This is a genomic window from Streptomyces sp. NPDC052101, from assembly GCF_040680235.1.
In the GTDB taxonomy this organism is placed as follows: domain Bacteria; phylum Actinomycetota; class Actinomycetes; order Streptomycetales; family Streptomycetaceae; genus Streptomyces.
In genome coordinates, this window is record NZ_JBFAWH010000002.1 from 1 (window position 1) to 48,081 (window position 48,081).

Annotated in this window: 43 protein-coding genes; 16 read left to right on the forward strand and 27 right to left on the reverse strand. The window is 71.2% G+C overall.

The genetic code is table 11. The features are described from left to right. Positions 1 to 886: 886 nt before the first annotated feature. The gene (trpS, locus tag AB0L75_RS03680) at positions 887 to 1,915 is read left to right on the forward strand and encodes a tryptophan--tRNA ligase (RefSeq protein ID WP_365176433.1); all 1,029 of its coding nucleotides are present in this window, start codon (positions 887 to 889) and stop codon (positions 1,913 to 1,915) included. 85 nt (positions 1,916 to 2,000) lie between these two features. Here trpS and proC read toward each other — a convergent pair whose 3' ends face one another. From proC to AB0L75_RS03710, 6 genes are all read right to left on the reverse strand, one after another. Beyond that, complete coding sequence (gene proC, locus AB0L75_RS03685) at positions 2,001 to 2,813, reverse strand: pyrroline-5-carboxylate reductase (protein WP_365174905.1); 813 nt, start codon at positions 2,811 to 2,813, stop codon at positions 2,001 to 2,003. 68 nt (positions 2,814 to 2,881) lie between these two features. Then, on the reverse strand, positions 2,882 to 3,655 hold the full coding sequence (locus AB0L75_RS03690; protein WP_365174907.1) for an ABC transporter permease: 774 nt from the start codon (positions 3,653 to 3,655) through the stop codon (positions 2,882 to 2,884). Beyond that, on the reverse strand, positions 3,652 to 4,503 hold the full coding sequence (locus AB0L75_RS03695; RefSeq protein WP_365174910.1) for an ABC transporter ATP-binding protein: 852 nt from the start codon (positions 4,501 to 4,503) through the stop codon (positions 3,652 to 3,654). The genes AB0L75_RS03690 and AB0L75_RS03695 overlap by 4 nt, the downstream gene beginning before the upstream one ends. A gap of 68 nt (positions 4,504 to 4,571) precedes the next feature. After that, positions 4,572 to 5,348 carry a class I SAM-dependent methyltransferase gene (locus tag AB0L75_RS03700; RefSeq protein WP_365174912.1) on the reverse strand — a complete coding sequence of 259 codons (777 nt, stop codon included), beginning with the start codon at positions 5,346 to 5,348 and terminating at the stop codon, positions 4,572 to 4,574. A 138-nt stretch (positions 5,349 to 5,486) separates the two neighbouring features. Continuing rightward, on the reverse strand, positions 5,487 to 6,011 hold the full coding sequence (locus AB0L75_RS03705; RefSeq protein ID WP_365174914.1) for an EamA/RhaT family transporter: 525 nt from the start codon (positions 6,009 to 6,011) through the stop codon (positions 5,487 to 5,489). Between the two features lie 102 nt (positions 6,012 to 6,113). Next, entirely contained in the window at positions 6,114 to 6,419 is a 306-nt protein-coding gene (locus AB0L75_RS03710) for an SH3 domain-containing protein (protein ID WP_365174916.1), read from the reverse strand. Between the two features lie 178 nt (positions 6,420 to 6,597). Between AB0L75_RS03710 and AB0L75_RS03715 the strand changes: the two genes are divergently transcribed. Continuing rightward, entirely contained in the window at positions 6,598 to 8,691 is a 2,094-nt protein-coding gene (locus tag AB0L75_RS03715; protein ID WP_365174919.1) for a serine/threonine-protein kinase, read from the forward strand. An 81-nt stretch (positions 8,692 to 8,772) separates the two neighbouring features. On the opposite strand, the gene ilvD is transcribed toward AB0L75_RS03715, so the two are convergent. The 4 genes from ilvD to AB0L75_RS03735 form a co-directional block, all read right to left on the reverse strand. Further along, complete coding sequence (gene ilvD, locus AB0L75_RS03720; protein WP_365174921.1) at positions 8,773 to 10,626, reverse strand: dihydroxy-acid dehydratase; 1,854 nt, start codon at positions 10,624 to 10,626, stop codon at positions 8,773 to 8,775. 118 nt (positions 10,627 to 10,744) lie between these two features. Next, complete coding sequence (locus AB0L75_RS03725; RefSeq protein WP_365174923.1) at positions 10,745 to 11,356, reverse strand: TetR family transcriptional regulator; 612 nt, start codon at positions 11,354 to 11,356, stop codon at positions 10,745 to 10,747. Further along, entirely contained in the window at positions 11,353 to 12,165 is an 813-nt protein-coding gene (locus tag AB0L75_RS03730; protein WP_365174925.1) for a sugar phosphate isomerase/epimerase, read from the reverse strand. The genes AB0L75_RS03725 and AB0L75_RS03730 overlap by 4 nt, the downstream gene beginning before the upstream one ends. A gap of 175 nt (positions 12,166 to 12,340) precedes the next feature. Next, complete coding sequence (locus AB0L75_RS03735) at positions 12,341 to 13,273, reverse strand: Ppx/GppA phosphatase family protein (RefSeq protein WP_365174927.1); 933 nt, start codon at positions 13,271 to 13,273, stop codon at positions 12,341 to 12,343. Between the two features lie 71 nt (positions 13,274 to 13,344). On the opposite strand from AB0L75_RS03735, the gene AB0L75_RS03740 reads away from it, so the two are divergent. After that, positions 13,345 to 14,205 (forward strand): hypothetical protein, encoded by an 861-nt coding sequence (locus AB0L75_RS03740; protein WP_365174929.1) that lies wholly within the window; start codon positions 13,345 to 13,347, stop codon positions 14,203 to 14,205. A 1,106-nt stretch (positions 14,206 to 15,311) separates the two neighbouring features. On the opposite strand, the gene AB0L75_RS03745 is transcribed toward AB0L75_RS03740, so the two are convergent. Continuing rightward, a complete protein-coding gene (locus AB0L75_RS03745; RefSeq protein ID WP_365174931.1) occupies positions 15,312 to 17,009 on the reverse strand; it encodes a hypothetical protein in 1,698 nt (565 codons plus the stop codon). 244 nt (positions 17,010 to 17,253) lie between these two features. On the opposite strand from AB0L75_RS03745, the gene radA reads away from it, so the two are divergent. Continuing rightward, positions 17,254 to 18,663, forward strand: coding sequence for a DNA repair protein RadA (gene radA / locus AB0L75_RS03750; protein ID WP_365174933.1), 1,410 nt, complete (start codon positions 17,254 to 17,256; stop codon positions 18,661 to 18,663). A gap of 80 nt (positions 18,664 to 18,743) precedes the next feature. Further along, the gene (disA, locus tag AB0L75_RS03755; protein ID WP_365174935.1) at positions 18,744 to 19,868 is read left to right on the forward strand and encodes a DNA integrity scanning diadenylate cyclase DisA; all 1,125 of its coding nucleotides are present in this window, start codon (positions 18,744 to 18,746) and stop codon (positions 19,866 to 19,868) included. 175 nt (positions 19,869 to 20,043) lie between these two features. Here disA and AB0L75_RS03760 read toward each other — a convergent pair whose 3' ends face one another. After that, positions 20,044 to 20,829, reverse strand: coding sequence for a hypothetical protein (locus tag AB0L75_RS03760; protein ID WP_365174937.1), 786 nt, complete (start codon positions 20,827 to 20,829; stop codon positions 20,044 to 20,046). Between the two features lie 180 nt (positions 20,830 to 21,009). Here AB0L75_RS03760 and AB0L75_RS03765 point away from each other — a divergent pair, with 180 nt between their 5' ends. The 5 genes from AB0L75_RS03765 (at position 21,010) to cseC (ending at position 25,449) form a co-directional block, all read left to right on the forward strand. Beyond that, positions 21,010 to 21,885: an A/G-specific adenine glycosylase gene (locus AB0L75_RS03765; RefSeq protein ID WP_365174939.1), complete on the forward strand. Its 876-nt coding sequence runs from the start codon at positions 21,010 to 21,012 to the stop codon at positions 21,883 to 21,885. A gap of 273 nt (positions 21,886 to 22,158) precedes the next feature. Beyond that, complete coding sequence (locus tag AB0L75_RS03770; protein WP_030751823.1) at positions 22,159 to 22,698, forward strand: SigE family RNA polymerase sigma factor; 540 nt, start codon at positions 22,159 to 22,161, stop codon at positions 22,696 to 22,698. Further along, complete coding sequence (locus AB0L75_RS03775; RefSeq protein ID WP_365174943.1) at positions 22,686 to 23,336, forward strand: hypothetical protein; 651 nt, start codon at positions 22,686 to 22,688, stop codon at positions 23,334 to 23,336. Before AB0L75_RS03770 ends, AB0L75_RS03775 begins: the two co-directional genes overlap by 13 nt. Positions 23,337 to 23,375: 39 nt before the next feature. Then, the gene (gene cseB / locus AB0L75_RS03780) at positions 23,376 to 24,080 is read left to right on the forward strand and encodes a two-component system response regulator CseB (protein ID WP_365174946.1); all 705 of its coding nucleotides are present in this window, start codon (positions 23,376 to 23,378) and stop codon (positions 24,078 to 24,080) included. Between the two features lie 13 nt (positions 24,081 to 24,093). Beyond that, positions 24,094 to 25,449, forward strand: coding sequence for a two-component system sensor histidine kinase CseC (gene cseC / locus AB0L75_RS03785; protein ID WP_365174949.1), 1,356 nt, complete (start codon positions 24,094 to 24,096; stop codon positions 25,447 to 25,449). 67 nt (positions 25,450 to 25,516) lie between these two features. Here the strand turns inward: cseC and AB0L75_RS03790 are convergent, their stop codons facing one another. The 3 genes from AB0L75_RS03790 to AB0L75_RS03800 form a co-directional block, all read right to left on the reverse strand. After that, a complete protein-coding gene (locus AB0L75_RS03790) occupies positions 25,517 to 25,963 on the reverse strand; it encodes a VOC family protein (protein WP_208899527.1) in 447 nt (148 codons plus the stop codon). Further along, positions 25,960 to 26,466, reverse strand: coding sequence for a helix-turn-helix transcriptional regulator (locus tag AB0L75_RS03795; RefSeq protein WP_365174952.1), 507 nt, complete (start codon positions 26,464 to 26,466; stop codon positions 25,960 to 25,962). Before AB0L75_RS03795 ends, AB0L75_RS03790 begins: the two co-directional genes overlap by 4 nt. 188 nt (positions 26,467 to 26,654) lie before the next feature. Continuing rightward, the gene (locus AB0L75_RS03800) at positions 26,655 to 28,229 is read right to left on the reverse strand and encodes an MDR family MFS transporter (RefSeq protein ID WP_365174954.1); all 1,575 of its coding nucleotides are present in this window, start codon (positions 28,227 to 28,229) and stop codon (positions 26,655 to 26,657) included. A 125-nt stretch (positions 28,230 to 28,354) separates the two neighbouring features. Here AB0L75_RS03800 and AB0L75_RS03805 point away from each other — a divergent pair, with 125 nt between their 5' ends. The 3 genes from AB0L75_RS03805 (at position 28,355) to AB0L75_RS03815 (ending at position 32,876) form a co-directional block, all read left to right on the forward strand. Next, positions 28,355 to 28,960, forward strand: coding sequence for a TetR/AcrR family transcriptional regulator (locus AB0L75_RS03805; protein WP_365174956.1), 606 nt, complete (start codon positions 28,355 to 28,357; stop codon positions 28,958 to 28,960). A gap of 135 nt (positions 28,961 to 29,095) precedes the next feature. After that, positions 29,096 to 29,713, forward strand: a complete 618-nt coding sequence (locus tag AB0L75_RS03810) for an HAD family acid phosphatase (RefSeq protein WP_365174959.1) — start codon at positions 29,096 to 29,098, stop codon at positions 29,711 to 29,713. Positions 29,714 to 29,783: 70 nt separating this feature from the next. Continuing rightward, positions 29,784 to 32,876 carry an NACHT domain-containing protein gene (locus AB0L75_RS03815; RefSeq protein ID WP_365174961.1) on the forward strand — a complete coding sequence of 1,031 codons (3,093 nt, stop codon included), beginning with the start codon at positions 29,784 to 29,786 and terminating at the stop codon, positions 32,874 to 32,876. A gap of 76 nt (positions 32,877 to 32,952) precedes the next feature. Here the strand turns inward: AB0L75_RS03815 and AB0L75_RS03820 are convergent, their stop codons facing one another. Beyond that, positions 32,953 to 35,478 (reverse strand): ATP-dependent Clp protease ATP-binding subunit, encoded by a 2,526-nt coding sequence (locus AB0L75_RS03820; protein WP_365174964.1) that lies wholly within the window; start codon positions 35,476 to 35,478, stop codon positions 32,953 to 32,955. A 430-nt stretch (positions 35,479 to 35,908) separates the two neighbouring features. Between AB0L75_RS03820 and AB0L75_RS03825 the strand changes: the two genes are divergently transcribed. Next, entirely contained in the window at positions 35,909 to 36,589 is a 681-nt protein-coding gene (locus AB0L75_RS03825) for an SCO3374 family protein (protein ID WP_365174966.1), read from the forward strand. Here AB0L75_RS03825 and AB0L75_RS03830 read toward each other — a convergent pair. The 10 genes from AB0L75_RS03830 to AB0L75_RS03875 form a co-directional block, all read right to left on the reverse strand. Then, the gene (locus AB0L75_RS03830) at positions 36,568 to 36,903 is read right to left on the reverse strand and encodes an Lsr2 family protein (RefSeq protein ID WP_365174969.1); all 336 of its coding nucleotides are present in this window, start codon (positions 36,901 to 36,903) and stop codon (positions 36,568 to 36,570) included. The genes AB0L75_RS03825 and AB0L75_RS03830 overlap by 22 nt on opposite strands. 204 nt (positions 36,904 to 37,107) lie before the next feature. Further along, a complete protein-coding gene (locus tag AB0L75_RS03835) occupies positions 37,108 to 37,641 on the reverse strand; it encodes an amino-acid N-acetyltransferase (protein WP_365174972.1) in 534 nt (177 codons plus the stop codon). A gap of 9 nt (positions 37,642 to 37,650) precedes the next feature. Next, positions 37,651 to 38,136, reverse strand: coding sequence for a BlaI/MecI/CopY family transcriptional regulator (locus AB0L75_RS03840; protein ID WP_365174975.1), 486 nt, complete (start codon positions 38,134 to 38,136; stop codon positions 37,651 to 37,653). Positions 38,137 to 38,297: 161 nt separating this feature from the next. Beyond that, on the reverse strand, positions 38,298 to 38,477 hold the full coding sequence (locus tag AB0L75_RS03845) for a hypothetical protein (protein WP_365174978.1): 180 nt from the start codon (positions 38,475 to 38,477) through the stop codon (positions 38,298 to 38,300). Positions 38,478 to 38,625: 148 nt separating this feature from the next. After that, positions 38,626 to 39,309 (reverse strand): hypothetical protein, encoded by a 684-nt coding sequence (locus AB0L75_RS03850; protein ID WP_365176435.1) that lies wholly within the window; start codon positions 39,307 to 39,309, stop codon positions 38,626 to 38,628. A gap of 173 nt (positions 39,310 to 39,482) precedes the next feature. After that, positions 39,483 to 40,280 (reverse strand): type III pantothenate kinase, encoded by a 798-nt coding sequence (locus AB0L75_RS03855; protein WP_053656451.1) that lies wholly within the window; start codon positions 40,278 to 40,280, stop codon positions 39,483 to 39,485. A gap of 5 nt (positions 40,281 to 40,285) precedes the next feature. Further along, complete coding sequence (gene nadC, locus AB0L75_RS03860) at positions 40,286 to 41,263, reverse strand: carboxylating nicotinate-nucleotide diphosphorylase (protein WP_365174982.1); 978 nt, start codon at positions 41,261 to 41,263, stop codon at positions 40,286 to 40,288. Positions 41,264 to 41,292: 29 nt separating this feature from the next. Beyond that, positions 41,293 to 43,014: an L-aspartate oxidase gene (locus AB0L75_RS03865; RefSeq protein WP_365174985.1), complete on the reverse strand. Its 1,722-nt coding sequence runs from the start codon at positions 43,012 to 43,014 to the stop codon at positions 41,293 to 41,295. Then, the gene (gene panC / locus AB0L75_RS03870) at positions 43,011 to 44,012 is read right to left on the reverse strand and encodes a pantoate--beta-alanine ligase (protein ID WP_365174988.1); all 1,002 of its coding nucleotides are present in this window, start codon (positions 44,010 to 44,012) and stop codon (positions 43,011 to 43,013) included. Before panC ends, AB0L75_RS03865 begins: the two co-directional genes overlap by 4 nt. Then, positions 44,009 to 44,956: a DUF2520 domain-containing protein gene (locus tag AB0L75_RS03875; RefSeq protein ID WP_365174991.1), complete on the reverse strand. Its 948-nt coding sequence runs from the start codon at positions 44,954 to 44,956 to the stop codon at positions 44,009 to 44,011. Before AB0L75_RS03875 ends, panC begins: the two co-directional genes overlap by 4 nt. A 324-nt stretch (positions 44,957 to 45,280) precedes the next feature. Between AB0L75_RS03875 and AB0L75_RS03880 the strand changes: the two genes are divergently transcribed. Then, positions 45,281 to 46,402, forward strand: a complete 1,122-nt coding sequence (locus AB0L75_RS03880; protein WP_365176437.1) for a beta-eliminating lyase-related protein — start codon at positions 45,281 to 45,283, stop codon at positions 46,400 to 46,402. Here AB0L75_RS03880 and AB0L75_RS03885 read toward each other — a convergent pair whose 3' ends face one another. After that, complete coding sequence (locus AB0L75_RS03885; protein WP_365174994.1) at positions 46,403 to 46,609, reverse strand: hypothetical protein; 207 nt, start codon at positions 46,607 to 46,609, stop codon at positions 46,403 to 46,405. A 193-nt stretch (positions 46,610 to 46,802) separates the two neighbouring features. Between AB0L75_RS03885 and AB0L75_RS03890 the strand changes: the two genes are divergently transcribed. Continuing rightward, the gene (locus AB0L75_RS03890; protein ID WP_365174997.1) at positions 46,803 to 47,945 is read left to right on the forward strand and encodes a DUF5937 family protein; all 1,143 of its coding nucleotides are present in this window, start codon (positions 46,803 to 46,805) and stop codon (positions 47,943 to 47,945) included. Positions 47,946 to 48,081 lie beyond the last annotated feature (136 nt).

Genomic DNA, 48,081 nt, shown 5'->3' on the forward strand with positions numbered 1-48,081 from the left:
TGTGTTAAGCACGCCGCCAGCGTTCGTCCTGAGCCAGGATCAAACTCTCCGTGAATGTTTTCCCGTAATCGGGATGAACACCACGAGAGCGGTGCGAGAGGAGGAATGATCCTCTCGCACACAGCGTCCTCGCTGTGTTATTTCAAAGGAACCTCGCCCCAGCAGATGCTGGAGACGGGGTATCAACATATCTGGCGTTGATTTTTGGCACGCTGTTGAGTTCTCAAGGAACGGTCGCTTCCTTTGTACTCACCCTCTCGGGCTTTCCTCCGGGCTTCCCTTCGTTCTTGCGTTTCCGACTCTATCAGATCTTTTCTCGATCCGATTTCCTCGGTGCTTTCCAGGTTCTCGCTTCGCTTTCGCTCGGCGTTTCCCTTTCCGGCGGTTCCGACTCTATCAGATCCTTTCGGCGTCTGACTCCCAGTCAGGGGGGCTTGTCTTCCCGGCCGCTGGGCCGTTCCGACGAGTGAGACTTTAGCGGATTCCGTGCTCCCGAGCTAATCGGGGGCTGCGTCCTTTCGAACGCGGATTCCTCATTTCGCAAATGCGCGCACCAAAACAGACGGCGCCGCAGCGTCGAATGCTGGTTGGTACTTGCGGAATGGCTGTCCGGGGACCGACCGAAGTCGGCGCTCACGTCGGACAACCCGGAGAACACTACGCATCGGCATGAGGCGTGTCAACTCTTGTCCGGGGAGAGCCCCCAGGGCGTACTCTGGTGGGCATGACGACGCGTACGTGTACCCAGCTTTGGTGGGCCGCCTGACGGCGGCCGTACTCACGTATGCATCCAACGGCCGCCGCTTCGGCGGCCGTTCTCGTATCTCCTCCGGACTCCGGGGGCCGGCCGCAGGAGCGGCGGTCCCGACCAGGAGGTGGAGTGGAGATGACGCGGGTCTTCAGCGGGATCCAGCCGACCGGGCATCTGACGTTGGGCAACTACCTGGGAGCCCTGCGGCGCTGGGTGGAGACGGACCAGCACCAGGCTGACGCGCTGTTCTGCGTCGTGGATCTGCATGCGCTGACCGTGGACCAGGATCCGGCGCGATTGCGCAGGCTCAGCCGGCAGACCGCGACGCTGATGCTGGCGGCCGGGCTCGATCCCGAGGTGTGCACCGTGTTCCTGCAGAGCCATGTCGGCGAGCACACGAGACTGTCGTACCTGCTGGAGTGCGTGGCGACCGACGGTGAGATGCGTCGGATGATCCAGTACAAGGAGAAGACCGCGAAGGTGCGGGAGCGCGGCGGGACCGTGCGGCTGTCGCTGCTGACGTATCCGGTGCTGATGGCGGCGGACATCCTGGCCTACGGCGCGGGCGAGGTGCCGGTCGGCGACGACCAGGTGCAGCATGTCGAGCTGGCGCGGGATCTGGCGGTGCGGTTCAACCAGCGGTACGGGCACACGTTCGTGGTGCCGAGGGCGACCCGTCCGGGGGTCGCGGCGCGGGTGATGAATCTGCAGAACCCGACGGCGAAGATGGGGAAGTCCGACGACTCGGGTCTGGGCGTCGTCTATCTGCTCGACGAGCCGGACGACATGAGGAAGAAGATCATGCGTGCCGTCACCGACAGCGGGCGGGACGTGGAGTACGACCGGGAGGCGCGGCCGGGGGTCGCGAATCTGCTGGAGATTCTCGCTGCGTGCACGGGCGGGAACCCTGAGTCACTGGCAGCCGTTTACGACTCGTACGGTGCTTTGAAGAAGGACACCGCGGAGGCCGTGGTGGAGGTTCTCAGGCCCGTGCAGGCCAGGCACAGGGAGCTGTGCGCGGATCCTGCCTTTGTGGAGGGGGTGCTGCGGGATGGTGCGGAGAAGGCGAGGGCGATGGCCCGGCCGACCGTCGATGCGGCGTACCGGGCGATCGGGCTGTTGCCGCCCGTGTTCGATACGGCGTTGAGCCCGGCCGGCCGTTAGGCGACGCAGCCTGCCCGTGGCCTCGGGCGGGCTCGGGCGGGCGGGGGCGGGCGGCTGGTGTCGGGCCGTCGCCCCCGGCGCCGGGTCAGTCCTTCTTGCCGGAGGCGAGTTCGCGGCTGCGGTCGCGGGCGGCTTCGAGGGCGGCGATGAGGGCGGCTCGGACGCCGTGGTTCTCCAGTTCGCGGATGGCGTTGATGGTCGTGCCGGCCGGGGAGGTGACGTTCTCGCGGAGTTTGACGGGGTGTTCGCCGCTGTCGCGGAGCATCACGGCGGCGCCGATGGCGGACTGGACGATGAGGTCGTGGGCCTTGTCGCGGGGCAGGCCGAGCAGGATGCCGGCGTCGGTCATGGCCTCGACCAGATAGAAGAAGTACGCGGGGCCGGATCCGGACAGGGCGGTGCAGGCGTCCTGCTGGGTCTCGGGGACGCGGAGCGTCTTGCCCACGGCACCGAAGATCTCCTCGGCGTGCGCGAGGTGCTGTTCGGTGGCGTGGCTGCCGGCGGAGATGACCGACATGGCCTCGTCGACGAGGGCCGGGGTGTTGGTCATGACGCGGACGACCGGGGTGCCTGCGGCCAGGCGCTCCTCGAAGAAGGAGGTGGGGATACCGGCGGCGCCGCTGATGATCAGGCGGTCGGCGGGGACGTGCGGGGCCAGCTCGTCCAGGAGGGTGCCCATGTCCTGCGGCTTGACCGTGAGGATGAGGGTGTCGGCGGTCTTGGCTGCCTCGGTGTTGGTGACCGGGGTGACTCCGTAGCGGGTGCGGAGTTCTTCGGCGCGTTCGGGGCGGCGGGCGGTGACCAGGAGGTCGGCCGTGGCCCAGCCGGCCCGGATCATTCCGCTGAGCAGGGCTTCGCCGATCTTGCCGGTGCCGAGGACTGCGACTTTCTGGCTCATGGGGGTCATCCTCGCACCGGGTCCGCGGGGTGCGGGTGGTTGTCCGGCAGGCGGGACACGGGCGGGGGTCAGGTCGTGCGGCGCCGGAGGGTGGCCGCACCCAGGGCCAGGACGAGCAGCGCGCAGCCGGCCACGATCAGGACGTCTCGTACGAAGGTCGCGGTCATGTCGGTGTGGTGGAGGACCTGGTTCATGCCGTCGACGGCGTAGGACATCGGCAGGACGTCGGAGATCGCGGTCAGGGCGGGGTGCATGTCGGACCGGGGAGCGAACAGGCCGCAGAGGAGGAGCTGGGGAAAGATCACCGCGGGCATGAACTGGACCGCCTGGAATTCCGAGGCCGCGAAGGCCGAGACGAAGAGACCGAGGGCCGTGCCGAGCAGGGCGTCGAGGAGGGCGACGAGGAGGAGCAGCCAGGGTGAGCCGGTGACGTCGAGGCCGAGCAGCCACAGCGCGAGTCCGGTGGCGAGGGCGGACTGGACGATGGCGAGGGCGCCGAAGGCGAGGGCGTAGCCGGCGATGAGGTCGGCTTTGCCGAGGGGCATGGAGAGGAGGCGTTCGAGGGTGCCGGACGTGCGCTCGCGCAGGGTGGCGATGGAGGTGACGAGGAACATCGTGATCAGCGGGAAGATGCCGAGCAGGGATGCGCCGATGTTGTCGAAGGTGCGGGGGCTGCCGTCGAAGACGTAGCGCAGCAGGATCAGCATCAGGCACGGGACGAGGATCATCAGCGCGATGGTGCGCGGGTCGTGGCGGAGCTGGCGCAGGACCCGGGCCGCGGTGGCGGTGGTGCGGGAGGTGTTGAGCGCGCCGGTGGGGGCGGCCGGGGCGGTCGTGCTCATCGGGTTGTCCCCTCGGTGTGTCGGATCGTCTCCTCGGTGTGTCGGATCGTCTCCTCGGTGTGCCGGGTCGGCTCCTCGGTGTGCCGGGTCGGCTCCGGGGTGCGGGCCGCGGTGGCGGCTTCGTCGACCAGGCGCAGGAACGCGGCCTCGACGGTGTCGGTGCCGGTGCGGGTGCGCAGGGCGTCGGGGGTGTCGTCGGCGAGGATCTCGCCCTCGCGCAGGAGGAGGAGGCGGTGGCAGCGCTCGGCCTCGTCCATGACGTGGGAGGAGACGAGGAGGGTGGCGCCGCGGGTGGCGGCGATGTCGTGGAAGAGGTTCCACAGGTCGCGGCGCAGGACGGGGTCGAGGCCGACGGTGGGTTCGTCCAGGACGAGGAGTTCCGGGGTTCCGAGCAGGGCCACGGCGAGTGAGACCCGGCTGCGCTGGCCGCCGGAGAGGGTGCCGGCGACCGCGTCGGCGTGGCTGGTGAGGTCGACGTCGGTGAGGGCGCGGGTGACGTGCTCGTGGCGTCGTTCGGCGGCGGCTCGGCCGGGGTCGAGGATCGCGGCGAAGTAGTCCAGGTTCTGGCGGACGGTCAGGTCGTCGTAGACGGAGGGGGCCTGGGTGACGTAGCCGATGCGGCTGCGCAGGGTGGGGTGGCCGGCGGGCCGGCCGAGGACGTTCAGGGTGCCGGTGACCTTGGCCTGGGTGCCGACGATGGCGCGCATGAGGGTGGATTTGCCGCAGCCGGAGGGGCCGAGCAGGCCGGTGATCTGGCCGTGGGGGACGGTGAAGCGGAGGTGGTGCAGGACGGTGCGGGGGCCGCGGACGACGGTGAGGCCGTCGGCCTGCACGGCACTATTCATCATGTGATGAATAATTGGCTCCGGCAGGCCGGGCGTCAAGGGCGGTGGCAGGGAAGAGCGGCGGCCCCGGGTCAGGGCTTGGTGGCGACGAGGAGGAGGACGTCGTAGGTCTCCTCGACGATGCCGTCCGGGAAGACCTTCAGCAGGTGGGCGCGCTCCTCTTCGAGGAAGGCGGTCCTGCGCTCGGCGGGTGTGAGGAGGAATGCCGAGTGGCTGCCGAGGTTGGCGAGATGGGTGTCGATCGTGACCCGGCGGCTCCAGCGGACCTCCCGGCGGCTGAAGTCGAGACGGCCGCTCGGGTCGGCCAGTTCCGTGCGACTGCCGTCCCGCTGCTGGGCGACGATGTCCACGCCGAAGAAGGCGCCGATACGGGCGGCGGCCTCGGCGATCCACTCGACGTCCCGGGCGTCGCCGTTCCACCACAGCGCCAGCGCGCCGCCCGGCCGCAGCACCCGCAGCGCCTCCGGCACCGAGCGGGCGGTGTCGGTCCAGTGCCAGGCCTGGGCGTAGGTGACGAAGTCGGCGGAGGCGTCGGCGACGGGGAGGGCGTTGCCGTTGCCGCGGACGATCGGGAGATGCGGCAGCCCGCGGCGGAACTCGGCGGCCATGCCCTCGCCCGGTTCGACGGCGAGGACGTCGGCGCCGCGGTCGTGCAGGAGGGCGGTCGCGATGCCCGTGCCGGCACCGACGTCCACGACCCGGGCACCGGACAGGGACCGGCCGGCCAGCTCCTCGACGGTGTCGAAGAGGGCGGGCGGGTAGGAGGGCCGGTTCGCGGCGTACTGGGCGGCGGCGGAGTTGAAGGAGTGCGCGCGGGTCGCGGGCGAGGGCGGTGGAGTCGTGGTCATGCGGACAAGCACACCACCTCGGGCAGCCGGCCTCCATGACGTACGGACGGCTTGGGGCAAGTCGCTTGTGACGCCGGGGTGTTGGCGGAAGGGAGCGGCCTGGCCGGAGGCATCGCTCAGTGGCCGGTGGGGCCGGTGTCAGCGGCGGCGCTTCTTCTTCGACGGGTTGCCGGTGCGCCGGGAGGAGCGGCGCTCGTACGCCTCGCGGGCCTGCTCGTACTCCTCGCGGTGCAGCTTCTCGCCCGGGGCCTCGGTGAGGGAGCGGAAGAAGTAGGCGAGGAGGGAGCCGACGAAGCCGATGGCGAGCAGGCCGCGCAGGGAGGCCTGGCGCTGCGGGTCGTGGCGCTTGCCGAAGCCTTCCCAGGTGTTGCGGAAGGCGAGCGCGCTGCAGATCGCGAACATGGCGATGATCAGCACGGTCACGAAGGAGCCGGTGTCGGCGATCTGGATGCCTTCGTAGGCGAAGCGGAGGACCAGGCAGGAGGCGACGGCCGCGGCGAGGGAGCCGAGGGCGGCGCCGGCACGGCGGGCGGTGTAGCCGTGGTCGTGGTTCACCCAGGTGGTGCCGAAGAAGCGGAGGGGCTCGGGTCGGGGGCCGCCGCTCGGGGCCGCGTCGCCCGGGGAGCCCGTCGGGGTGTCCGGGGTGCCGGTCTCGTCGCTCACGGAACGATTATGGCGCCGGACGGGGACGGGCTCCCGGCGGGGTCCGGCGCAGCGCGGGGCGCTTCGCCCGGGGAGCAGGTCAGCTGAAGCGCGGGGCGCGGGTCAGCTGCAGCGCGGGGCGATGTAGCCGTCGCTGCCGGTCTGGACGTAGGCGTCGGAGACGTACTCCCCGTTGTTGATGTTGTCCCAGATGTCCGTCGTGCCGTACGGGCCGGAGACCCTGGTGCCCGAGGCCTGGCAGAAGACCGGGACCTTGGCGCCGAGGGGCAGGACGCGGACGATGTTGTAGTCGGTGCCGGGGCCGCTGCGGACGTTCAGGCGGCAGCCCGGGGCGACGGAGTAGTAACGCAGCGAATCCGTGGCGGCCTCGGCGGCCTCGGCGGCCTCTGCGGCGCGGTCTACTGACATGAAAGCCCCCCGTTCCACCCCATGGCGGTCATGGGGTCTGTCGATGTGCCCGGAACGAGCCACGGAACACCTGTGCGCGACTCGCGCGCGAAGGCTAGCAAGCCGCCTCTGTCTCGCACGAGTCATCGACTAGGCTCCGTGCGTCGCGCGCGCGGATGAACAGCACGGGGGTGGTCCCATGGCGCCACGCAGGAACACGGGAGCGGGCGCGGAAGCGGAACTTCCCGAGTACGCCGGTCACTACCGTCTGGAATCGTCTTTGGGCTCGGGCGGCATGGGGGTCGTCCATCTGGCCCGCAGCACCTCCGGGATGAAGCTCGCGGTGAAGGTCGTACACGCCGAGTTCGCCAGGGATCCCGAGTTCAGGAGCCGTTTCCGGCAGGAGGTGGGGGCCGCCCGGAGGGTGAGCGGCGCCTTCACCGCGTCCGTCGTGGACGCCGATCCGGAGGCTGAACGGCCCTGGATGGCCACGCTGTTCATTCCCGGTCCGACCCTCTCCGACGAGGTGAAGCGGAACGGTCCCTTGGCCGCTCCGCAGTTGCGCCGGCTGATGGCGGGGCTGGCGGAGGCGTTGCGCGACATCCATCGGGTGGGGGTCGTCCACCGGGATCTGAAGCCGAGCAATGTGCTGCTCGCCGAGGACGGGCCGAAAGTCATCGACTTCGGTATCTCCCGCCCCAAGGACAGTGAACTGCGCACCGAGACCGGCAAGTTGATCGGTACGCCGCCCTTCATGGCACCCGAGCAGTTCCGGCGGCCGAGGGAGGTCGGGCCCGCCGCCGACATCTTCGCGCTCGGGTCGGTGATGGTGCACGCGGCCACCGGTCGGGGGCCGTTCGACTCCGACAGCCCGTATGTCGTCGCCTACCAGGTGGTGCACGACGAGCCCGATCTGACCGGCGTGCCGGAGAACCTGGTGCCGTTGGTGCTGCGCTGTCTCGCCAAGGAGCCCGAGGACCGGCCGACCCCCGATGAGCTGATGCGGGAGCTGCGGTCGGTGGCGGCCTCGTACGACACCCAAGCGTTCATACCGGCGCAGCGTACGGGCGGGGGACCGGCTCCGAAGCCGGACGCCGGGCGGCCCGAGGCCCCCGCCAGGAGGCGGGTCGGCAGGAAGGTGGCGGTGGGCGCCGGGGCGCTCGCTCTCGTCGCGGCCGCCGCGCTGGTGTCCGTCCAGCTGATCGGGGGCGACGGCGGTACGCCGGCCGGCCCGAACCCCCGGACCAGGGCGGCCGCGTTCAGCTCCTGGGCGGCCAGGCCGGTGCCCAAGGCGTCGGGGATGCCGCAGTGCTCGTACGGGGCGGGGAAGTTGCTGTGCGCGCAGCCCGGCGTGGTCTTCGCCCTCTCCCCGTCCGACGGAAAGCTGCTGTGGCGCCACCCGGTCGCGGCCAGGCAGGTGAGCGGACCGCCGGTCCTCTCGGCCGGATCGGTGCAGCCGTACACGGACGGCGGTGCGCAGCTCGCGGCGCTCCGGCCGGGTTCGGGGGACGAGGTCTGGAAGCGGCGGCTGCCCCGGGACACGACGGTCCGGTACACGGACGGGACGGCCCTGCTCACCGATGCCGGCGGCAAGGTCACCGGCGTCGACGGCGCGTCGGGCGCCACCCGCTGGAACCTCCGGATCGCCGGTCAGAGCAGGCCGTCGTTCGTCTCCTTCCCGGGCGACGCGCTGGCGTACGCCACCAGCACGTCCGGCGACGGATCGAGCACCCAGGTGTCCGCCGTGGACCCGCGCAGTGGTGACGTGCGCTGGCAGGCCCGGCTGAAGGGGGCGCTCACGCCGGTCGGGACCGCGGACGGCTCCGTCTTCTTCCTCTCCGTCGACCGTGTCTACGGGGAGACGAAGGCGGTCGTCCGCTACACCCCGGGGACCCGGTCGACGCAGCGCGTGGAGCTGCGGCTGGCCAGCCAGGCCGCCCAGGCCACCGTGCACGGGAACATCGTGTACCTCCTCGGCGCCGGCGGCTCCCTCGAAGCCGTGGACATGGCCGCGCGGAAGCACCTGTGGCGCATGGAGACCTCGGTGAGCCGTGGTTCGGCGCCCGTCGCGGACGACAGGTACGTGTACTTCACGGCGGGCGACGGGCGGCTCCTCGCCGTCGACGCCCGCCGGGGGGTTCTCGTCGGGCAGACGCCCGCCCGCCTCGGCGACGCCGCGACGACGATCGCGGGAGCGCCTGCCGCCCCCGTGCTGCACGACGACCACGTCTACGCCGGTGCTCCCGACGGCACCGTGTTCGGCGTGGCCGCCCGCAACCCGGCCGACTGGTGACCGCCGGCCGGTGACAGCCGACCGGTGACAGCCGAAGGGGCCGCCCCCGGCGGAGGCGGCCCCTGACGGTCGTACGGCGGCTCAGCCCAGCCTGGTCACATCGCGGACGGCGCCCTTGTCGGCGCTGGTCGCCATCGCGGCGTAGGCCTTCAGCGCCGCGGACACCTTGCGCTCGCGGTTCTTGGGGGCGTACACGCCGTTCAGGGACGCTTCGCGGCGGGTCAGTTCGGCCTCGTCGACCAGCAGCTCGATCGTGCGGTTCGGGATGTCGATGCGGATGCGGTCGCCGTCCTGCACGAGGGCGATGGTGCCGCCGGAGGCCGCCTCCGGGGAGGCGTGGCCGATCGACAGGCCCGAGGTGCCGCCGGAGAAGCGGCCGTCGGTGATCAGGGCGCAGGTCTTGCCGAGGCCGCGGCCCTTCAGGTACGAGGTCGGGTAGAGCATCTCCTGCATGCCGGGGCCGCCCTTGGGGCCCTCGTAGCGGATGACGACGACGTCGCCGTCCTTGACCTCCTGGGTGAGGATGCGCTGGACGGCCTCCTCCTGGGACTCGCAGACCACTGCCGGACCCTCGAAGGTCCAGATCGACTCGTCGACACCGGCCGTCTTCACGACGCAGCCGTCGACCGCCAGGTTGCCCTTGAGGACCGCGAGGCCGCCGTCCTTGGAGTACGCGTGCTCGACGGAGCGGATGCAGCCGTTCTCGGCGTCGTCGTCCAGGGCCTCCCAGCGTTCGGACTGGGAGAAGGCCTCGGCGGAGCGGACACAGCCGGGGGCCGCGTGCCACAGCTCGACCGCCTCGGGGGACGGGGAGCCGCCGCGGACGTCCCAGGTCTTCAGCCAGTCGGCCAGGGAGGGGCTGTGGACCGCGTGCACGTCCTCGTTGAGCTGGCCCGCGCGGTGCAGTTCGCCGAGCAGGGCCGGGATGCCGCCGGCGCGGTGCACGTCCTCCATGTAGTACGTGCGGTTCTTCGCGACGTTCGGGGCGACCTTCGCCAGGCAGGGGACGCGGCGCGAGACGGCGTCGATCTGCTCCAGGCCGAAGGGGACGCCCGCCTCCTGGGCGGCGGCCAGCAGGTGCAGGATCGTGTTCGTGGAGCCGCCCATCGCGATGTCCAGGGCCATGGCGTTCTCGAAGGCCTGGAACGTGGCGACATTGAGCGGGAGGACCGAGTCGTCGTCCTGCTCGTAGTAGCGGCGGGTGATGTCCATGACCGTGCGGGCCGCGTCGACGTAGAGCTGCTTGCGAGCGGTGTGGGTGGCGAGGACCGAGCCGTTGCCGGGGAGCGAGAGGCCGATGGCCTCCGTCAGGCAGTTCATCGAGTTGGCGGTGAACATGCCGGAACAGCTGCCGCAGGTCGGGCAGGCGTTCTCCTCGATACGGAGGATGTCCTCGTCGGAGATCTTGTCGTTGACGGCGTCGGAGATCGCGTCGACCAGGTCGAGGGTGCGGACCGTGCCGTCCACGAGCGTGGCGCGGCCGGCCTCCATCGGGCCGCCGGAGACGAAGACCGTCGGGATGTTCAGGCGCAGGGCCGCCAGCAGCATGCCCGGGGTGATCTTGTCGCAGTTGGAGATGCAGACCATGGCGTCGGCGCAGTGGGCCTCGACCATGTACTCCACGCTGTCCGCGATCAGGTCGCGGGAGGGCAGGGAGTAGAGCATGCCGCCGTGGCCCATGGCGATGCCGTCGTCCACGGCGATCGTGTTGAACTCGCGCGGGATGCCGCCCGCCTCCGTGATCGCCTCGCTGACGATCCGGCCGACCGGCTGGAGGTGGGTGTGGCCCGGCACGAACTCGGTGAAGGAGTTGGCGACCGCGATGATCGGCTTCCGGCCGATGTCCGCACCCGGTACACCGGAGGCGCGCATCAGGGCGCGGGCGCCCGCCATGTTGCGGCCGTGGGTGACTGTGCGGGACCTCAGCTCGGGCATCGTCGCTCGCTCCTTCGAAGACCTTCTGGCTATATGTCCAGAGAGTTCTGGGTGTCTACGAGACTACGCCGCCGCTCCAAGTGCTGGACACGGTTGTCCGGAATACGGGACAAGCATTTCACCGGTCCGTGAGGTGGTGCTGTACGACGGGGGCGACGCGCGCGATGATCTGCTCCAGGTCCGCCGACGCCAGCGGCTCCAGTTTGATCACGTAACGCATCATCGCCGTACCCACCAGCTGGGCGGCGGCCAGCTCGGCGCGCAGCTCCGGGTCCGGCAGGTCCACCTGGGCCGCGATACGGCGCAGCAGCTGGGAGGCGATCAGGCGGCGGAACACGGCGGCCGCGGTGTCGTTGTTGACGGCCGAGCGCACGATGGCCAGCAGCGGGACGCGGGTCGTGGGGTTCTCCCAGATACCGAAGATGAAGCGGGTGAGCCGCTCCCCCACCCCCTCCAGCGGTCCGTCGGCGACCGCGACCGGCGCGTCCAGCGCGGGCGCGAAGGCCACGGCGACGGCCGCCTCGAAGACCTGCTCCTTGGTGCCGAAGTAGTGGTGGACCAGCGCGGAGTCGACGCCGGCCGCCTTGGCGATGCCGCGGACGGACGTCTTCTCGTAGCCGCGCTCGGAGAACTCCTCGCGGGCCGCGGTGAGGATGCGGTCGCGGGTGCCCGCGGACTCCGTGCGCGGGGGTCTGCCTCTTCTGCGGCCGGACGGCTCGTTCTCGGTCACGGCCGGGGCACCCGTACCGCCGACGCCAGGTGCTTGCGGGTGAAGGCCAGGGCCTCGGCGAGGTCGGCCTCGCGCTCGGCGCTGGACATCGCCCGCCGGGTGTTGACCTCGATGACGACATGGCCGTCGAAGCCGGAGCGGGTCAGGTGCTCCAGCACCTCGGCGCAGGGCTGGGTGCCGCGGCCGGGCACCAGGTGCTCGTCCTTGGCCGAGCCCCGGCCGTCGGCGAGGTGCACATGGCCGAGGCGGTCACCCATGCGGTCGATCATGTCCAGGGCGTCCGTGCGGGCGGTCGCCGTGTGGCTGAGGTCGATCGTGAAGTGCCGGTAGTCGTGCTGGGTGACGTCCCAGTCGGGGGCGTAGGCGAGCATCTCGCGGTCGCGGTAGCGCCACGGGTACATGTTCTCGACGGCGAACCGCACGTCCGTCTCGCCCGCCATCCGCCAGATCCCGTCGACGAAGTCGCGCGCGTACTGCCGCTGCCAGCGGAAGGGCGGGTGTACGACGACGGTGGAGGCACCCAGCTTCTCGGCGGCCGCCCGGGCCCGCTGCAGCTTGACCCAGGGGTCCGTCGACCAGACCCGCTGGGTGATCAGCAGGCAGGGGGCGTGGACCGCCAGGACCGGAACGCCGTGGTAGTCCGACAGGCGGCGCAGCGCCTCGATGTCCTGGCTGACCGGGTCGGTCCACACCATGACCTCGACGCCGTCGTACCCGAGGCGCGCGGCGATCTCGAAGGCCGTCGCCGTGGACTCCGGGTACACGGAGGCCGTCGACAGCGCGATGGGCACGTCCGTTGGTTCAGCCACGTCCGTCACCTTAAGGGGTTGAGCGGCTCGGGGGTCGGGTGCCTGTTCGCCGTTGTGACGTTCGCCATTTGCGTGAGTGCGGGCGACTGCGGGTGCGTGGTCGCTCCTCGCGCCCACGCGGCGGAGCCGCACATCGATACAGCCCGCGCCCCTTTCGGGGCGCTGATTCGGGGCGCTAATCGGAGTTCATGTGATCGAGGCGCCGGAGGATCACGCCTTCCCGCAGGGCCCACGGGCAGATCTCCAGGCTCTCCACGCCGAACAGGTCCATCGCGCCCTCGGCGACCAGGGCGCCCGCCAACAGCTGACCGGCCCTGCCCTCGGACACCCCCGGAAGCTCACGGCGCTGGTCATCGGTCATGCCGGCCAGGCGCGGCACCCAGGCCTCCAGGGACTCGCGCTTGAGTTCCCGCTGGACGTAGAGGCCCTCGGCGCTGCGGGCGGCGCCGGCGATACGGGCGAGCTGCTTGAAGGTCTTGGAGGTGGCGACCACGTGGTCGGGGGCGCCGAAGCGGCTGAACTCGCCGACCGTGCGGGCGATCTCCGCACGGACGTGGCGGCGCAGCGTGCGCACCGCATCGGGAGCGGGCGGGTCGCCGGGCAGCCAGCCCGCGGTGAGCCGGCCGGCGCCGAGCGGCAGGGAGACGGCGGCGTCCGGCTCCTCGTCTATGCCGTAGGCGATCTCCAGGGAACCGCCGCCGATGTCCAGGACCAGCAGCTTTCCGGCGGACCAGCCGAACCAGCGGCGGACCGCGAGAAAGGTCAGACGGGCTTCCTCCGGGCCGGTGACGACCTGAAGCCGTACGCCCGTCTCCTCCTCCACGCGCGCGAGGACGTCATCGGCGTTGGTGGCCTCGCGGACGGCGGAGGTCGCGAACGGCAGCAGATCCTCGACACCCTTGTCCTCGGCGGCCTGGAGCGCGTCCCGCACGACGTCGACCAGCTTGTGGATGCCGTCGTCGCCGATGGCACCGCTGCCGTCGAGCAGTTGGGCGAGCCGCAGGTCGGCCTTGTGCGAATGCGCGGGCAGCGGGCGCGCGCCGGGGTGGGCGTCCACCACCAGCAGATGCACCGTGTTCGAACCCACGTCCAGGACACCGAGTCTCATATACGGAACGCTACTGCCAGATCGTCCGTCCACGGTCCCCGGAGCGGCCCTCGGCCACTTACCCTGGACGCGTGCCAAAGACGAAAAAGGCGAAGAACCACAAATCCTCCAAGGGATTGAAGGATTCTTCGCAGGCGAAGGCGTCCACGTCCAAGAAGTCCCCGCAGGCGGCCCCGAAGCGGAGCGACGAGAAGGGGCTCGACTTCGCGCGCGCCTGGGTGGAGTTTCCGGATCCCGCGGACGACGAACAGGTCTTCCGCTGTGATCTGACATGGCTGACCTCTCGCTGGAACTGCATCTTCGGCAGCGGCTGCCAGGGCATCCAGGCGGGCCGCGCGGACGACGGGTGCTGCTCGCTGGGCGCGCACTTCTCGGACGAGGACGACGAGAAGCGGGTCGCCGGGCATGTGGCACGGCTCACCCCGGAGATCTGGCAGCACCACGACGAGGGCACCCGGAACGGCTGGGTCTCCGAGGACGACGAGGGCTCCCGCCAGACCCGCCCGTACAACGGCTCGTGCATCTTCCAGAACCGCCCCGGTTTCGCGGGCGGCGCGGGCTGCTCGCTGCACATCCTCGCGCTGCGGGAGGGCCGGGAGCCGCTGGAGACCAAGCCGGACGTGTGCTGGCAGCTGCCGATCCGGCGGACGTACGACTGGATCGACCGCCCCGACGACACGCGCGTCCTCCAGGTCTCGATCGGCGAGTACGACCGCAGGGGCTGGGGCCCGGGCGGCCACGACCTGCACTGGTGGTGCACCTCGGCGACCTCCGCGCACGGCGCGGGCGACCCGGTGTACGTCTCCTACCGGGCCGAGCTGACCGAACTGATGGGCAAGGCCGGCTACGACCGCCTGGTCGAGCTGTGCGAAGCCCGACTGGCATCCCAGCTCCCCCTCCTCGCCCCCCACCCAGCCGACCCGCCCCGGTAACTCCACCACCCCACCCCCCCTCGCCCACCCACCCACCCGCCTCGGCCAACTGAAGGGGCACCGGCCGGGGCGGGCGACGGCATGGCGGGGCAGCGGTGGGGCAGCGGTGGGTTCGAAGCCGCATGGCCGGGGCAGCGGTCGGTTCGAGGGCGCTTGTCCTGGGGCGGTGGTCGGTTCGCGGCCGATGGGCAGGGTCGGCGGGGTGGGCCGCCAGCGGGTAGCCGGGGGCCGTGGTCGGTTCGACAGCCGCTTGCCCGGGGGCAGTGGTCGGTTCGTGGCCGATGGGCAGGGGTCGGCGGGTGGCCGCAGGTCGCGGACATTGGCGGAGTGCGCCGCAGGCCGCGGACAGTGGTCGGTTCGACAACGCTTGACCAGGGGTGGCGGTCGGTTCGACGACCGATGGGCAAGGGCCGGCGAGTGGGTCGCCAACCGCATGCCGGGGCACTGGTCGGTTCGGCGACCGATGGGCGGGTCGGTGTAGTGGACCGCCAGCCGCATGCCGGGGAACGGCACCGCAGGCGCCGGCAGCCGCTTGCCTGGCGATGGTCGGCGGCGCGCAAATCCCAGCACCTGCCCCAGGCCCCAGCCCTGGCCCAGCCTTGGCCCTCCCCCCGTCTCCGTCGGCCGTCGACGTCGCCCACCCCCAAGCCCCGTCCCAAGCGCCCCCGAGTCGCCCGCAAGCCTCCGCTTGCCGATATCGAACGCCGTCGGCATCGGGGAGCCAGAGGGCAAAGACGGCCGCCCACCGCCGCGCCCTCCCCCAGCCCCCTCGGCACCAGAAGGCCTTCGCGCCGGTATTGGACGCCCTCGGTATCTCAGGGCCGGAGGATGAAGACAGCCACCCCCCGCACCCTCCCCCTCCCAAGAACACCCCGAGCCGCCTGCAAGCCTCCACATACCGGTATCGCACGCTGTCGGCATCGCAAGGCCGGAGGACGAAGGCAAACGCCCACCCCAGCACTCCGGCCTCCCCCATAACCATCCCGAGCCGCCCGCAAGCCTCCGCGTACCGGAATCGCACGCCGTCGGCATCGGAGAGCCGGAGGACGAGGACACCGCCCCCGGCACCCTCCACGCCCTCCCCGCTCCCCCGCAAACAGCCACCCCTAGCTGCCAGAAGGGCTCGGTGTGTCTGTGGTGGACGGAGGTGGGGTCGGTGTCGGGGAGTCGGAGGGGGACGGTGGGTCGGTCGGGGTGGGGGGTGGGGATTGGGTGGGCGGTGGGGTCGTGGGGGTCGGAGGCGGGGTGCTGGGCGTGGGGGTGGTGGGCGAGGGGGTCGGTGTGGGGTGGCGGGTCGGGGCCTTGCCGTAGCCCTCGATGGTGACCACGGTGCCGGCCGGGGAGATCGCCAGCTGGGCGTGCCAGTGGCCGGAGGGCTCGCGGAGGTGGTCCACGTACACCTTGATCGTCAACGTTTCGCCGGGGCCGAGGGTTCCCGAGGACTGGCTGAGGTAGAGCCAGGGCGCCGAGGTGGACCCGGACCACCGGACCGGGGAGGAGTCGTCGGCGGTGAGGGTGATCAGCGTGGTGTCGCCGTCGTTCGCGGCGCTGACGTCAAGCCGCCCGGAGTTCTTCTCGCCCACCCCGGCGACGCTGACGACCTCCACGGAGACGTCCGCCGTGCCGTCCTTGCCGAGGTGCGCGCCGGGCTTCACGCGGGCGTTCCCGGCGTTCTCGTAGCCGCCTGCCGAGTCGCTGCCGAGGCCGTCGGGGCCCTGTGCCTCGTGCGCGGTGGCGGAGGGGCCGTCGCCGTCCGCCGTAGGGGCGCCCCGGTAGGCGGCCCACAGGGCGAGGACGGGGGCGGCCACCACCGTGGCGACGACGGTCGTCGTCACGGCACGCGCGCGTAGCCGGTCCCGGCGGGCCGCGCGGTCCTTGGGGTCCATCGGGAAGCCGCGCCGGTCGAAGCGGGGAGCCGCAGCGCCACGCGCGCGTGGGTAGTGGGCCAGGGCGATGTGGAGGGCCGCGCGGGGGGCCTCCAGGACGGGCAGTTCGGCGGGCGTGACCGTGGCGCCGGGCCAGTGGCCGGGGACGGCGCGCTCGGCGGTGCGGCGGCAGCGCGGGCAGTCGTCGACGTGCCGGACCAGCTCGCGGCGGAGGGCCGTGCTGAGGACGAGTCGGCTGTCCCCCGTGAGGTGGGCCACGCTGGGGCAGCCGCCGGTCTCGACGACGGCGAGGGCCGCACGGGTGCGCTCGACCTCGCAGGCGGCCGTGGCGAGCAGGTCGCGCGCGGCGGCGGGTTCCATGCCGAGGACGGCGGCGACCTCGTGCGCGGCGAGATGGTGGCGGACGGCCAGCTCCAGGGCCTCGCGCTGCTCGGGGGTCGTACCGGCCGCCTCCGGCCAGGCCAGCAGGGACAGTTCGCGGCGGCGCTGTTCCTGGACCTCCGGGGCCACCGACTGCTCGGGGACCTTGCTCGCGGCCGCGGTACGGCCTGCCGCATGGGTGGCCTGACGTTTCTGCTTGGCCTCGGCCAGCTTGCGCAGGCACGCCCAGCGGGCCAGCGCGTACAGCCAGGCCCTGCGATCGGCGGCGGCCTCGGGGAGGCGCTGTCCGCGCCGCTCGGCCAGCGCGAGGACGTCGCCGAGGGCGGCGGTGGCCGCGTCGTGGTCGCACAGCACCGACAGGCAGTAGGTGAACAGCCCGTCCAGGTAGGGGTCGTAGCGCGCCGGCGGCCGCTGGGCGAGGGTGCGCCCGGCGACGCGGTCGCGCCCTTCCCACGCCTCTCGTGCTGCACGCGCCTCGCGCTGCGCCCAGTGCGCGCCACTGGTGCGGGTGGTGGTCTCCGGGCTACTGCTCATCACCCGTGCGACCGTAGGCGGCGACGGAGTGCCCCTTCTCTCACCTTGAGCACTTTTAATCCGTACGGGTGAAACGATCCCTCATAAGGGGACAGGAACCCTTTGTTCCGTGGCTCGATCCCGACGGGTCATGGCCGATACCGGTTCACCCGCCGGCGCATCTCCGGCGAGGCCCCAGTCAGTGGCCCGGGGAGGACCTTCGGCGGCCCGGGGACCGGTTGTCAGTGGCGCGGGCTACGGTTTCCGCATGGCTGCCCGTACCAAGACCACCAAGGACCGCCCGTCCTACCGCTGCACCGAGTGCGGCTGGCAGACGGCCAAGTGGCTCGGCCGCTGCCCCGAGTGCCAGGCCTGGGGCACGATCGAGGAGTACGGCGCGCCCGCGGTCCGTACGACGGCCCCGGGCCGTGTCACCACCTCCGCGCTGCCCATCGGCCAGGTCGACGGCCGGCAGGCCACCGCCCGCCCGACCGGGGTGCCCGAGCTGGACCGGGTGCTCGGCGGCGGCCTGGTGCCCGGCGCGGTCGTGCTGCTGGCCGGCGAGCCCGGCGTCGGCAAGTCCACGCTGCTGCTGGACGTGGCCGCCAAGTCCGCGAGCGCGGAGCACCGCACGCTGTATGTCACGGGCGAGGAGTCGGCGAGCCAGGTGCGGCTGCGCGCGGACCGCATCCGCGCCCTCCACGACGAGCTGTATCTGGCCGCAGAGACCGATCTGTCCGCCGTCCTCGGCCACTTGGACGAGGTGAAGCCGTCCCTGCTGATCCTCGACTCGGTGCAGACGGTCGCCTCCCCGCAGATCGAGGGCGCACCCGGCGGCATGGCCCAGGTGCGGGAGGTGGCGGGGGCGCTGATCCGCGCCTCCAAGGAGCGCGGGATGTCCACGCTGCTGGTGGGCCATGTCACCAAGGACGGCGCGATCGCGGGGCCCCGCCTGCTGGAGCACCTGGTGGACGTCGTCCTGCACTTCGAGGGCGACCGGCACGCGCGCCTGCGCCTGGTGCGCGGCGTGAAGAACCGCTACGGCGCCACGGACGAGGTCGGCTGCTTCGAGCTGCACGACGAGGGCATCACGGGCCTGGCCGACCCGAGCGGACTTTTCCTGACACGTCGGGACGAACCGGTCCCCGGCACCTGCCTGACCGTCACCCTGGAGGGCCGCCGCCCGCTGGTGGCCGAGGTGCAGGCGCTGACCGTCGACTCCCAGATCCCCTCCCCGCGGCGTACGACCTCGGGCCTGGAGACCTCGCGCGTGTCGATGATGCTGGCCGTCCTGGAGCAGCGCGGCCGGATCAGCGCGCTCGGCAAGCGGGACATCTACTCCGCGACGGTGGGCGGGGTGAAGCTGTCGGAGCCGGCCGCCGACCTCGCGATCGCGCTCGCGCTGGCCTCCGCCGCCAGTGACACCCCGCTGCCGAAGAACCTGGTGGCCATCGGCGAGGTGGGCCTCGCGGGCGAGGTCAGACGGGTCACGGGTGTGCAGCGCAGGCTCTCCGAGGCGCACCGGCTGGGCTTCACGCACGCGCTCGTGCCGACCGATCCGGGCAAGGTGCCGCCCGGCATGAAGGTCCTGGAAGTGGCCGACATGGGGGACGCGCTGCGGGTGCTGCCACGCTCGCGTCGCCGAGAGGCCCCACGGGAGGCGGAGGAGCGCCGGTAGACTTTGCGCAGGTCTCGCCCGTCCGTACGAACCGAGTGCGGGTGCGGGGGCGCGTCAGAACCTGCGACCGGAGGAGTGCAGTGGCAGCCAACGACCGGGCAGCAGCTCCCGGAAAGTCCGGTGGGAGTGCCGGTTCCGATGGCCTGATGCGCGCCTCGCTGAGCGCCGTGGCTCCGGGTACGGCCCTGCGCGACGGCCTTGAGCGCGTCCTGCGCGGCAACACCGGCGGGCTCATCGTCCTCGGCTCCGACAAGACGGTCGAGGCGATGTGCACGGGCGGGTTCGTGCTGGACGTGGAGTTCACCGCGACCCGGCTGCGGGAGCTGTGCAAGCTGGACGGCGGCATCGTGCTGTCCTCGGACCTGTCGAAGATCCTGCGCGCCGGTGTGCAGCTGGTGCCGGACCCGACGATCCCGACGGAGGAGACCGGCACCCGGCACCGTACGGCGGACCGGGTCAGCAAGCAGGTCGGCTTCCCCGTGGTCTCCGTCTCCCAGTCGATGCGGCTGATCGCGCTCTACGTCGACGGTCAGCGCCGCGTCCTGGAGGACTCGGCGGCGATCCTGTCCCGGGCGAACCAGGCACTGGCCACGCTGGAGCGGTACAAGCTGCGCCTGGACGAGGTGGCCGGCACCCTCTCGGCGCTGGAGATCGAGGACCTGGTGACGGTGCGGGACGTGTCCGCCGTCGCGCAGCGACTGGAGATGGTCCGCCGTATCGCCACCGAAATCGCCGAATACGTGGTCGAACTGGGCACGGACGGGCGTCTGCTCGCACTCCAGCTGGAGGAGTTGATCGCCGGGGTCGAGCCCGACCGTGAGCTGGTCGTCCGGGACTACGTCCCCGAGCCGACGGCGAAACGGTCCCGTACGGTCGAGGAGGCGCTGTCCGAGCTGGACGCCCTGACCCACGCGGAGCTGCTCGAACTCAGCACGGTGGCGCGTGGGCTGGGCTACACCGGGTCTCCCGAGACCCTCGACTCCGCGGTGTCCCCGCGGGGCTTCCGGCTGCTGGCGAAGGTGCCGCGCCTCCCGGGCGCGATCATCGACCGGCTGGTGGAGCATTTCGGGGGCCTGCAGAAGCTGCTCGCTGCCAGCGTGGACGATCTGCAGACCGTGGACGGCGTGGGCGAGGCCCGCGCGAGGAGCGTGCGGGAGGGCCTGTCGCGCCTGGCCGAGTCCTCCATCCTGGAGCGCTACGTCTGAGTTCGGGCCGGGCGCCCGATAGCTCGGGAAGCATGGTGGTCCGGCGGCTGCGGGTGCACCGTGGCCGTCCACACAGTTCCCAGCGCCCCTGAAAGCAAGCTGCAGCTCAGCCACCCAAGGGGCGCGAGGAACCCCCGCACGCCCGCACCCGACGACGAACCGCGCCGCCCGCCCCTCAGTCGGCCGACAGCACGAACGACGCCTGCACCTTCCCGAACCCCGGCGTCTTCGCCTCCAGCAGATACGTCCCTGTCTTGGCCGAACCCCCGGAGGGCGTCGCACAGTGCGCAGCGCTCGGCCTGCGGTCCCACTTCACCGTGTACGCGATGCTCTGGCCCGACGGCACCCGGAACACCAGGCTCCCCGCACCCTGGGGACAGTCGGCCGACGACCAGAACGCGGCGCCGCCGTCCGACGGCGTGATCGTCAACACCGCGCTCCTGGGCCCGAGATCGATCTTGCAGTCGGTGGGTGAACTGCTCTTCGCGGTGAGTTCGAAGGTCGGGGTCTGGTCCGGCGAGTAGGAGTTGTGCAGGCTGCGCAGGCTCAACGTCACTGCGGATGAGGTGCAGTTGGGCAGGGAGGAGGACGCCGGGAGCGTGTCGCCCGTACCCACGTTGCCGCCACCCGAGCCGTCACCGGCCCCGGAGGACCCGGCGCCCGAGCCGCTGCCGTCGCCGGACCCGGAACCGCTCCCACCGGCGGCTCCGCCGCTCGACTCGTCGCGCCCGCCCGGGTGTTGGCTGATCGCGGGCCCGGACGAGGACGGCCCCGGCGTGATCGTGGGCGCGGGATTCTTGCCGTTGGACCCGGCGGCGGTCTTCTTGCCGCCCCCGCCGCCGGAGGTGGCGATCCACAAGATCAGCAGTGCCAACACGGCCACCACGGACAGCAGTACGACCCTCCTTCGCCAGTAGATGGAGGAGGGAAGCGGCCCGACCGGATTGCGCAGAGATCCCACGGCCCAAACTGTACGAGAGATCCCCGTGCTTGCTTGCGCCACCCGCCGCCCGGACGGCAACTTTTCCGGATCATCATCCCGGTAACTGCCGCGGGCGGCGCGGCCCTTCGTGCAACGCGACGCTGAGTGACCGCGCCGTCACCCGCCCTGGGTGCCGAGCCGTGGCAGGATCGGAAGGCCATGACTGAGAAGCTGCACACCCCCGTGATCGCCTGGTTCGACGCCCACGCTCGCGACCTCCCCTGGCGCCGCCCGCAGGCGGGCCCCTGGGGTGTGATGGTCAGCGAGTTCATGCTCCAGCAGACCCCGGTCAACCGGGTGCTGCCCGTGTACGAGGAGTGGCTGGCCCGCTGGCCGCGCCCCGCCGACCTGGCGAAGGAGGCGCCGGGCGAGGCGGTGCGCGCCTGGGGCCGGCTCGGCTATCCGCGCCGGGCCCTGCGGCTGCACGGCGCCGCGGTCGCCATAACGGAACGGCACGGCGGGGACGTACCGACGGACCACGGACAGCTGCTGGCGCTGCCCGGCATCGGCGAGTACACGGCGGCCGCCGTGGCGTCGTTCGCGTACGGGCAGCGGCATGCCGTGCTGGACACGAATGTGCGCCGGGTCCTCGCTCGGGCGGTGACCGGGGTGCAGTACCCGCCGAACGCGACGACGGCGGCGGAGCGGCACCTCGCCCGTGAGCTGCTGCCGCAGGACGAGCGGACGGCCGCGCGCTGGGCGGCCGCCTCCATGGAGCTGGGCGCGCTGGTGTGCACGGCGAAGAACGAGGGGTGCGGGCGCTGCCCGATCGCCGCGCAGTGCGCCTGGCGGCTGGCCGGCAAGCCGGAGCACGCGGGGCCGCCGCGCCGGGGGCAGACGTACGCCGGTACGGACCGGCAGGTGCGCGGCAAGCTGCTGGCGGTGCTCAGGGAGGCGCATGCGCCGGTGCCGCAGACGGTGCTGGACCGGGTCTGGCACGAGCCGGTGCAGCGCGCCCGCGCGCTCGACGGACTTGTCACGGACGGTCTGGTGGAGCCGCTCACGGGCGGTCTGTACCGGCTGCCGATGAGCTGACGCACAGCCAAGTCACGGCCTCGGCGCCTCTGTTACGGAGCCAATCACCCGACAAAGGCCCACAGAAAGGGACATATCGGTCCAGCTGCTTACCCCGTTCCCACCGCCGTTACACAACCGACGGATAGCCGACTGCTAGCCGCAGGCTGGTTCGCACAACGCCGTGACAACCACTCCGTAGCTTCTTTTCCGTGCCCGGCAGACCACCGGACACGGGGAACGCGGGACTTCAGGCAAGGGCCGGAGTTGAACGGGGAACGGAGGCGGTTGATCATGGCGCAGGGCGAGGTGCTCGAATTCGAGGAGTACGTCCGCACCCGGCAGGACGCGCTGCTGCGCAGCGCCCGCCGACTGGTGCCGGACCCCGTCGACGCACAGGACCTGCTGCAGACGGCGCTGGTGCGCACGTACGGCCGCTGGGAGGGCATCGCCGACAAGCGGCTCGCCGACGCCTATCTGCGCCGTGTCATGATCAACACCCGTACGGAGTGGTGGCGGGCGCGCAAGCTGGAGGAGGTCCCGACCGAGCAGCTGCCGGACGCGTCCGTGGACGACTCCACCGAGCAGCACGCCGACCGGGCTCTGCTGATGGACGTCATGAAGGTGCTCGCGCCGAAGCAGCGCAGTGTCGTGGTGCTGCGACACTGGGAGCAGATGTCCACAGAGGAGACGGCCGCGGCCCTCGGCATGTCGGCCGGTACGGTCAAGAGCACGCTGCACCGGGCGCTCGCCCGGCTCCGTGAGGAGCTGGAGGCCCGCGATCTGGACGCACGCGCGCTGGAGCGTGAGGAGCGGGAGCGTTGCGCGGCCTGACCGGGGCCGGGCCCGACCGGGTCCGCACCACTTCACAGGCGGCGATCGCGGCGGTGGCCGCGCTCGCCGCCGTCGCCCTTTTCGTCGCCGCGTGCGGCACGGGGGGCACCGGCACCCGGGACGAGGGCCCGGCGCACGCATCGGCGGTGGCGGGAGCCGTCGCCTCCCCCTCGCCGAGCCCGACGGGCGGCTTCCGGCGGGTCGACGCGGTCTCGCTGATCAAGAACGACCCGAAGGTCTCCGCGACGGTGAAGCGCGAGCTGAAGCCGTGCGAGTCCGACACCTACCCGGTCGACGCCACCTACGGCTATCTGACCGGCGGCTCCGTCAACGACGTCCTCATCAACGTCTCGGCCTGCGGTGACCTGGTGGGCATCGGCACCTATGTGTACCGGAACGTCGACGGCACGTACAAGAATGTCTTCAAGGCGGAGGAGTCGCCGGTCTACTCGGAGATCGACGGCACCGACCTGACCGTGACCAAGCAGGTGTACGACACGGACGACCCGGTGTCGAACCCGTCCCGGGAGACCGTGATCACATACAGGTGGAAGGCGGGCCGGTTCACCGAGATCAACAGTCACGAGACCGACTACAGCAAGGCCAACAGCGGCGCGGCGCCCGCCCAGGACAACTGATCCCCCCACACGCACACCACGAGGATGAAGAGCACCGGGATGGCAGACCAGACCCACGTTCTGTTCGTCGAGGACGACGACGTCATCCGCGAGGCCACCCAGCTCGCCCTGGAGCGGGACGGCTTCGCGGTCACCGCCATGCCCGACGGCCTGTCGGGCCTGGAGGCGTTCCGGGCCGACCGCCCCGACATCGCTCTGCTGGACGTCATGGTCCCCGGACTGGACGGCGTCAGCCTGTGCCGCCGTATCCGCGACGAGTCGACCGTGCCGGTGATCATGCTGTCGGCGCGCGCCGACTCCATCGACGTCGTCCTCGGCCTGGAGGCCGGCGCCGACGACTATGTGACCAAGCCGTTCGACGGGGCCGTGCTGGTCGCGCGGATCCGGGCCGTGCTGCGCCGCTTCGGGCACGCGGGCGGCAGCGACCGGGCCGAGGCCGCCGAGGACACGGTGAGCGGTGGCGTGCTCACCTTCGGGGACCTGGAGATCGACACCGAGGGCATGGAGGTGCGCCGGGCCGGAGCGACGGTCGCGCTGACGCCCACCGAGATGCGGCTGCTCCTCGAGTTCTCCTCCGCGCCGGGCACCGTGCTCTCCCGCGACAAGCTGCTGGAGCGCGTCTGGGACTACGGCTGGGGCGGGGACACCCGGGTCGTCGACGTGCATGTGCAGCGGCTGCGGCAGAAGATCGGCCAGGACCGGATCGAGACGGTCCGCGGCTTCGGCTACAAGCTGAAGGCCTGAGCGGGGCGCGGACATGCGGGGGATCCTTCGGCACCCGGTCCGGCGCATGGAGCGCGCGGGCCTGCACACGGGGCTCAGATGGAAGCTCAGCGCGGCGATCGCGCTCGTGGCCGGGCTGGTGGCGATCGCGCTGAGCCTGGTCGTGCACAACGCGGCCCGGGTCTCGATGCTCGACAACGCCCGCGACCTGGCCAATGAGCGCGTCCAGATCGCGCAGCGCAACTACGACCTGAACCGACGCCCGAACTTTCCCAACATCAAGCTCGACGACCCCGAGCTGCCGGACGCGCTGCGCGACAAGGTCGAGGACGGCCGCAAGGCCAGCGATGTCACCGACAACGGCGGAGTGCCGGACATCTGGGCGGCCGTGCCGACCAGGAACGGCCATGTGCTGTCCCTGCACAGCCATATGCCGGACCGTTCCACCGATGTGATGAAGGACCTGGACCAGGCGCTGGTCATCGGCTCCGTCGCGGTCGTGTTCTGCGGCAGCGCGCTCGGCGTGCTGATCGGCGGGCAGCTGTCCCGGCGGCTGCGCAAGGCCGCGGCCGCCGCGAACCAGGTCGCCAGGGGCGAGAGCGACGTCCGGGTGCGGGAGGCCATCGGCGGGGTCGTACGGGACGAGACCGACGATCTCGCGCGCGCGGTGGACGCCATGGCGGACGCGCTGCAGCAGCGGCTGGAAGCCGAGCGGCGGGTCACCGCCGATATCGCGCACGAACTGCGCACGCCCGTGACGGGCCTGCTCACGGCCGCCGAACTGCTGCCGCCCGGCCGTCCCACCGAGCTGGTCCTGGACCGGGCCAAGGCGATGCGCACGCTGGTCGAGGACGTCCTGGAGGTGGCCCGTCTCGACGGCGCCTCGGAGCGGGCCGAGCTGCAGGACATCATGCTCGGCGAGTTCGTCACCCGGCGCGTGGCGGCCAAGGACCCGGAGATCGCGGTCCGAGTGGTGCACGAGTCGGCGGTCACCACCGACCCGCGCCGCCTGGAGCGGGTGCTGTTCAACCTGCTCGCCAACGCCGCCCGGCACGGCCGGCCGCCGATCGAGGTGACCGTCGAGGGCCGGGTGATCCGGGTCCGCGACCACGGTCCTGGTTTCCCCGAGGAGCTGCTCGCCGAGGGGCCGAGCCGCTTCCGCACCGGCAGCATGGACCGCGCCGGTACGGGCCACGGGCTGGGCCTGACCATCGCGGCGGGCCAGGCCCGGGTGCTCGGCGCCCGGCTGACGTTCCGCAACGTACGGCCCGTCGGAACCCCCGCCGAAATCCCCGCGGAGGGCGCGGTGGCCGTGCTGTGGCTCCCGGAGCACGCGCCGACGAGCACGGGCAGCCATCCGATGCTGCCGCTGTCCGGGGGCGCGGGCTGAGCCCGGTCCGCTACGAGGTCCCGGTCGGCGGGCAGTTCACCGCGCTCCCATCGCCCGCGCCCGGGACTCAGCAGGCCCAGTCCCGCTCCAGGTCCAGGCCCCCCTCGCGGCGCTGGGTGAAAGAGAACCAGTTCCCGGAGTCGTCCCGGAAGAGCGCCTCCGTGCCGTACGGCCGCTCCTGCGGCTCCTGCAGGAACTCCACCCCGCGCTCCTTGAGCTTCTTGTAGTCCCCGTGGATGTCGTCGGTGGCCAGCACACCGGCACCGAGCGCGCCCTTGGCGACGAGCTTGCGCATCATCTCGGCGGACTCGGGGTCCATCGCCGGCGGCCCCGGCACCATGAGCGTCAGCTCCACGTCGGGCTGGCCGGGGGCGCCGACGGTGAGCCAGCGCATGCCGCCGTCCCCCATGGTCATGTCCGTACGGACCTCAAGCCCCAGCTTCTCGGTGTAGAACTCCTTGGCCCGGTCCTGGTCCAGGACCCAGACGGTCGTGATGGCAAGTCCCTTGATCATGGTTCTGCTCTCCTGTCGGCGGTGCGGGTGACGCTGGCGGTGCCGTCCGCCGGGGCGGACGCTCCTTCGTCACCGTAGGCAGGGCCGGCCGCGGAGCGCTTCTCCGATCTTGCGGTGCTGAATCCGCCGGCCCAGAGCATGGCGTAGCAGCCGGGTATCAGGGAGGCGCCGCGGCCCACATGCCGGGCGCGGTACGCGCTCGGGGTGAGGCCGGTGCGGGCCTTGAAGCGGGCGGAGAACGTGCCGAGGCTGCTGAAGCCGACGAGGGTGCAGATCTCGGTCACGGTGAGGTTGGCACAGCGCAGCATCTCCTCGGCCCGCTCGATCCGCCGGTGGGTCAGATACTGGCCGGGCGTCTCGCCGTAGACGTCCTTGAAGGCGCGCAGGAAGTGATAGCGCGAGTACCCGGCGCACGCGGCCAGCGCGTCCAGATCGAGACCGGGGTCCGCCCACTCCCGGTCCATGGCGTCCTTGGCCAGACGCAGCCGCCGCACCTTGTCCATGCAGCCGATGGTGACACGCGGCACTGACAGCGGGTTCTTTCGAGACCCACGACGGCCGGAACCATCAATTGAGCAACCACAACGGCGACCCGACACGTCCGCGAGAGCGGCGCCGGTTCAGGCGCAAAAAAAGGGGGAAGACCCCCGGCGGCGGACACCGAACCGGGGGTCTTCAGTTCAGGCAGGACTCAAACGGCCTCGACCATCTGCACCGGCACCGCATCCTCGCTGCTCTCCGCCGAAGGCGTCGGCTTCCCGCCCTTCAGCGGGACCTCCTTCACGAACAGCGCCGCGATCAGCACGATCACCGCGACCGCCGAGCCCAGCAGGAACGCCGAGTGGGTACCGGCGGACACCGCGTGCTGGTACGCGTCCTTGACCGGTGCCGGCAGCTTCGCCAGCTTGTCCGGGGTCAGCTGCGCGGACTTCTCGGTGATGCCCTTGCCCAGCGCACCGGCCCGCTCGGCCATGACGTGCTGGACCCGGTTGTTGAACAGCGCGCCCATGATGGCCACACCGAAGGAGGAGCCGAGCGTACGGAACAGCGTCGAGGACGACGAGGCCACGCCCATGTCCTTCATCTCCACGCTGTTCTGCGCCACCAGCATGGTGACCTGCATCAGGCAGCCCATGCCAAGGCCCAGGACGGCCATGTAGACACCGGAGGTCAGCCGGGTCGTACCGGTGTCCATCAGCGACAGCAGGTACAGCCCGACGATCATCAGCGCGCCACCGGCGATCGGGAAGATCTTGTAGCGGCCGCTGTTGGTGGTCACACGGCCCGCGACCATCGAGGTCACCAGCATCGCGCCGAGCATCGGCAGGAGCAGCAGACCCGAGTTGGTCGCGGAGGCGCCCTGCACCGCCTGCTGGTACAGCGGCAGATAGAGCGTCGCGCCGAACATCACGAAACCGGTGATGAAGCCGATGACGGACATCAGGGTGAAGTTGCGGCTCTTGAACATGTGCAGCGGCACGACCGGCTCGGCGGCCTTGGTCTGCCAGAACATGAACCCGATCAGCGCGGCGACGCCGATGCCGATCAGCTCCATGATCCGCGCGGACGTCCAAGCGTACTCGCTGCCGCCCCAGGTGGTGACCAGCACGATCGAGGTGATGCCGACGGTCAGCAGCGCGACGCCCAGGTAGTCGATGCGTGCCTGCGTCCGCTTCTTGGGCAGGTGCAGTACGACGCTGACCAGCGCCAGGGCCACGGCGCCCAGCGGCAGGTTGATGTAGAAGGCCCAGCGCCAGCCCCAGTTGTCGGTGATGGTGCCGCCGACCAGCGGGCCGCCGATCATCGCCAGCGCCATGACGCCGGCCATCATGCCGGTGTACTTGCCGCGCTCGCGCGGCGGGATCAGGTCGCCGATGATCGCCATGACGCCGACCATCAGCCCGCCGGCGCCGAGGCCCTGCACGGCGCGGAAGCCGATCAGCTCGCCCATGTTCTGGGCCATGCCGCTGAGCGCCGAGCCGATCAGGAAGAGCACGATCGAGCTGAGGAAGGCGCCCTTGCGCCCGTACATGTCCCCGACCTTGCCCCAGATCGGGGTCGAGGCCGCGGTGGCCAGGGTGTAGCCGGTGACCACCCAGGACAGGTGCTCCAGGCCGCCCAGATCGCCCACGATCGTCAGCATCGCCGTGCCCACGATCATGTTGTCGAGCATCGCGAGCATCATCGCGATCATGAGCGCGAGCAGGACCACCCGCACACTCCTGGGCCGTTTGCCCTCCGTGCCGCTTTCGACCGTGTCCGCCATCTCTTCCCACTCCCCCTACGGCGGCTACTTACTTGCCGCCCGGCTAGTTCACTACACTGGGGAAAGTAGACCTGTTACTAGCCGGGCGTCAAGTAAGTTTCCACGGGAACGCGAGGAGTACGAGGATGGGCGTCACCATGGACGGCACCAAGCAGCAGCGCCGCGGCAACACCCGCCAGCGCATTCAGGACGTGGCGCTCGAACTCTTCGCGGAGCAGGGCTACGAGAAGACCTCCCTGCGCGAGATCGCCGAGCGTCTCGACGTCACGAAGGCAGCCCTGTACTACCACTTCAAGACGAAGGAAGAGATCATCGTCAGCCTCTTCGAGGATCTGACGAGGCCGATCGAGGAGCTGATCGAGTGGGGCCGCAGCCGGCCGCACACGCTCCAGAACAAGCGGGACATCCTCCGGCGCTACAGCGAGGCGCTGTCCGGAGCGGAGCCGCTGTTCCGCTTCATGCAGGAGAACCAGGCGACCGTACGGGAACTGCGCATCGGCGACACCTTCAAGGACCGGATGCGCGGCCTGCGGGACATCCTCATCGAACCGGAGGCCGACCTCGTCGACCAGGTCCGCTCGGTCAGCGCGATGTTCACGCTGCACGCGGGGATGTTCGTGATGCAGGACCTGGAAGGCGACCCCGAGAAGAAGCGCGCGGCCGTTCTCGAAGTCGCCCTGGACCTGATCACCCAGGCGCACGAACACACCCGCGGGAGCAGCCAGGGCTGATCACGAAAATGTGACGCACACCCCTAGGCACCTACCGTTCAGTAACCCTACGGTTCCCCTCGCGCCACCCACACCTCAGATCATGCCCCTGACATTCGAGTCATGCGCGCACGGACGTGAGAGGAACCCCCACCGATGACCAGAGGCCCCTGGGCTCGCCGCATATCCGCCACCGCCGTCTCCGTGGCCGCCCTGACCGCGCTGGCCGCCCCGGCCCAGGCCGCGGACAGCGCGGTCACCACGAGCGGCTCCTCCGCGAAGGTCGACTACGCCACCTGGCAGAAGGACTGCCAGACGGTGATGGACCAGGCCCTGCCGTACCTGAAGGCGCGGATCGCCGCCGCCGAGCCCGGCGAGAAGCAGGCCATCGTCTTCGACATCGACAACACCACGCTGGAGACCGACTTCGGCTTCAGCTACCCGCAGCCGGCCAACAAGCCCGTCCTGAACGTCGCGAAGTACGCCCAGGAGCACGGCGTCAGGCTGTTCTTCGTCACTGCCCGCCCGGGCATCATCTACCTGCCCACCGAGTACAACCTCGAACACGACGGCTACGACGTCTCCGGCCTCTACGTACGCGGCCTGTTCGACCTCTTCAAGGACGTCGCCGCCTACAAGACCGCCCAGCGCGTCGACATCGAGAACAAGGGCTACACGATCATCGCGAACATCGGCAACAGCGCCACCGACCTCTCCGGCGGCCACGCCGAGCAGACCTTCAAACTGCCGGACTACAACGGGCAGTTGTCCTGACGCGAGACCAGGTCGCCCGGCTAGGCTCCATCCGTACCTCTCGACCGTCGTACGACCACGGGGGTGGCGGATGGAGCCCGCGACGATCGGCGGAAAGCTGGCGTCCTCACTGATCGTCCCGCTGCTGAAGAAGCTGTTTCCGGCGGACGGTCCCGGCGCCGGGCTGGTCGCCAAGCCTGTACGGCTGAGAGAACTCCTCTCCTTCCGGGGCGAGAAACACGGTCTCGGCGAGAAGGAGATGCGCACACTCGCCGGCCGACTCGTCGACACGGCGCTGGAATCACCGGGCGAGCCGCCCTTCCCGCGGGACGAGAAAGCGGCCGTCGCCGAGGCGCTCACCCGCAGGCTGCTCGCCCTCGGCGACCTGGACATGGACGACGTCCAGGCCGTACACCTCGGTGACCGGGCTCTCGCCCGGCGACTGGAGCAGGCGGCACCGAGACCCGACGGACTGTCCGCCGCGGCCGCGCTGTTCCTGACCGGTGCCACGGACGGGGCCTGCGCCCAGATCCTGGAATTCTTCACCCGCCGGTCCACATTCGCGGCCCGCACCGCCGTAGAACACAGCCGTGCGCAGGCGCGGACCGCCGCCGACGTCAAGGAACTCCTCGAACGCGTCCCGAGCCCGGCCGCCCAGGACATCGGATTCGAGATCCGCTATCTGCACTACCTGGCCACAAAGCACGGCAAGCTCACCATCTACGGCATCGACCTCAGCAATTCACCGGACCACTGGCCGCTGGACGCCGCCTATCTGAGCCTGGAGGCGGTCGGGCGGGGCGGCGAACCGCTCGGCCCCTGGCTGGGGATGACACCCGCCACCGCCGTCACCGCCCCCGCCGACGAGGCGCTGGCCGGCCACGACCGGGTGCTGCTGCGCGGCGTCGCGGGCTCGGGGAAGACCACGCTGATCCAGTGGCTCGCCGTGTCGGCCGCGACCGGGCCGACCGGCCGCATGGCCCATCTCGCCGGCCGTGTCCCGTTCGTCCTGCCGCTGCGCACCCTCACCCGGCACGGCGGCCGCCTCCCGGCCCCGGCGGACTTCCTCTCCGCCGTCGGCTGCCCGCTCAGCGGAGCGCAACCGCACGGCTGGGAGCACCGCGTGCTGGCGGCCGGCCGCGGACTGGTGCTGGTCGACGGGCTCGACGAGGTCCCGGAGGCGGAGCGGGCGCGGGCCCGTGCCTGGCTGCGCGATCTCGTCGAGGTGTTCCCCGGCAACCGCTGGCTCGTCACCTCCCGCCCCTTCGCCGTGGGCGACGACTGGCTCGCCGACGACGGGTTCACCGAGCTGGTCCTCGCCGCGATGAGCCCGGCGGACGTCGCCTCGTTCATCCGGCGCTGGCACCGCGCCGCCGCGACCGGCGCACCGGAGGAGGACACGCGGCTGGCCGCCTACGAGACCCAGCTCCTCGACGCCGTACGCACCAAACCGGACCTGGGCCGACTCGCCACCAACCCCCTGATGTGCGGCCTGGTCTGCGCCCTGCACCGCGACCGGCGCGGCTATCTTCCGCACGGCCGCAAGGAGTTGTACGAATCGGCCCTCTCCATGCTCCTCACCCGCCGGGACCGCGAGCGGGACATGGCCGTGCCGGAGCTGAGCGAGGAGCCCCAGCTCCAGCTGCTGCAACGACTCGCCTACTGGCTCATCCGCAACGGGCGTACGGAGATGGACCGCACCCGTGCGCAGAGCATCGTCGCCGAGATCCTCCCCGCCGTCCCGGCGGCATCCGCGCTCGGGGACGCGGCGGCAGTACTGGACCACTTCCTGGTCCGTACGGGCCTGCTGCTGACCCCCGCCCCGGACACCCTGCACTTCGTGCACCGCACCTTCCAGGACTACCTCGGCGCCCGGGCAGCCGTAGAAGCCGGCGACCTCGGTCTGCTGGCCGAACATGCCGACGACGACCAGTGGGCGGACGTGATCCGCATGGCCGTGGCCCAGGCGCGGCCACGCGAACGGGCGGAACTGCTCGGTCTGTTGACGTCCGTCCCCGACAAGCGAGCCCATCTGCTGGCGATGGCCTGCCTGGAACACGCGACGGAACTGGATCCTGCGGTGCGCCGGCAGGTCGAGGACCTGGCCCGCGCCCTGCTGCCACCCCGCACGGCGGAGGAGGCCCGCGCACTGGCCGAGGCCGGCCCGCTGGTACTGGAGTTGCTGCCGGGTCCGGAGGGGCTGACGGACGACGAGGCCGAGGCGGTGACGGCTACGGCGGCGCTGGTGGGGACGGATGCGGCGGTGCCGCTGCTGGCGCGGTTCGCGGGGCATCGGTCGGATCGGGTGCGGATCACTCTGACGCGGGCGTGGGAGCGTTTCGACGAGTGGGGCTACGCCGACGAAGTCCTGGCCCATGTGGACTCCGACGACTTCTTCGTCCAGGTCTCCTCGCCCGAGGCCCTGCGTGCGCTGCCCCGGCTGGGGCGGCGGACGAACCTGACGATCGTCGGAGCGCACGACCCGGCGGACATCGTGCGAGTGCTGTCCCCTGGCGTGGAGAAGATCGGGCTGGCGGAGAATCCCCGGCTGCGCGACCTTCGACCGCTCACGGCCTTCCCCACGCTGCAGCGGGTGAGCCTGATGATCTGCCCGGCGGCCGGGGACTTGTCACCACTGGCGGAGCTGGGCCTGGCGGAGTTGTACCTGTACGAGGTCGGCGCGATCTCGGGACTCGATCGCCTGAGCACGCTGCACACGCTCACGGTGTCGAACGCACTGCCCGATGCACTGCGGCAACTGCCGCGCGACGCCCCGCTGACCACGCTCGGCCTGGACTCCGAGGTTCTCTATGAGGGCGGCCTGCGCGGGCTGAGCCACTGGTCGACGCTGGACTATGTGGACCTGCGCAGCGGAGTGGAGTTCCTCATCCCCGAGGACTGGTCGGAACTCGCCGCGCTGCCCGCGCTCACCCGGCTCGGCGTCCCCGCGTTCGCGGCGCGCTGTTGCGCCGACGCCCCTGAGCTTTTGGGCGTCGAGGTTCTCCACGTCGTGGCTGTGGAGGGCACGGAGGATCTGTCGCCGCTGGCCCGGCTGTGCCCGAACGCCCGTACCGTCCGGCTCTACTCGAAGCAGTTGTCCGTTTCCCTGGATGAGACCGCCTACGCGGCCCACTTCCCGAACGCAGAGGTGACGGTCCCGCCCACCCGGCTGTACGCCTTCTGACAGAGCCCTCACGACACCGAAAGGGGCCGGTGCCCAAAGGCACCGGCCCCTTTCGACTCGGCTGATCGCCGGAGGCTTACGCCTCCTTGCTCAGGTTGGGCCCGGCCCCACCGGCAGCCTGCTCGATCGGCGGGACGTCGGGGAGTGCCGACTTCTCCTCACCGCGGAAGGTGAAGGTGGTGGCGTCGCCCTCGCCCTCGGTCTCCACGACCACGATGTGACCGGGACGCAGCTCGCCGAAGAGGATCTTCTCCGACAGCGTGTCCTCGACCTCGCGCTGGATCGTGCGGCGCAGCGGACGCGCGCCCAGCACCGGGTCGTAGCCCTTCTTGGCCAGCAGCTCCTTGGCGGACTGGGACAGCTCGATGCCCATGTCCCGGTCCTTCAGGCGCTCGTCCACCTTGCTGATCATCAGGTCGACGATCCGCAGGATGTCCTGCTGCGTCAGCTGCGGGAAGACGACCACGTCGTCGACGCGGTTGAGGAACTCGGGGCGGAAGTGCTGCTTCAGCTCGTCCGACACCTTGTTCTTCATGCGCTCGTAGTTGGTCTTCGTGTCACCCGCGGCGGCGAAGCCCAGGTTGAAGCCCTTGGAGATGTCCCGGGTGCCGAGGTTGGTCGTCATGATGATGACCGTGTTCTTGAAGTCCACGACCCGGCCCTGGGAGTCGGTCAGACGACCGTCCTCCAGGATCTGCAGCAGCGAGTTGAAGATGTCCGGGTGGGCCTTCTCGACCTCGTCGAAGAGGACGACGGAGAACGGCTTGCGGCGGACCTTCTCGGTCAGCTGACCGCCCTCTTCGTAGCCCACGTAGCCGGGGGGCGAACCGAAGAGACGCGAGACCGTGTGCTTCTCGCTGAACTCCGACATGTCGAGGGAGATCAGCGCGTCCTCGTCACCGAAGAGGAACTCGGCGAGCGCCTTGGACAGCTCGGTCTTACCGACACCGGACGGGCCGGCGAAGATGAACGAACCACCGGGGCGCTTCGGGTCCTTCAGACCGGCGCGCGTACGACGGATCGCCTTCGACAGCGCCTTGACGGCGTCGACCTGGCCGATGACCCGCTTGTGGAGCTCGTCCTCCATGCGCAGCAGACGCGAGGACTCCTCCTCGGTCAGCTTGAAGACCGGGATGCCGGTGGCGGTCGCGAGGACCTCGGCGATCAGCTCGCCGTCGACCTCGGCGACGACGTCCATGTCGCCGGCCTTCCACTCCTTCTCCCGCTTGGCCTTGGCGGCCAGGAGCTGCTTCTCCTTGTCGCGCAGGGAGGCGGCCTTCTCGAAGTCCTGCGAGTCGATCGCGGACTCCTTGTCCCGGCGGACGGCGGCGATCTTCTCGTCGAACTCGCGCAGGTCCGGCGGAGCGGTCATCCGGCGGATGCGCATCCGGGAGCCGGCCTCGTCGATCAGGTCGATCGCCTTGTCCGGCAGGAAGCGGTCGGAGATGTAGCGGTCGGCCAGGGTGGCGGCCTGGACCAGGGCCTCGTCCGTGATGGAGACGCGGTGGTGCGCCTCGTAGCGGTCGCGCAGGCCCTTGAGGATCTCGATCGTGTGCGGCAGGGACGGCTCGGCGACCTGGATGGGCTGGAAGCGGCGCTCCAGGGCCGCGTCCTTCTCCAGGTGCTTGCGGTACTCGTCCAGGGTGGTCGCACCGATGGTCTGCAGCTCGCCGCGGGCCAGCATCGGCTTCAGGATGCTCGCCGCGTCGATGGCGCCCTCGGCGGCACCCGCACCGACCAGCGTGTGCAGCTCGTCGATGAACAGGATGATGTCGCCGCGGGTGCGGATCTCCTTGAGCACCTTCTTCAGGCGCTCCTCGAAGTCACCGCGGTAGCGGGAGCCGGCGACCAGGGCGCCGAGGTCCAGCGTGTAGAGGTGCTTGTCCTTGAGCGTCTCGGGCACCTCGCCCTTGACGATGGCCTGGGCGAGGCCCTCGACGACGGCGGTCTTGCCGACGCCGGGCTCACCGATCAGGACCGGGTTGTTCTTCGTACGGCGGGACAGCACCTGCATGACCCGCTCGATCTCCTTCTCGCGCCCGATGACCGGGTCGAGCTTGGACTCACGAGCGGCCTGGGTGAGGTTCCGGCCGAACTGGTCCAGGACGAGGGAGGTCGAGGGGGTGCCCTCGGCCGGGCCGCCGGCGGCGGCGGTCTCCTTGCCCTGGTAACCGGAGAGCAGCTGGATGACCTGCTGCCGCACCCGGTTGAGGTCTGCGCCCAGCTTGACCAGGACCTGGGCGGCGACGCCCTCGCCCTCACGGATCAGGCCGAGCAGGATGTGCTCCGTGCCGATGTAGTTGTGGCCCAGCTGAAGAGCCTCGCGGAGCGACAGCTCCAGGACCTTCTTGGCACGGGGGGTGAAGGGGATGTGCCCGGACGGGGCCTGCTGGCCCTGGCCGATGATCTCCTCCACCTGCTGGCGGACCGCCTCAAGCGAAATGCCGAGGCTCTCCAGGGCCTTAGCGGCGACACCTTCACCCTCGTGGATGAGACCCAGGAGGATGTGCTCGGTGCCGATGTAGTTGTGGTTGAGCATCCGGGCTTCTTCCTGAGCCAGGACGACAACCCGCCGCGCGCGGTCGGTGAACCTCTCGAACATCGTTAATCGCTCCTCAGAGCGGTCAGGCAGTGGGGGGAACTTCCCCTCCCTGTCCTTCCGCAGCTTAGTCCCGCAAGCGGGGACCGCTCATTCCAACTGCCGACACCGTCCTTGGCCTCCTGACCCCGAACGCCGACATCTGCTCCAACCCGATGGTGCGAGACGATGTTCCCGCAGGCCAGGCAGTTACCCCCATCGCCAGTACGCCGATGGCGAACGCGAGACGGCCCGTCCTGCGTGTCGCCCCCTCCCACTAGGGATGTCTTACCCGCTGGGACTGACACTCCATGCCGCGCGCACCGGTTCCCTCCGCTACGGGCGAACAACCTCGCGCCTCCCCGCACCCCCACGCGCCCCTCTTTTCGGCACTCTGCGCGATCGACAAGGGACCCAGCGTAACTTGCCCGTCGCTTCGCCGGTTGCACTTGGCATGGTTGGCTCGGTCCCGGTCCATACGGTCGTCCCCTTTCCCCGTCGGCCCCTCGACCACGTCGACGAACCGGAGCGCTGCGCTCCGTCGGCCTGCCCGGATACCCGGGCACGCCACTGGTACGAGAACGATCTGGGGTGGGCGACAGTGCCCGGACGGCCGCTACGGCTGCTCACAGGGCTTCGCTTCGACGTCCTGGACGTACCGGCCGAGGCGGGCGCGGGAGCGCTCCAGCGGCTCGGGACGGGCTCTCCAGTGGCCGTCAGGGGCGACCGGATGCACCTGCTGGTGGCCGCGGGCAGCGCGGAGGAGCTGCCGGGGCTGCTGGACTGGCTGGAGTGGAGCGCCGTGGCCCTGGACCTGCGGGTCCTGGGCGAGGGCGACGTGCTGGAGGCGCCGCTGCCGCCCGTCGGGGTCAGGACACCGGTGCGGCCCGGAGCCGCTCCGCTGCGGGCCGGGTCCGTGCAGGGGGCCGCCGTATGGTTGCGGCCCCCTGGTCCTGGAGGCGAGGCCGAGGCCTCGCTGCCGGCGATGCCGGCCGTGGGGCGCGCAAGGAGCGCCCCTGATCTCGTACGTCTGGTGGACACGGTGGCAGCTCAGTGTCACCGGGTCCAGCTGCGGCGCCTCGGCGCCGGATTTCCGACCGTCTGCCGGCCGGCTCAGACGTTGGCCTTCTCGTAGGCCTCGCGGATGTTCCCGGGAACACGGCCGCGGTCGTTGACCTCGAAACCGTTCTCCTTCGCCCACGCGCGGATCGCCGCGGTGTCCTGATTGCCGCCGGAAGCGGCGCGCGCCTTTCCACGTCCGCCCGAGGCACGGCCACCCGTACGACGACCGCCCTTCACATAGGGCTCGAGAAGGCCGCGCAGCTTGTCCGCATTGGCGGTCGTGAGATCGATCTCGTACGTCTTCCCGTCCACCGCGAACGTCACGGTCTCGTCCGCCTCGCCGCCGTCGAGGTCGTCGACAAGAAGGACCTGAACCTTCTGTGCCACCGGATTTCCTTTCATCGATAACGTTGAGGGTCAGGGGTGTGTGGCGTCCCGCCGTTTCGCCGCCCCTGTTATATGCAGTACTGCAGTACGTCGGAAAGCAAACCGCTTTTGCCGGAAAAACACAAACCCCTGGGAGAGTGCCGACGGGCCGCCTCCGCCCGGAAACATGCGCGTTTCGGACATAGGGAACCCGGGCAAAGGCGATCACAGATGCAGAAGCATCCGGCTGTTGCCCAAGGTGTTCGGTTTCACTCGTTCGAGACCGAGGAACTCGGCGACGCCCTCGTCATAGGAACGCAACAGCTCGGCGTACACATCGGTGTCGACCGGTGTCTCCCCGATCTCGACGAAGCCGTGCTTCCCGAAGAAGTCCACTTCGAAGGTCAGGCAGAAAACCCGGCGAACGCCGAGCCAGCGCGCGGTCTCCAGCAACTTCTCCAGCAGCTGATGGCCGACGCCGGCGCCCTTGAGGCCGGGCTTCACGGCGAGAGTGCGGACTTCCGCGAGGTCCTCCCACATGACGTGCAGCGCGCCGCAGCCGACCACCTCGGCGTTGTCGTCGCGTTCCGCGACCCAGAACTCCTGGATGTCCTCGTAAAGCATGACCGTGGCTTTGTCGAGCAGGATGCGGTCACGGACGTAGGCGTCGAGGAGGTGGCGCACGGCCGGGACATCGCTGGTCCGGGCCCGCCGGACGGTGATGGCTTTTGCGGAGACTTCGGGGCTCTCTGCTGACATGAGCGGACGCTATCGCCCGTCCGTGTCCTCTGCCGAGCCGGGGTTCTCCTCTTGCCCGGCTTCGGGCGCTTGCTGTTGCGGGGCTTCCCCTTGTGCGGCTTCCTGTTGCCGAGGTTCGGGGGCGGGAAGGGTTTCCGGCCTCTGAACGATGCGTACGGCGTCGCTGAGGGCCTGGCGCTGTTCCTCGCTCATCATCCCGAAGAAGGCGACGAGAGCGGCCGCCGGGTTGTCGCTCTGCGACCAGGCGTCGTTCATGAGGGCGGCGGCGTACGCGGCCCGTGTCGAGACGGCCTCATATCGATAGGCCCGCCCTTCCGCCTCGCGGCGCACCCAGCCCTTCTGATGGAGATTGTCCAAAACGGTCATCACGGTGGTGTACGCGATCGAGCGTTCCTGCTGGAGGTCTTCCAGGACTTCTCGAACGGTCACCGGGCGGTTCCACTTCCACACCCGCGTCATGACCGCGTCTTCGAGTTCTCCCAATGGGCGAGGCACAGCTCAGAACAATAGTGGGAGATCCCGGCAATGGCATGCCGGACGTGCACTAACTCCGTGAATAGGAACAAAAAGGGCGCATCACGCGAAGTCGTACGGCGATTGCGGCGGCCCTGCGCCGATGGCGGGACGGCACCCCGGGTGCCGAGAGGGGGGCGAACTCAGGCGTCGCCGCCGGCGGAGGCCTGGCGCGCGTTGTCCGCGCGCGCGAGCGCGGCGTCGACGGCCGCGTCCTCCTTGGCCTTGGCGGCCCCGCCCTGGGTCTTCACGATCACCCTGACCACACCGATGAAGAACACGGCCATCACGACCGGAGGCACGAGCGCGGAGACGTAGTCCATGCCCCCAGGGTAGCCAGGGCGGACCGGGCGAAAGGTACGGGGTGCACGAACCCTCTCTCACCCCGCAGGGGCCACCCGCACCCGGCCGCGAAGCCGGAGGGGTGCGGGTGGCGCGGACGGGGCCCGGCCGAAGACCGGGCCCGGTGGTTCAGCCGGCGGCGAGCTGCCGGGTCTCGGCCGGGTCCGCCGGAGGCATCGGCTTGCGGCGCGGGAAGACCTCTCCCGGGGTCGGGATGGGTCGTTTCGGTGCGGCCGGTTCCGTGGCGGGCCGCTCCGCGGGCGTCGGCGCGGGCTTCGGGGCCGGCTTCTGCGCGGGCTTCGGCGAGTCCTCGCCCTGCCCCGCTCCGGCGCTCCACTGCGCTCCGGCGCCCTGTCCCGCCGCGGGCTCCCCCGCGCCGCCCGGAAGGGCCAGCAGGCGGGCCCTCGAGGGCGGTACGGCGGGCGCGGGGACGGTCCTGGCGCCCTGTGCGAACCGGGCCCGTACATCCTGCTCCGCCAGCGTCCGGCAGCGGTCCAGCATGGCGGCCGCCACCGCGTTGCCGCGCAGCGCGCGCAGCGCGGCGAGATCGTCCGGCGACGGCCGGTGCCCGGCGCCCAGCGCCTCCTCCAGCAGGGTCAGATAGCCGGCCGCGGTACCCGGGAGCGCGGCCCGGTACCGGCCGAGGTCGGCCACCAGGAAAGCGCGCAGCCTCGCGCCCTCGCGCATCGCCTCGTCGAGCGACTCGGCGAGGCGGTAACAGTCCTGGACGTCCTCGGCGGACGCTGGGCCGGGGTGAAGGGCGAGGGCGAGGGCGCGGCGGAGCACACGCAGCTCCTCCACGCCGAACGCCATGCCGCCGCGGGATCCGTATGGCGTGGGCATGCGGCGACGCTACCGCTAATCGGACAAAAGTGACGAATTAGGCTGTTGTTTCACCGCGTGTCGTTCCCGGTTTCCCTCGACCGGGGCTACAACACCAGGGCACGCAAACGAAAGACCGGCGCCCCGCACAGGCGCCGGTCCCCTCACAGACGCGACACGTTCCGCTCGTACACCAGGCGCAGCCCGATCAGCGTCAGCCACGGCTGGTGCTCGTCGATCACCGAGGACTCCCCCAGCACCATCGGCGCGAGCCCGCCCGTGGCGATCACCGTGACGTCGTCCGGGTCGTCGGCCAGCTCCCGGGCCATGCGGCTGACGACCCCGTCGACCTGCCCGGCGAACCCGTACACGATGCCCGCCTGCATGGCCTCGACCGTGTTCTTGCCGATCACACTGCGCGGCCGGGCCACCTCGATCTTGCGCAGCTGCGCGCCCTTGACGCCGAGCGCCTCCACGGAGATCTCGATGCCGGGCGCGATGACCCCGCCGACGTACTCCCCGCGCGCGGAGACCGCGTCGAACGTGGTCGCCGTACCGAAGTCGACGACGATCGCCGGGCCGCCGTACAGCTCGACGGCCGCGACCGCGTTGATGATCCGGTCCGCGCCGACCTCCTTGGGGTTGTCGGTGAGGATCGGCACGCCGGTCTTCACGCCGGGCTCCACGAGGACGGCCGGGACGTCGCCATAGTAGCGCCGGGTGACCTCGCGCAGCTCGTGCAGCACCGACGGGACGGTCGCGCAGATCGCGATGCCGTCGATGCCGTCGCCCAGCTCGTCGCCCAGCAGCGGGTGCATGCCCATCAGGCCCTGCAGCAGCACCGCCAGCTCGTCCGCCGTGCGGCGCGCGTCCGTGGAGATGCGCCAGTGCTCGACGATGTCCTCGCCGTCGAACAGGCCGAGGACGGTGTGCGTGTTGCCGACGTCGATCGTGAGGAGCATCGCCGTTACTCCGCCTCGCGCAGGTCCAGGCCGATGTCCAGGATCGGCGAGGAGTGGGTGAGCGCGCCGACGGCCAGGAAGTCCACGCCCGTGTCGGCGTACACGCGCGCGATGTCGAGCGTGAGCCGGCCGGAGGCCTCCAGCAGCGCCCGCCCGCGGACGATCCCCACGGCCTCCGCGCACTCGTCGGGCGTGAAGTTGTCCAGCAGGATCAGGTCCGCGCCCGCCTCGACGACCTCGCGCAGCTGGTGCAGGGTGTCGACCTCGACCTCGATCGGCACCTCCGGGAAGGCCTCCCGTACGGCCTTGAAGGCCTGCGCGACGCCCCCGGCGGCCACCACGTGGTTGTCCTTCACCAGGGCGGCGTCGGACAGCGACATGCGGTGGTTGACGCCTCCGCCGCAGCGGACGGCGAACTTCTCCAGCGAGCGCAGGCCCGGGGTCGTCTTGCGGGTGTCGCGGACCTTCGTCTTCGTGCCCTCCAGCGCGTCCGCCCACGCGCGCGTGGCGGTCGCGATGCCGGACAGGCGGCACAGGATGTTCAGCGCGCTGCGCTCGGCGGTCAGCAGGTCACGCGCGCGTGTGGTGACCGACAGCAGCTTCTGCCCGGCCTCGACCCGGTCGCCGTCCTCGACGTGCCGCTCGACCTCGAACTCGTCGGTGCAGACCACCGAGAGCACGGCCTCGGCGACCCTGAGGCCCGCCACGACGCCCGCCTCGCGCGCGGTGAAGTCGCCGGTGGCCACCGCCTCCTCGGGAATGGTGGAGACGGTCGTCACGTCCACGCCGCCGTCCAGGTCCTCCTGGATGGCCACGTTGGCGATGTCCTCGACCTCCACGGGGTCGAGCCCGGCGGCGGCCAGCAGCTCGGCGAGCGCGGGGTCGAGCCCGCTCTCCAGGTACTCCTCGTCACCGTCGGCGCCGCAGGCGCAGCCGTCGCCGCAACCGCCGGCGGAGGCGAGGGGAAGATCGTCGGTGCTCACGTTCGTCACTGCTCCTGGACGCTGGGGTGTTACCGGGTAGGGGGGAAGTCTGCGGTGTCCGTGGTGCGTACGGCCAGCGACCGGTCCGGATTGAGCCGTACGACGATGTGGCGCCGCCAGTGGGCGTCGTCGCGCTCGGCGCTGTCCTCGCGCCAGTGGCAGCCGCGGGTCTCCTCGCGCAGCCGCGCGGCGGCCACCAGGACGCGGGCGACGCACAGGAGGTTGGTGGCCTCCCAGGTGTCGACGCCGGGCTCGGCGGTCTTGCCGTTCTCGTCGAGCGCACCACGGGCGTCCGCGTGCAGCCGCTGGAGCTGCTCGGCGGCCCGGGCGAGGGACTCCTCGGAGCGCAGCACGCAGGCGCCGTCGGTCATGATCCGCTGAATGGCGAAGCGGGTCTCGGGGGCGAGCAGGGGGTACGCGGGCTTCTCGGGGTGCGGAACCGATGCGGGCACGCGCGCGTGGAGGCCGTTCTCGGCACGGGCCGCGGCGATGTCGTCGGCGATCCGCTCGGCGTAGACGAGGCCTTCGAGCAGGGAGTTGGAGGCGAGCCGGTTGGCGCCGTGCACACCGGTGCAGGCGACCTCGCCGCACGCGTACAGGCCCGGCACGGTCGTACGGCCCCGCGCGTCGGTGCGGACGCCTCCGGAGGCGTAGTGGGCGGCCGGCGCGATCGGGATGGGCTCGGTGACCGGGTCGATGCCGTTGGCACGGCAGGCGGCCAGGATGGTCGGGAAGCGGTGCTCCCACATGTCGGCGCCGAAGTGCCGGGCGTCGAGGAACATGTGCTCGGCGTCCTGCTCCTGCATCCGCCGCATGATGCCCTTGGCGACGATGTCCCGGGGCGCCAGCTCGGCCAGCTCGTGCTGCCCGACCATGAAGCGCACGCCGTCGGCGTCGACCAGGTGGGCGCCCTCGCCGCGCACCGCCTCGGAGACCAGCGGCTGCTGGCCCTCGGCGTCCGCACCGAGGAACAGCACGGTCGGGTGGAACTGCACGAACTCCAGGTCGGAGACCTCCGCGCCCGCGCGCAGCGCCAGCGCCACGCCGTCTCCGGTCGACACGGACGGATTGGTGGTCGCGGAGAACACCTGGCCCATGCCGCCGGTCGCGAGGACCACTGCGGGGGCGTGCACGGCGCCCACGCCGTCGTGCTGGCCCTCGCCCATCACGTGCAACGTGACACCGGCCGTGCGGCCCTCGGCGTCGGTCAGCAGGTCCAGCACGAGCGCGTTCTCGATGGCGCGCAGCCCACGCGCGCGTACCGCCTCCACGAGCGCTCGGGAGACCTCCGCGCCGGTCGCGTCGCCGCCCGCGTGCGCGATCCGGCGCCGGTGGTGGCCGCCCTCGCGGGTGAGCTGGATGTCGCCCTCGTCGTCGGTGTCGAAGTGCGCGCCGGTGGAGATCAACCGCCGTACGGCGCCGGGGCCCTCGGTGACGAGGATCCGTACGGCCTCCTCGTCGCACAGGCCCGCGCCGGCCACCAGGGTGTCCTGCAGGTGCTGTTCGGGCGTGTCGCCCTCGCCGAGCGCGGCCGCGATGCCGCCCTGGGCCCAGCGCGTGGAGCCGTCGTCCAGGCGGGCCTTGGTGACGACGACGGTCGTCAGGCCCGCGGCCTCGCAACGCAGGGCGGCGGTCAGGCCGGCCACTCCGGAGCCGACGACGACCACGTCCGCGGAGATGGCCCAGCCGGGGGCGGGCGCGTGCAGTCGTATGCCTGTAGTGGTGCCTGTGCTGGTGCCTGTGCTGGTCACGAGGCGGCTCCGAGGGTTCCGAAGGTGAGGGGCAGGTTGTCGATCAGCCGGGTCGTGCCGACCCGCGCGGCGACGGCGAGTACGGCCTCGCCGGTGAAGCCGCCGCCGATCTCGGTGAAGTCGGACGGGTCGACCAGGGCGAGGTAGTCCAGTTCGAGCGGCGGGGCGAAGCGGGCGGCCTCGTCCAGCACCTGGCGGGCGGCCGCGCGGACGGCCGCCGGGCCGCCGGGGGACGCCGTGGCGACCGCGTGCGCGTCGGCGGCCGCACGGGACTCCCCGAGGGCGCTCAGCGCCTCGGCGCGCGCGTGCGTGGACGGCACTTCGCGGGCACGCGCGCGCAGTGCCTCCTGCGCGGCGTGCCGGTCGCGGCCCGCGAACAGCGCGCGGGACAGCGCGAGCGCGGTCAGCCGCTCCTCCGGGGAGAGATAGCGGTTGCGGCTGGACAGGGCGAGCCCGTCCGGCTCGCGCACGGTCGGTACGGCGACGATCTCGACGCCGAAGTTCAGGTCCCGCGCCATGCGCCGGATCAGGGCCAGCTGCTGGGCGTCCTTCTGCCCGAACAGGGCCACGTCGGGGCGGGTGAGGTGCAGCAGCTTGGCGACGACGGTGAGCATGCCGTCGAAGTGCCCGGGCCGCGAGGCGCCCTCCAGGCGTTCGCCCATGGGGCCGGCGGTGATGCGGACCTGGGGGGCGCCGCCGGGGTAGACCTCGTCCGCGGAGGGCGCGAACACCGCGTCCGCACCGGCCTGTTCGGCGATCTTCAGGTCGGCTTCGAGGGTGCGCGGGTAGCGGTCCAGGTCCTCGCCCGCGCCGAACTGCAGCGGGTTGACGAAGACGGTGACGACGACCTCGCCGTCCCGGCCGGCGATCTCGCGCGCGCTGCGGATCAGGGTGGCGTGGCCCTCGTGCAGGGCGCCCATGGTCATCACGACGGCACGGCGGCCGCTGCGCACGCGCGCGTGCAGCTCGTCGGCGGTGCTCAGCAGGGCGGTGGTCATCGGTCGTTCCCCTCGGTGCCGTGAGTGCCGTTCGTGCCGCCGGCGCCGTCGGCCAGCACGCCGAGCAGGTCCTCGGCGAGTTCAGGCTTCAGCAGGCCGTGTGCGAGCGCCCGGTCGGCGGTCGCGCGGGCCATCGCGACATAGCCCGCGACGGTCTGCGGGGCGTGTGCGCGCAGCTCGGTGATGTGCGCGGCGACCGTGCCGGCGTCCCCGCGCGCGACCGGCCCGGTGAGCGCCGCGTCGCCCGAGCGCAGCGCGTTGTCCAGGGCGGCGCCCAGCAGCGGGCCGAGCATCCGGTCGGGCGCCTCGACGCCCGCCGTGCGCAGCAGCTCCATGGACTGGGCGACCAGGGTCACCAGGTGGTTGGCCCCGAGCGCGAGGGCCGCGTGGTAGAGCGGGCGGTTCTGCTCACTGATCCACTCGGGCTCCCCGCCCATCTCGATGACCAGGGCCTGGGCGGCCAGCCGCAGCTCCTCGGGCGCGGTGACGCCGAAGGAGCAGCCCGCGAGGCGCTGCACGTCCACGGGGGTGCCGGTGAAGGTCATCGCCGGGTGCAGGGCCATCGGCAGCGCGCCCGCGCGCAGGGCCGGGTCGAGGACCCGTGCGCCGTACCGGCCCGAGGTGTGCACGAGCAGCTGTCCGGGCCGCACCGCGCCGGTCTCGGCGAGGCCGGCCACCAGGCCGGGCAGCACATCGTCGGGGACGGTGAGCAGCACCAGGTCGGCGCGGTCCAGAACCTCGGCGGGCGGCACCAGCGGCACGTCCGGGAGCATCGTCTCGGCGCGCCGCCGGGAGGCGTCGGAGACGCCGGAGACGGCCACCGGACGGTGCCCGGCGAGCCGCAGGGACGCGGCGAGCGCGGGGCCCACACGACCGGCGCCGACGACGCCGACAGTGAGCCGCGCGGGGCGGTCCTTGAGGTCTGGCTGGTGGACTGTACTCACGCGACGGCGGCCTTCCCGTTCCAGTCCGCTCTGGGTACCGGACGATTTCTCGTCATGTTAACGCTATCTCGGTTCGGCGCCGACCGGTCGTCCACAGGCTGTGGGTTACACCACGCGTCGCGACGGTTTCGCCGCGCGCAAACTCCGGTGCCCCGTGCGGCCCGGCACGGCATGATCCCCGGCATGAGCGATACGGCTGACAGCAGCACGCCCGAGAGCGCCACGGCTGAGAGCGCCACTGTTGAGAGCGATCCAGCCGTGAGCGATTCGGGCGAGCGCGATTCGGGCGAGCGCGATTCGGCCGGGCAGGACGAGAAGCGGTCGATGTACGAGCGGCGCGGGGCCGCCCAGCGGCAGGCGCGGCGCATTCTCTCCCGCGCGGGCTGGGGAGGCACGATACGCGAGCGTCTCGCACATCTGGCGGAGGCGGCACCCGAGGTGTACGACCTGGACGAGCCGGCCGACGTCTACGGCACCCGGATCGTGGCCGCCCTGGAGGAGCGGGTCGCCGCGCTGCTCGGCACGGAGGACGCCGCGTTCTTCCCGACCGGGACGATGGCCCAGCAGGTGGCGCTGCGCTGCTGGGCGGCGCGCACCGGCGACCCCACGGTCGCCCTGCACGCCCTCGCCCACCCCGAGGTGCATGAGCGGAATGCGTTCAGCCAGGTCAGCGGCCTGCGCCCGGTCCGCGTGACCAGCGAGCCCCGGTTGCCCACGGCCGCCGAGATCCATGACTTCGAAGAGCCCTTCGGGGCGCTGATGCTGGAACTGCCCCTCCGGGACGCCGGTTTCGTGCTGCCCACCTGGGAAGAGCTGACCGAGGTCGTCGAGGCCGCGCGGGAGCGCGACGCGGTGGTCCACTTCGACGGCGCCCGCCTGTGGGAGTGCACCGACCACTTCGGGCGCCCGCTGGAGGAGATCGCGGGTCTGGCCGACAGCGTCTACGTGTTGTTCTACAAGTCGCTCGACGGCTTCGGCGGCGCGGCGCTCGCCGGCCCGAAGACGCTGGTCGAGGAGTCGAAGACCTGGCGGCACCGGTACGGCGGCATGGTCTTCCAGCAGTTCCCGACCGTCCTGTCCGCGCTCGTCGGCCTGGAGCGGGAGCTGCCCCGGCTGCCCGACTACGTGCGGCACGCGCGCGTGGTGGCCGCCGCGCTGCGCGAGGGGTTCGCCGAAGCCGGGGTGGCGTGGGCCCGTGTGTACCCCGAGGTGCCGCACACCCACGAGTTCCAGGTCTGGCTGCCGTACGAGCCCGACGTGCTGGCCGAGGCGGCCGTACGGCAGGCCGAGGAGACCTCGGTGATGCTCTTCGCGAATTTCTGGGACAGCAAAGGGCCTGGCCTGGCGTTCACGGAGGTCGTCATCCGTGCCGCGGGCCTGGAGTGGACGGCGGACGACGTGCGAAGGGCCGTGGCCGACTTCGTGGCCCGCCTGCCCGCGCCGTGATCACAGCGCTCGGGGGCGCAGCCACCGGCGCAGGGCGTACCGCACGCGCCCCCGCGCCGGGCGCTCGGCGATGACCGCGTGGAAACGCCGGTGGTCGCGCACTTCGCGGACCACGTCGGCGTCGTGCCGGCCGGGCGCGGGCGGCTCCGGTTCGCCGAGTGCGCGGGCGCGGTAGCTGTCGAGGAGGTACTGCTGGGTGATGCTCATGGCGGATCGCCTTCTCGGAGGGTCTCGGGACGAGGATGGACAGGACTGGCCACCGATCCTTCGGTGACCGTTCGGGCTCCGCGGCTGCCCCGGTGCCTCCAGGCTGCCCCTGGCCAGGGCGGTTGTCCCGTGGATTGACGACTGCCGTCAATCGACCGGGCCGCTGTCAGTGGCCGGGTGCACGATGGTGGGCATGAGCGTGACGATCGACATCACGGGACTCGCCACTGATGGGGGTGCCCCCGGCTCGAGCGAAGCCGGGAGGTGGGAGAGGGTCTCCGTCGTGCCCTCTCCCCTGGCGGAACTGGGAATGGCCCTGCACGCCCTGAGCGAGCCCGGTCACCATCCCGCCCTCCAGGGCTGGGCGACCGCGGTCTCGTCCCGGCTGGACCCCTGCCTCGCCGACCGGCTGTGCGAGGCGGACTTCCTGTGGCGTACGACGTTCTCGGACGTCTTCGCGCCGTTCGCGGGCATCCCCGGCGGTCGTACGCTCCCCGGCGCCACGCTCGCCGAAGAGCTGGACCTGCTGGACAAGCTGACGGACGAACAGTTCGTGAGCGCTGCGCTGGAGTTCACCTGCCAGCTGCGCTACGACGTCCAGGCCCCCGGCCCGCTGGACGACCCGGAGCTGCGCCGTCGCTCCCTGGAGCTGGCCGCCGCGCGCGGTGCCGTACAGGAGCGGTTCACGCGCCGGCTGCTGGAGGACCCGCCCGTCGTCCGCGCCTGGTTCCGGCAGTTGATGCTCGACTGCGACGCGGCGTTCTTCGCCGACACCTGGGCCCGTATCCAGCCGCAGCTCGCCGCGGACGCCCGGCACAAGACCGAGCTGTTGCGCCGCGCGGGTCTCGCCGAAGCCCTGGCGTCGCTCTCCCAGGCCATCTCGCTGGACGAGGACGCCGCGCTCATCACGGTCGACAAGCTCTCGGTGGGCCGCACCGCCACCGGCGACGGCGGCCTGGTCCTGGTGCCGACCAGCCTCGGCTGGCCGCATGTGCTGGTCCTGCACCGGTTCGGCTGGCAGCCGTCGATCTCCTATCCCGCGAGCGGCTCCCGCCCGCAGGCCCCGTCCGTGGAGCAGCTCACCCGCCGCATGGAGGCGCTGGCCCACCCGGTGCGGATGCGGCTGTGCCGGCACCTGGCACGCGCCCCGCACACCACGAGCGAACTGGCCGACGCGCACGGCATGTCGGCGCCCGAGATATCCCGGCACCTGGCGGTGCTGAAGAAGGCGGGCCTGATCACCGACTGCCGCCGCGGCCGGTACGTCCAGCACCAGCTGGACCTGACGTCGGTGGCCCGGCTGGGCAGCGACTTCATCGAGGGCGTCCTGCGCTGACACGCCTCGCCGCGGCCGGACTACGCCGTGTCCGCGAGAAGCGTGCGCCGGTGCCTCGCGGAGGCCGGCGTCAGCCATGCCCGCGCGCACCCTGCGCTGACGGTCCACAGCGACCCGGCTCAGCCATGCCCGCCAC

Excerpts from the sequence above, each read along its gene's own strand:
- AB0L75_RS03885 (WP_365174994.1), bottom strand. The coding sequence starts at position 46,609 with ATGAGCATCACCCAGCAGTACCTCCTCGACAGCTACCGCGCCCGCGCA.
- AB0L75_RS03700 (WP_365174912.1), bottom strand. The coding sequence starts at position 5,348 with ATGACCACGACTCCACCGCCCTCGCCCGCGACCCGCGCGCACTCCTTC.
- AB0L75_RS03800 (WP_365174954.1), bottom strand. The coding sequence starts at position 28,229 with ATGGCGGACACGGTCGAAAGCGGCACGGAGGGCAAACGGCCCAGGAGT.
- AB0L75_RS03880 (WP_365176437.1), top strand. The coding sequence starts at position 45,281 with ATGTACGAGCGGCGCGGGGCCGCCCAGCGGCAGGCGCGGCGCATTCTC.
- cseC (WP_365174949.1), top strand. The coding sequence starts at position 24,094 with ATGCGGGGGATCCTTCGGCACCCGGTCCGGCGCATGGAGCGCGCGGGC.
- AB0L75_RS03805 (WP_365174956.1), top strand. The coding sequence starts at position 28,355 with ATGGGCGTCACCATGGACGGCACCAAGCAGCAGCGCCGCGGCAACACC.
- AB0L75_RS03850 (WP_365176435.1), bottom strand. The coding sequence starts at position 39,309 with ATGGCGTTCGGCGTGGAGGAGCTGCGTGTGCTCCGCCGCGCCCTCGCC.
- AB0L75_RS03765 (WP_365174939.1), top strand. The coding sequence starts at position 21,010 with ATGACTGAGAAGCTGCACACCCCCGTGATCGCCTGGTTCGACGCCCAC.
- cseB (WP_365174946.1), top strand. The coding sequence starts at position 23,376 with ATGGCAGACCAGACCCACGTTCTGTTCGTCGAGGACGACGACGTCATC.
- AB0L75_RS03790 (WP_208899527.1), bottom strand. The coding sequence starts at position 25,963 with ATGATCAAGGGACTTGCCATCACGACCGTCTGGGTCCTGGACCAGGAC.
- AB0L75_RS03710 (WP_365174916.1), bottom strand. The coding sequence starts at position 6,419 with ATGTCAGTAGACCGCGCCGCAGAGGCCGCCGAGGCCGCCGAGGCCGCC.
- AB0L75_RS03835 (WP_365174972.1), bottom strand. The coding sequence starts at position 37,641 with ATGTCAGCAGAGAGCCCCGAAGTCTCCGCAAAAGCCATCACCGTCCGG.
- AB0L75_RS03795 (WP_365174952.1), bottom strand. The coding sequence starts at position 26,466 with ATGGACAAGGTGCGGCGGCTGCGTCTGGCCAAGGACGCCATGGACCGG.
- radA (WP_365174933.1), top strand. The coding sequence starts at position 17,254 with ATGGCTGCCCGTACCAAGACCACCAAGGACCGCCCGTCCTACCGCTGC.
- AB0L75_RS03810 (WP_365174959.1), top strand. The coding sequence starts at position 29,096 with ATGACCAGAGGCCCCTGGGCTCGCCGCATATCCGCCACCGCCGTCTCC.
- panC (WP_365174988.1), bottom strand. The coding sequence starts at position 44,012 with ATGACCACCGCCCTGCTGAGCACCGCCGACGAGCTGCACGCGCGCGTG.
- AB0L75_RS03715 (WP_365174919.1), top strand. The coding sequence starts at position 6,598 with ATGGCGCCACGCAGGAACACGGGAGCGGGCGCGGAAGCGGAACTTCCC.
- AB0L75_RS03815 (WP_365174961.1), top strand. The coding sequence starts at position 29,784 with ATGGAGCCCGCGACGATCGGCGGAAAGCTGGCGTCCTCACTGATCGTC.
- trpS (WP_365176433.1), top strand. The coding sequence starts at position 887 with ATGACGCGGGTCTTCAGCGGGATCCAGCCGACCGGGCATCTGACGTTG.
- AB0L75_RS03820 (WP_365174964.1), bottom strand. The coding sequence starts at position 35,478 with ATGTTCGAGAGGTTCACCGACCGCGCGCGGCGGGTTGTCGTCCTGGCT.
- AB0L75_RS03695 (WP_365174910.1), bottom strand. The coding sequence starts at position 4,503 with ATGATGAATAGTGCCGTGCAGGCCGACGGCCTCACCGTCGTCCGCGGC.
- AB0L75_RS03890 (WP_365174997.1), top strand. The coding sequence starts at position 46,803 with ATGAGCGTGACGATCGACATCACGGGACTCGCCACTGATGGGGGTGCC.
- ilvD (WP_365174921.1), bottom strand. The coding sequence starts at position 10,626 with ATGCCCGAGCTGAGGTCCCGCACAGTCACCCACGGCCGCAACATGGCG.
- AB0L75_RS03855 (WP_053656451.1), bottom strand. The coding sequence starts at position 40,280 with ATGCTCCTCACGATCGACGTCGGCAACACGCACACCGTCCTCGGCCTG.
- AB0L75_RS03845 (WP_365174978.1), bottom strand. The coding sequence starts at position 38,477 with ATGGACTACGTCTCCGCGCTCGTGCCTCCGGTCGTGATGGCCGTGTTC.
- AB0L75_RS03825 (WP_365174966.1), top strand. The coding sequence starts at position 35,909 with ATGGTTGGCTCGGTCCCGGTCCATACGGTCGTCCCCTTTCCCCGTCGG.
- AB0L75_RS03770 (WP_030751823.1), top strand. The coding sequence starts at position 22,159 with ATGGCGCAGGGCGAGGTGCTCGAATTCGAGGAGTACGTCCGCACCCGG.
- AB0L75_RS03690 (WP_365174907.1), bottom strand. The coding sequence starts at position 3,655 with ATGAGCACGACCGCCCCGGCCGCCCCCACCGGCGCGCTCAACACCTCC.
- proC (WP_365174905.1), bottom strand. The coding sequence starts at position 2,813 with ATGAGCCAGAAAGTCGCAGTCCTCGGCACCGGCAAGATCGGCGAAGCC.
- AB0L75_RS03735 (WP_365174927.1), bottom strand. The coding sequence starts at position 13,273 with ATGAGACTCGGTGTCCTGGACGTGGGTTCGAACACGGTGCATCTGCTG.